Consider the following 50,778-nt stretch of genomic DNA (forward strand, 5'->3'; position numbering starts at 1 on the left):
AAGCCTGTAGCCAATCTGCGCAAACCTTATGGCAGTAGTATTCAGGAGATGCGACGTTATGCTTCATTCATAGGTACCAGTAACCAAAAAGATTTGCTGACCGATCCGAGTGGTAGCCGCCGTTTTATCTGTATCGAGGTAACGGCACCCATCAATACAAACGTTACCATCAACTACCATCAACTGTATGCACAAGCAATGGAGGCTATCACGAAAGGAGAACGTTACTGGTTTGATGACACAGACGAAGCAATTCTGAAGGAATCTAACCGGGAATTCGAACAAATCAGTCCGCTGGAGCAACTTTTCCATTGTCATTTTCGTTCACCGGAAGAAGGAGAGACGGGAGAACAATTGTCCGCCATGCAGATTATTGAATATCTACAAGAGAAGAACAAGGCTATTAATCTGTCTCAAAGCAGTATAACTACATTTGGACGTATTTTGAAAAGAAACCAGATTCAGTCCAAACGAACTAAGAAAGGGATGATATACGAAGTGATAAAGTTGTGATTTCAGTAAAATTGTGGTGTAGGAAGGCAGGCTTCCTACACCTTCCTACATACTTTCCTACATCATATATCAACTTGTAAATTAACGACTTAATCGTTTCGGTGTATGATGTAGGTTCCTTTTAGAAAATAGTGTTATGGGAATTTTCTTTTTATTCTGCTCCCCGTAATATGAATGTTGTGGCCCCGATAGTAACGATAGCCCCGTCCTCAATACGGATACGGTCTTTATCTCCCAGTATTTCATTATTCAGAAAAGTTCCGGTCAGACTGGGGGCATCTTGCAGAGTATAAACAAGTTTGCCTTGTTTATTTCGCTTCACATTAATAATGCAGTGACGGCGATCCATACTCATGTCCGACGTTTCAATAGGAGTATTGATATTGGTTCCCACACAGCGACGGCCAATTACATTGTCACCTTCCTGCAAAGGAAGCACTTGTTTGAAGCCAAACACATTCTCAATCACCGTAATACTGCCAAAAGCATCTTTAAATTCTTCTTCATCAGGGCGTTCTTCCTTTTGCGGAGCACGCATCTTTGTCTTTCCCAGGCGAATACTAAACTGCTTGCCACAATGCTCACAAACGAAGACCAATGACTGACCTTCGCTGTATTTTGTTTTCATCGAACAAAAGAATAATTCTCACATTTAGGACAACGGATACGCTTCATAAGATTAAAAAATTAAGAATTATCACTTCTTCAGCACCCAAGCATTTTTGTACATCTCATTTTGGCGAATTCTTGCCAAAGCCTGATAAGCTTCCACTTCTGTTCCGCAAGATTCAATGCTGACACGCATTTTGCCGTCTCCAACAATCGCTTTCGCAGTGGAGAAGCCTTTTGCAACCAGCTGGGCTGCCATTGCTTCTGCATCTTGTTCTGTGCCCACGCTAGCAATAATAATATGATAGGGTCTTTTAGGAGTGGCAACGGACTGTTTAGCAGCAACAGGTTGCACATTTTGTTTAGGAGTCTCAGAAGTTACAACTGCTTTAGAAGTCTCAGTCTTAGCTTGAGCTTCTGTAGATACAGCCGGTGTTTTACCAACTTTGACTTCTCTAACCGCAACAGGGGCTACCACTTTCTTTTGTGTCCCTTTTTGCTTGTTAGCTGATTTGCGGGTGGGGGTATTCTGCTTTACAATAATCGGTGTAATAGCCAAAGATTGCTTTTCTATTTTCTCAAACAGCTCATCCGGTAATAGCTTTGCATAATTTTCTTCCACCACTTCCGTATTCTCTATCGGAGTAGAAAAGAAGAAAGAAAGCACAATTGCAGCTACCACTGCGGCAGCATCAGTCAGATATGCACGGTTAAACTTGATGGAGAAAGTACGTTTCTCCTTTTTGATAGCGGCAGGCACTGAATAAGCGGCAACGTTCTCGGTCGACGGTTTTTCCAAAGCAGACAATTCCTGCATCTCAAATGCATCCAGCCCATATAAATAAGGAGTTGTGATCTTATTATCATAAGGTGCGAAGTCGAAGGTGTTATGAATAGTGTAACGTACTTCGCCAACATTCGGCAAATCAACCTTACCGTCTTCGTGCAACGTGGCTATTAATTCGTCCACTTTACGTTCTACCATCTTGGTAGCATCAGAGAAATTGGTTCCATACACAGACATATAAGACTGTACCAGCAAACCGTCATTCATCTTCAATTGCGGATTAAAGCCGATAATACGGGTAGGGGGCAGGAAAATATTTTCTTCTTTCACTCTTGTAGCCGAAGCGTAATGAGCAACAAATCCTCCCAAACCCGGAACAATGACGCAGTCATTTTCCAATAACAAAGCTTCTATATGTTGTGCCAATTCAATCATGCTGCAAAAGTAACGCAAATCTCGGATATAAGCCAGTTTCAGGGCATTTTTCTTTTCAACAATTTATAAACAGTCATGAGCGGTACTTTACAAAAAGCAAAAGTCTATAGATGTTATACCTCTTCTTTTAAAAAGTGGATATGGAATATATTTGTTTCGTATCTTCTTGCAGGTTTGAAAAATACTGTTTATAAAATCCTGAATATCAAATAGTACAAATCTACTAAGAATTCTGCCTATTTTACTACGATTTTTCTTAAATGCTGATGCATAAATAATAGACAATTCAACAATAAACCGGAAAAACTAACGTTTATTGGCATAAGAGAGTTATTTTTGCAACCAATCAAACTATAAAAATATTAAAGTATACGATGAAGATTAAAACGCTGATACCTGCCCTTTCACTTCTAATATTAGTGTCGTGCAAAACAACGAACGACTCAATTGCATATTTCCAAGATCTAGATAATTTGGCTGCATATTCCGGAGATAGCATTAATTATGCCCCTAAAATAGTGCCTGATGACGAATTGTCTATTACTATATCAGGAGTGGATCCTAATGCTGTGGCTGTATTCAATATGCCTTTGTCCAGCTATATGACACCCGGTGAGACCAATGTAACCATGACACCTGTACTACATACATACTTGGTAGATTCTCATGGTAAAATTGACTTCCCTGTGCTTGGCAAAATCTCTGTAGCAGGAATGACTCGTAGTGAGTTGACGGATCTGATGACTGATAAACTGGCTACTTATGTAAAAGATCCGATTGTAACAGTTCAAATACGCAATTTTAAAGTTTCGGTTCTGGGCGAAGTAACTAAACCTGGTACGGTCAGTGTCCCCAATGAACGTCTATCTATTCTTGATGCTATTGGTATGGCAGGAGATCTAACCATTTATGGTAATCGTAAAAATGTATTACTTATACGTGATAACGGAGGTAAAAAGGAATATCATCGTTTTGACCTCACTTCTATAAAATCTCTGAATTCACCTTATTACTATTTACAACAAAACGATGTGCTTTATGTAGAACCTAACAAGGCCCGAAAAGGTAATGCCAAATATAGCCAAAACCAACAATTCAATATATCATTAGCTTCTACTATAATCAGCGCCATTTCTGTCTTAGCATCATTAGGAATCGCATTATTGGTAAAATAAAATCACTGTTATGTCTCAACAAAACCAATTGAATGATATCGGGAAACTAAAAGAAATTTTAGTATTCTATTTGAGAAGATGGAAAATATTCCTAGTCAGTCTCATCGTATGTATCAGCATTGCTATATTGTATATATATATAACTAAACCTGTTTATTTGGTAACAGCAAACATCCTTGTGGAAGAAAAAGAAAGTAGCCCAATGAATCAGATGCAGTCGATGATGAAAGGATTTTCTTTAACCGACGTTTTCGGAGGAAATTCCAGCATACATAATGAAATAGAACTGATTCGTTCCTTCTCTATGTTTCGCCGTGTAGTTAAGAGTTTAAATCTGAATGAAAAGTATAGTTCCGGTGAATGGATATTTCCAATATCTTATTATAAGAACAGTCCTGTGGTTATTACTCCTATAAATGATATTGCGGACACCCTCACTGCGACTTTAAAATTCAAAATCAAAAGTTCAGGAAAAAATGTAAAAGTAAAAATGTCCAAGGGATTTAAAACCTTACATGAGGAGACTTTTTCGTTACCTTTCATTATGCAAACTTCTTATGGAGATTTTAAGATAGAGACAACCCAGTTCTATAACCCTAACAAAGAAATCAATGTAAAAGTCAGTTTTTCCGGATATGATTATGCCACCGAAATGCTACAAAAAGAAGTAGAGGTAGATTTTGCGACTAAAAAGGCCAACATCATCAATATGCAACTTAAAGAAAAAAACATCAAGAAAGGAAAAGATGTCCTGAACGAATTGATTGCTTCTTATAATACCTCCAGCAAAGAACGCCGAAATGCTCTGGCAGGCAATATGGTACTCTTTCTGGATGAGCGTATTAATCTTATATCAAAAGAACTGGTAGAAATAGAAAAACAAATAGAAAGCTATAAGAAAGAAAATTCTCTGACTGACATTGAGGCGGAAGCTAAAATTATACTAGATAAAAGTACTAATTTCAAAGAACGGTTGATTGAAGCAGAAACTCAATATACCGTTATTGAGTTAGTGGAGGAATTTTTGCTGAAACCAGAAAACCGTTTCTCACTGGTTCCTTTAAATATCGGACTGAATGACCGTACCGTTTTAGAGGGACTTCAAAAATACAACGAAGCGCTATTGGAACGTTTAAGATTATTAAAAACAACCCAGGGAAATACTCCAACCCTCGATATCATGAATGAACAGATAGATGCAATGCATGACAATATGTTGGCAACTATCCGGAGTTTGAAGTCCGGTTTCAGCCATGCTAAGGAAAACTTGCAAGAACAAGGAGATTATTTCATGGCTCGTATAAAAGGCATGCCTACACAAGAAAGGGAGTTTATTGATATCAAGCGCCAACAGATGATCAAGCAGGAATTATTTGTATTCCTGTTGCAGAAAAAAGAAGAAAATGCATTGTCTATGGCTGTAACTACTCCTAAAGCTGAAATTGTAGATAAAGCCTATACTTTACAGACGCCTGTCAGCCCACGCCCCATGAGACTGTTGGCTTTTGCTATGAGTATTGCAATTATAGGAGCAGGTTGTTACATCAAAGTTAGATATTAGAAGAGCTTGGAAATGTTGCAAAAAGAACAGTTAGGATTATGTCCGGAGGATTTTGTTCTTCCGATCTCTTTCTTATTATCCATGTCCTTGTTAGGTCTGGAGTTTCCTTTTGCATATATATTAGTCTTCATCGTCCTGTATCTCTCACTGATAGTAAACAAGTATGATTTCCTGTTACAAAGTACGATCTTATTTGGAGTATTTGGTTTCTATGATGAGAATGTGACTTTTCCCATTAAGATGCACGATTTGCTATTCATCGTATATATAGCCGGATTCTTTATTTATTGGAAGAAGAAAAACATCAGTAAACTGCTGATATTGATTTCAGCATATATATTGTTCTTGATTTTTGTTGCAATGCTGAGTGACGAAACCTTGATTGTACAAATAAGAAGGCTAAGATTATATATGCATATTCTTTATTTTCTCTTTCCTTTGTTGGTTTTCAGAAATCATGATTTCGAAATCGATAAGTTCTTCAAAAAGCTGTTCATTTATGTGCTAATTATCAGTAGCTTCTACATTCTGGATTCTTTAGTATTCAGTAGTAATATCCTAGTACCGCGTACAACATGGGGAGATCTGACCTATACGACTTTAGAGATGAATCTGTTTGGTGAATTTCTCAGAATATATCCTCCGGGAATGTATTTTGTGGCACTACTTTTATTTCCTATGCTTTATCTCTATAAAACTCCCTTAAAATATATATTGATCATAGCACTGGGATTAATTTGTACGAAAACATTCAGTGTCATAGGAGGAGTCTTGATTACCATCTTCTGCTTTTATGGTACATGGAAGAAGAAAATCATATATTTGGTAATCGGATCTGTGATGTTGGCCGCCGGATATGTATTAGACGGACAAATGAATGGAGCATTGCGTGTTCAACATCTGGTAGGTCAGTTTACCTCCTTTGCATCTTATCGTTCTGTAGAAGATGCTATGAGTGACATGGACAATCTGGCTGAATTCGGTTCTGACAGAGGTGCACAGATCATTCCTAAAATAGAATTGCTCACTTCTACACAAAAGCTCATGCTTGGGTTTGGGTTTCTCCATAACGAGTTAACAACCAATGATGATTACATCATCCATAATGAATATTACTCTGATCAATCGGCAGCCGAAGAGGTAGCCTCTTTAGTAGAGGTTACACAAGTCCAGACTATACTTGATACAGGACTCATTGGTTTTTGTGTGCAACATTTATTCTATATTGCCATTTACTTTTTCCTTCGAAAATATAAGTATAGCAATTTGTATCTTGTAACTCTTGTTTGCATCTCTATTTTTGGTGTCGGAGGATTCGCCGGTCTGAATATTCCACATGGACTTTTATTATTAGGACTGGCTTTGGGATGTGTTTTACTTGCGAATAAAGAAATCTGGAATGTTAAGTCGTCAGTTTCTATATGAAAGCCAAGATAGAGTCATATAAAAGTGGAGCTATATATTCTGCGGGATTAAGCGTTGTAGTAAAATTCATCGCTTTTTTCCAGAACTTCCTGATCGCTTATTATCTGGGAGCCGGGACGGGGACGGATATTTATTTTTATATGTTCGGAGGCATGATAGCTGCTTGTGAAATTCTTCAAAGCATCACTTCTTCCATACTGATTCCCCGCTCCATGTTATTAAGGAATCAAGACTCATTTCATACTGAAAACGCATATTTGAATGCTTTTTTATATACCATTCTCTCGATAGCAATTATCATTATAGGCATTATACTGATAAATGGAAAAGAATGCCTGTTATTGCTTTCCAATTTTTCGGCACAGGATATTGATATACATTTACCGTTATTATATATTTTACTACCTGCCTCCATACCTTATATAATCAATGTTGTATATGTAGAAGTTTTGGCATCTTATAAGTATTTTATTTTTCCACAAATCATTACTGTAATCAATAACATATTCATTATTCTTTTCATAGTTTTATTTCATGCTTCACTCGGCGTTTTTTCATTGGCGGTCGGTTTTGGTATTGCAACTATAATAAACTTTTTATGGCTGATCATTTTTATAAAACGCAATCTATCATGGAGTTATTCATGCTTTTCATTTACACATCTGAAAGATAGTTTCAGTGATATATGTGTCAAGCTTGTAAATGATTCTACAATGGCATTCACGACTATGTTTCCGATGTACCTCCTTTCCATGTTCTATCCGGGAACTATTACAGTGATAACTTATGCCAACAAACTATTACAAGCACCAATGATTTTGTTAGTTCAGCTTTTTGCTGTTTTACAAATAAAACTGAGTGAGTTGTATTCCAAACATCTCGGACGGGAAATGAAGCGTACTTATATGGAAATCGGAGGGAAGTCAATACTTTTAAGTTTGATTGGCGCTATTTTCTTTTTTATTCTTCGCAGACCTATTGTAGAAATATGCTTTGGCAATGGAGCCATGACACCTGAAAATATTGAAGTATTTATTGAAGTACTGGGCATACTTATTATCAGTATCCCATTTTCTATTATCACTGCTGTATCAACACGCATGTTATTCGTTATGCGTAAAATAAAAACATATACATTCCTGATGATCCCCTGCAACATAATTACGTGCGTTTTGTACTATTGGTTAATTGAGCAAAAAGGTGTGAATGGTTATGCTGTGGCAGATGTTTCAATGGAAGTTGTTAAATCAGTAATGCTGTTGGGATGTACTCTCCTGCTACTGAGAAAAATAAAATGCAAATATGAAAATTAGTATTATTACACCGGTATATAACAGGGAAGACTGCATTAGTAGATGTATAGAGAGTGTAGCAATTCAGGCTGAAGGAGTAGAACACTGGATTGTGAACGATGGTTCCACCGATGCTACATTGTCTATAGTACGACAGTTTGCCGATAAGTATCCGCATATTCATTTATTAACATACGAATGTAATGCCGGAGTAGGAGCAGCACGAAATGCCGCCATACAAAAATGCACCGGAGACTACATCCTTTTTGTGGATAGCGATGACTATCTTGCTGAAAATGCGATTGCTTTTATCCGAACAACTATAAAAGAATCTCCCTCTTATCTTCATTATTTGTTTGCAACAAATGGACGTATGCCTTTTTATGAGACCTATCACCTATTAGAGCAAAAACAAACTGTACTAACCTATTTTGACTGGTTAAGAGGCAAGGTTGGTGGTGATTTTGTACATGTTATGAATCGTGGTATGTTGCAAAAATTCCCTTTTAATGAAGAATTACGAATTTATGAAGAAACTAATTTTCTAAAACTGTACCGCTATTCAAAAGAGCAGTTATTCACTAACCAAATTATAGTCTATACGGAACTGAACAGACAAGATTCTGTATCTTTACAGTATAGGTTAAACAATTCACGCGCTATACGTTTGGAATACATAGCATTGCAAAACATTATATATGATTTTTATGATGATTATGTAGCTGCCGGAGCATTAGCGCAAATACATGAACGCATCAGGAAATATCGTTTTCTGGCAATAGCTGTCAATGATTATAGAGATGACGAGTTAATACCAAAGAACCAGTTATTACAGGTTTTCAGAATATTAAAGCTGGGATATTTGATGCGTATGTTTATTATTATTCATTCTCATATAAAATATATGTTTAAGAAATGAGAATCTTACATCTGATATACTCATTAAATGTAGGCGGTGCTGAACGCATGGTGATTACTCTCGCTAATTATCAAGTGCAAAGTAATCAAGTAGGATTATGCATTATCAATAATCTATATTCTCAAAAGTTATTGAACGAATTAGATAGTAGAATACAAGTGTTCCGTATCAATCGTAAAAAAGCAAGTCGTAATATTCTAGACGTATTTCAATTGAACAGATATGTCTTTAAGTTCCATCCGGATATACTTCATATCCATGATTCGGATGCTATCCTTTATATACCCATTCGCTCTTTTTACCATACGATATTGACTATTCATGCAATGGATTTGCCATTAAAAGGGTACAAGCTTTATAATCAGACAGTGGCAATTTCCAAAGCTGTGGCCGATAATACTGAAAATCGAGGACTTTGTAGACCGGAAGTAATATACAATGGAATTTCAACTTCTGCAATCCAGCGAACAAAGAAGAATATCCCCAATGCTGAACAAAATTTTCGCATTGTGCAAGTAGGCAGATTGGAACATGGTATTAAAGGACAACATTTAATATTAAAAGCCTTACATAGATTATCTTCTTCCCATATTAGTATAGATTTTATTGGAGATGGCAGTTCTTATAACTATCTGAAAGAAGTAACCCGACAGCTCAAACTGGAGAAACAGGTAAACTTTCTAGGTAATTGTGATATAGAATGGATATATCATCATTTATGTGATTATCACTTATTGGTTCAACCATCAATAAGCGAAGGATTTGGACTTACTATTGCTGAAGGTATGGCTGCGGGAGTCCCTGTACTTGTATCTGACCTGCCCGCTCCTTTAGAAATAATAGACAAAGGTAAACAAGGTTATTATTTTAGGCACAACGATGTGGATGATCTCTGTCGGATGTTACGTTATATAATTAAACATTATGAAGAAGCTCTGCAACTTTCTGATAAAGCACAGACATTTGTAACAGTTAATTTTGATTCCAAGCTGATAGCCCAACAATATATCAATTTATACAATGAAAAGATTAAAGATACTTATAGTCAGTAAATTCTTATATGCACGCGGAGGAGCGGAAGTTTATGCCATGAATTTGGGAGAAATGCTGCAAAAGCAAGGACATGAAGTCTGTTTCTTTTCAATGCATCATCCGCAGAATATCCATGTAAATGAGGATAAATATTTCGCGAAAGAGGTATCTTTCTTTCAGCCATCAATCAGTGGAAAAATCAATGCAGCTTTACGTATCTTCGGAACTGGAATAAAACGAAATTACGAGAAAATATTAGATGATTTTCAGCCGGATATTGTTCACTTAAATAATATACATTCTTATCTTTCACCTATAGTTGCTAAACTTGCACACGCAAGAGAAATAAAAGTTATTTGGACCATCCATGACTACAAATTGGTATGTCCCTCATATGCTTGTTTGTATAAAGGAAGGCCCTGCGAAGTATGCTTCGTCAATAAATTTAAAGTTATATCTCGTAAATGTATGAAAAATAGTCTTACCGCCAGCACTCTTGCATGGGGGGAAGCCATATATTGGAGTAAAAAGAAATTATCTCTATGGACAGATGCTTTTATTTGTCCCAGTAATTTTATGATGCAAAAGATGATACAAGGAGGGTATCCGGAAAATAAGCTTCACACAATTAGTAACTTCATTAGTGACGAGAAGTCAGAGTTTATATCAAAAATATCAACAGTGGAAAAAGAAATGGCTTATGCATATATAGGACGTCTTTCGGTTGAAAAGGGTGTAGAGGATTTATTGAAAGTTGCTGTTCAATTACCTTACAAGCTATATATTGCAGGAAGGGGGCCATTAGAGAACGTTTTCAAAAAGAAGTATGCTTCTGATAACATCATATTCCTAGGGCATATAAGTGCTAAAGAGATAGTTATCTTATTGAAAAAAGTTCAGTTTTCTATCATCCCTTCCATTTGTTATGAAAATAATCCTCTTGGAGTTATTGAATCATTATGCTGTGGAACCCCTGTTCTTGGTAGAAATATCGGAGGAATTCCTGAATTATTAAAAACAAATATTTGTAATATCCTATTTAATGATAATAATGACTTAGAATCTTCCATTGCAAAAATGTTCACATTGAATTCAGAAATAGAAAGAAAAGAGTTATCTACAGTTGCACATAACTATTTCTCTGCAGAACAGTATTATCAAAAATGGTTAGGAATAGTTCAAGGAATTTCTTCTTAAGAAAGTTGTTTAATTGTGACTACTAGATCTTTAATAATTTATTAAAAGCAATCATTTCAAATGAAAATATATGTTTTTGGTACACGCGGTTTTCCAGGAATACAAGGAGGAGTAGAAAAACATTGTGAACAATTGTACACTAATCTTTCTAAAGACATTCAAGTAACTGTATTTAGAAGAAAACCATATGTGACTCAAAATTCAACATACTCTCACGTTACTTTTATAGACTTACCCTCTACAAAGATAAAAGGTGTGGAAGCATTAGTACATTCCTTTTTATGTAGTATTATATGTCTAATAAGGCGTCCAGACATAGTACATATCCATAATATAGGTCCGGGATATTTCATTCCGTTACTTCGGTTATTTGGTTTAAAGGTTATCTTAACCTATCATAGTGCTAACTATGAACATGAGAAATGGGGATGGCTATCTAAACAATTTTTAAAATTATCAGAAATAGCAGCTTTGTCTTTTGCTAACAAAATAATTTTCGTTAATCACTTCCAGCTGAAAAAACAAAAGGAAAAACGACAAACGAAATGTATCTATATTCCAAATGGTGTATCAGGCTTTGCACGAGTAGACAACATACAATGTCTTACTCAATTAGGCATAAAACCTGAAAAATATATTCTTAATGTAGGGCGAATTACACCAGAAAAAGGATTGGAAACATTAATTGATGCTTTCTTATTATCAGGCATTGAAAAGAGTGGTTTTCAGTTAGTGATAGTAGGGGGAGTAGAAAGTGAAACGAACTACTTTCATATGTTACAAACTAAGAGTAAAAATAGAGAAATAATATTTACTGGGAGTTTGAACAAAAAGTACTTACAAGAACTATATAGTCACACAAGACTATTTATCCTTTCATCATATAATGAAGGTTTTCCATTGGCCATGCTTGAAGCAATGCAAACAGGATGCGATATTCTTCTGAGTAGAATTTCTGCAACTCAAATTATACCATTAAATGAAAATTATTACTTTGAGAAAGGAAATGTAGCGGAATTAGCTGAAAAAATTAAAAGAAAGATAAGTGAACCACAGTATATACATTCGTATCCTATTGAGAGTTACAATTGGAATAAGATACAAGAAGCAACAGTTACAGTATATAAATCCTTATTAGCAAAACAATATAATCGATAGATGATCGTTATATATTTTAAGAATTCTGTATTTTAAGAATGAATATACAATCTTCAATATATACTTTTCCGTTGAAACGGAAAAGTAACCGTATACTCAAACGAACACTTGACATAGTGTTATCATTGATAGTCTTGACTACGATATATCCAGTGGCATATATCATCATTGGGTGTTGCATCAAAATAAAGATGCCGGGTAAGATTATATTTACTCAAAAGCGCAACGGCTTATATGGGAAGGTATTTACATGTTATAAGTTTCGCTCCATGCTGCCCAATGTTGAAGCCGATACGCAACAAGCCTACAATGAGGATCCACGTATTACTCCATTAGGACATTTCCTGCGTGTCACCAGTCTTGATGAGTTACCACAATTCTGGAATGTGCTTAAAGGAGACATGTCCGTAGTGGGTCCACGTCCTCATATGCTGATACATACTGAGCAATATTGTGATATCATTCCTGAATACAATAAAAGACTTATTGTGAAGCCGGGTATCACGGGATGGGCCCAGATACACAACCTGCGCGGTGAAACGGAGAAGTTGGATAAAATGAAAAAAAGAGTAGAATATGATATATGGTATATCGAACATTGGTCGTTCTCATTAGACCTGAAAATCATGTTCAACACAATAAAAATTATATTCCGATAAGCTCATGCGTATAACCTGTCACATACTTACAATCCTGTTTTGTTTTTCTGCTTCGTCAGTAATAACAGCGCAAAGCGGACTGAAGCATCAGAACATTTCATCTTTCGTTGAATATGGAGCATCTGTCCATACCGGTGACAACACTCCTTTGTGGCAGGTCAGCAATCAACATGGATTATCCTCTATTGACAATAATACTTATTTAAGAGGTGGAGCTTTTTATACAGATACAATCCGCCAGTGGAGGTTGGAAGGAGGACTGGATATGGCGGTTGCATCCGGTTTTACATCCACTTTTATATTGCAACAGGCTTATGCTGACATACGATATAAATGGTTGGGGATACTCATTGGTAGTAAAGAGATTGACTCACCTTTATTAAATCAGCAATTAAGTAGTGGCGGACTAACCTGGTCGGGTAATGCAAGACCTATTCCACAAGTATGGATAGGACTTCCTGAATATGTGCAAGTATTACCACGCCTCGCTTTAAAAGCAGAAATGTCGTACGGATGGTTTACTGATAATAAATATCAGAGAAAGCAGGTAGGAGAGGATTATTGGTATACTAAAAGCATCAAATATCACCATAAAAGCGGATTCCTACGCATTGGAGTTCCACAGGGTAAGTGGCAACTAGACCTGGGTATGAGCTTGGATGTACAGTTTGGTGGATATAAAAGCGCCGGAATGGATGCAGGAGATTTAGGAAATAGTTGGAAAGATTATTTCAAGGTATTTATTCCCAGTCGTGGAGATGACAGTAGTCCTGAAGGAGAACAAATTGCCTATCAAGGTAATTTTATGGGTAGCGAACATATACGGATGACTTATCGTCATGAAGATTTTTCCATCAGTGCTTATCTGGAGAATTATTACGATGATTTCAGTGGAATGGGAAAACTCAACGGATTTGATGGTTTATGGGGGATTGAATACAAATCTAACCATAAACAGGTCATCAACGGTTTTGTACTGGAATACTATCAGACTACTAACCAGAGCGGTCCAATGCATGGAGTGGATTTCACCGTAGTAGAGAAAACGGGAGGTGCCGACGATTATTATAACAACGAGTGGTATCCCGGCTGGGTACACTGGGGGATGACTATGGCTAACCCATTGATAGCTTCTCCCATTTATAACAAAGACGGTGACATGAGTTTCAAATACAACCGTATCCGAGCCTTGCATTTAGGTTGGAGTGGAGACATCAGCAATGAATGGACATACCTCGCAAAACTATCATATAATAAAACTTGGGGAACTCCTTTCAAACCTATACCTAATATATTAGAAAATTTTTCTACTTTTGCATCAGTTTTCTATACTCCCCATAAATGGAAAGGATGGCGGTTCAATGCATCCATTGCTTTCGATATAGGAGAGATATATGGTGACAATTTAGGTTGCCAGTTGAAAGTACAAAAAACATTCTGAAAAAGATGAATTACATACAAACGGAAATTGATGGTGTATGGCTGATCGAACCGAAAGTTCTTCGTGACGAGCGTGGCTATTTTATGGAAGCCTTTAAAGAAGAGGAATTCAAAATGCATATCGGTGATGTGCACTTTATTCAGGACAATGAGTCGAAGTCTTCCTTCGGTGTATTACGTGGATTACATTATCAGAAAGGAGAATATTGTCAGTCCAAACTGGTACGTGTTATAAAAGGAAAAGTACTGGATGTGGCAGTGGATTTGCGCCAATCATCACCAACTTTCGGTAAATATGTCTCTGCAGAACTGAGTGAGGAAAATCAACGGCAATTTTTCATTCCCCGTGGATTCGCACATGGTTTCCTTGTTCTGAGTGAGGAAGCTATCTTTATTTATAAAGTAGATAATGCTTATGTTCCACAAGCAGAAGCATCCATTCGTTTCAATGATGAAACCATAGGAATTGAATGGCCTATAGCAGAAGAACAACTTTTATTATCTCCTAAAGATAAAACAGCTCCATCCTTCCGGGATGCGACATATTTTGAATAAAGAGTATGAAGATAGCCATCGTCGGTACAGGATATGTCGGTTTAGTGACCGGAACCTGTTTTGCAGAAATCGGTGTCAGCGTCATTTGCGTAGACACGAACAGTGAAAAAATTGAAGCGCTCAAGAAAGGTGTTATTCCTATCTATGAAAGTGGTCTGGAAGAAATGGTGAACCGAAATGTAAAAGCCGGTCGCCTACATTTCACAACTTCATTGGAGAGCTGCCTGAATGAAGTAGACGTTGTTTTCAGTGCCGTTGGTACGCCTCCTGACGAAGATGGAAGTGCTGATCTCAGTTATGTGCTCGAAGTTGCCCGTACCATTGGTAGAAACATGCAGAAGTACATATTGGTAGTCACAAAGAGTACGGTTCCTGTAGGTACTGCAAAGAAAGTACGTGCCGCTATCCAGGAAGAACTGGATAAACGGGGTGTTAGTATTCAATTTGATGTAGCCTCTAATCCCGAATTCCTGAAAGAAGGAAATGCTATCAATGATTTTATGAGCCCGGACCGTGTAGTAGTGGGAGTGGAGTCCGAACGTGCAAAGAAATTGATGAGTAAGCTTTATAAACCATTCTTGCTGAACAATTTCCGTGTAATATTTATGGATATCCCGTCTGCTGAAATGACGAAGTATGCGGCTAACTCAATGCTGGCTACCCGTATTAGTTTTATGAATGATATCGCTAATCTTTGCGAACTGGTAGGGGCAGATGTCAATATGGTACGTAGTGGCATCGGTTCGGATACCCGAATCGGACGTAAGTTCCTTTATCCGGGTATTGGTTATGGTGGTTCGTGCTTTCCAAAAGATGTAAAAGCACTCATCAAAACCGCTGAACAAAATGGCTATCAGATGCGTGTGCTCCATGCTGTAGAAGAAGTCAATGAACTACAGAAAAGCATTCTTTTCGACAAACTTTGCAAGCACTTCAACAACGAACTGAAAGGTAAGACAATTGCCTTATGGGGACTGGCTTTCAAACCGGAGACGGATGATATGCGCGAAGCCCCTTCATTGGTGTTAATAGACAAACTGCTGAAAGCCGGATGCAAAGTGCGGGCTTACGACTCCGCTGCAATGGACGAATGTCGCCGTCGGATAGGTGAGAGCATTTATTATGCCAAAGATATGTATGATGCTGTACTTGATGCTGATGCTTTAATGCTGGTTACCGAATGGAAAGAATTCCGTTTACCATCCTGGGCAGTTATCAAGAAAACCATGGAGAAACCTGTGGTGTTGGACGGGCGTAATATCTATGACAAGAAAGAAATGGAAGAGCAAGGATTTACCTATCATTGCATCGGACATTAAAAATATAAAACAGAGAGAGTTATGATAAAGTGGGGTACTATTTCTATGGTGCTCGTTGTTGTGCTTGTATCATCCTGTAGCAGTACTAAAAATGGGGAAAATTCCGACAGGGAAGACTTAACCGCTAAAGAATTGCTGCAAGGTGTCTGGCTGGACGATGAGACGGATATGCCGTTAATGCGTATTAGCGGTGATACGATCTATTATGCTGACCCACAAAATGCACCTGTTTACTTCAAGGTACTTCGTGATACGATTTATTTACGCGGAAATACCCTTACAGCTTATAAAATAGACCGTCAAACGGAATATAGCTTTTGTTTTCATTCTCTATCTGATGATATCGTAAAGCTATATAAGTCCGATAATCCGGAAGACACTCTGGCATTCTCCACTCAGGAAGTGGAAGTTATCCCCAGCACTTCAGAAGTAATCAAAAAAGATAGTGTGGTTATGTATAAAGGAACGCGTTATCGGGGCTATGTCTATATCAACCCTTCTAAGATGAAAGTAATAAAAACAGTATATTCTGATGAAGGTATAGGTGTGGACAATGTATACTATGACAACGTGATACATATCTGTGTATATGAAGGCAAGAAATTACTGTATGGCAAGGATATTACTAAAAAAGTTTTCGCAACTATTTTTCCGGAGGAAGTGTTAAATCAGACCATTCTTTCCGACATGAATTTTATAAATGTGGATGGAAAAGGCTATCATTATGAAGCCATGCTCCGTATTCCGGAAAGTTCCGTTTATCATCTCGTAAGCCTGACTATCGGTACTGATAAGCAATTACATATAAAAATGGTGGAGTAAAACTCCACCATCAAACAATATCTATTAAAGAAATCCTTCTCTTATTTGTTGCTTTTTCCTGAAGGATTAGCACTTTTTCTCGGAGCATTACCTCTTCCTTTTGAAGCATCTCCTTTCTTCGGAGCATTTCCACTACCTTTATTGGTATTTCGTCCTTTAGCACGGAAGTTACGTTTGCCCCTTCCGTCATAACTACGTGGCTTGTATTCGGGTGACTCACCTAATTCTTCAGGTACAGGTATTTTATAAATATCTCTTTCCAGGAAATTCTCAATTTGCTTGAAGTTACTTTGTTCCTTTTCATTTACAAAGGTTAGAGCAACACCATCGTTATTAGCACGCGCCGTACGACCAATACGATGAACATAGTCTTCACTGTCATGCGGAACATCATAGTTAATCACAAGACGAATATCATCAATGTCAATACCACGAGCCACGATGTCAGTGGCAACCAGAATGTTTATACGACCTGCCTTAAACTCATGCATCACTTCTTCACGCTGTGCCTGTTCCAGGTCAGAGTGCATTTCGCCTACATTCAGCTTCATCATTTTCAAGGCCTTTGTCACTTCCTTTACTTTCAACTTGGATGATGCGAAGATAATGACACGCTCCGGTGTTTGTTCAGCAAAGAGACTGCGAATTATACCCAACTTCTGATTTTCATAGCAAACATAGGCGGCTTGCACAATTTTATCAGCAGGGCGTGAAACGGCAAGTTTGACTTCAGCGGGATTATTGAGAATGGTGTTGGCAAGTTGTTGTATTTTTGCAGGCATGGTAGCAGAGAACATAATGGTTTGCCGTTCTTTAGGCAAATACTTCACAATCTGCATGATGTCATCGAAGAAACCCATATCGAGCATGCGGTCGGCTTCGTCAAGAATGAAATAGGAAACACGGGAGAGATCTACATATCCCAAACTCAGATGAGCTATCAAACGTCCCGGAGTAGCTATAACAACATCGGCTCCCAACATTAGCCCCTTCTTTTGCTGTTCAAAGAGTATCCCATCGTTACCACCATAAACTGCCACACTGCTGACAGGCATGAAGTAGGAAAAACCTTCCATCTGCTGATCTATTTGTTGCGCCAATTCTCGTGTGGGAGACATAACAATACAGTTTATAGCATCTTCAGGATGTCCACCTTCGGAAAGTTTATTCAGTACAGGCAACAGATAGGCAGCCGTCTTACCGGTTCCGGTCTGTGCCACGGCTATTAAATCTCTGCCTTCAAGTATAACGGGAATGGATTTCTCTTGTATAGGTGTGCACTCATCGAAGCGCATGGCTTCCAGTGCATCAAGCACCTGATCATTCAGTTGTAGTTCGGAAAACTTCATGTTTCTTTTTATTTAGTCGCAAAGATAGGAAATAAAGTGATTATCACAAAAGAATGAAGCTACTTTGCAATCCATTCCTTTAATACCCCGGATGCTGTTCCCATTCCGGATTCATTTGTCTGATTTTCTCGGGAATGGGGAAGACAATAGTATACCCACTTTCTTCGTTGGGAAGTTGCGGACGACTGTTGTAAGAACGGGTAAACTGTCCAAAACGAATTAAGTCCTGACGCCGCCAACCTTCCCAGGCCAATTCTAATTGGCGCTCAGCCAGAAGATTGTCCAAAGTAGCAGTACGTTCCGGTGCTCCTACACGGGTACGCACCTGATTCAGTTCTTCATCTCCATTGCGTCCGTCACGGACTTTGGCTTCACTCTTCATAAGCAATACATCAGCGTAACGAAACAGAACAATATCATTCTCCATCAATTTTCCATCTTTCATGGCTTTGTCATCTATCTCATATTTTTTCATACGGGCACCGGCAGTCTTTTCATAAGGTTCATCAGACAGATCCAGTTTAACCTTCCACGGTTCGTAAACTAAAGCTGTTCCATCATCCAATTTCACGACATTACCTTTCAAATCATAAACAGTACCTGCATAATAGCAATAATCAAAACGCGGATCCTGTTCGTTTGTCTCGTATCCAAAAGTCTGTAAGGCTTCGATAGTGGCACTTGATCCATTCTCACCAGACAAACCTAACGCTTTGGCATGATTATAATGACGCGAACGGAAAAGATATTGCATCTGATTGGTATATAGCGTCTTATTCATCGGAATAGTGAAGATGTTTTCAACAGAGCCTTCATTATATACGGCAAAATTGGCAGCATAATCTGATTCAAGACGATAACCTAAAGCTGTAATTTGGTCACAATAGAATTCTACGGTCTGCCAGGCATTGAATGTATTGCCATCCACATCAAAGAAGATTGTTTTCCCATTCGGATGGGTATCATCCACCCAGTTATTATCCATATAAATTTCTGCATTCAGTGCCAGTTTTGCAAGCAGGAAGTAGGCTACGGGACGTGTCAAGCGGCCATAGTAATTACCAGAACGGTTACTGAACTGAGCGGGCAGGAGTGGGGCTGTCTCTTGTAGTTCCTTGAATATGAAATTAAAGATATTCTCACGTTCACTCAGTACAATATCTTTTGAGGCAACCTTGGAAGATAGAACCAACGGAATACTACCGAACAGGTCCGTCAGATAATAATAGTACATTGCACGTAAGGCACGTACTTCGGCACGATAGGCTGGAAGTTCTGCATCTGCATGTGTAAGTGCATAGCTTTCAATTTGTTCCAAAGACTTATTACTGAGCATAACTACTTTATAGAGATATTCCCAGGTGGCTTGTATCGCATCATTATTTATTCCCCATTTGTGCAAAAATAGTCCTTGCCAGAAACCACCGTCGTACCAGTCACCACCACGAGTAGGCATAATGGCTTCATCGGTTGTAAAAGTATTCAGATCATATATGCCGCGTCCCGTTCCCTGCAATCCTTGACTGTCAGAATTTCCTCCAATGTAGTTATAGAGAGAAGCAACCGCATTCAGATAAAGTTCAGTAATGTTACGATAGCCTTCTTCTTCGGGTAATGCATCGCGGGGACTTTCTTTTAGAAAACCATCACATGAGATCATGCACCAACTGAGGGTGACCAAAACACAAAACGAACGAATTATGGAATATCTTTTCATGTCTTTAAGGTTTAGAAGTTTACACTTAATCCGATGGTATATGTGCGGTATAAAGGATAATTGCGTTTATCATCTATACCTAAAGTAGAATTCACCGATGAACTGTTTATCATGGGTGTCAATCCGGAATAACCGGAAATAGTAGCCAGATTGTTGACCGTCAGTGACAGGCGAAGTGATTGCAGGTAACGGGTATTTTTCAATGGAACATTCCAGCCCACTGTGATATAGTCGAAGTTCACATAATCACCATCTTCCAACCAATAATCTGTAGCTGTCTGATCCTTTATATTCCGTGTAGGCGCTTTCTTCATAACGTTATAGTCGGGAAAACTATTCATATTCATATAAGTAAGCGAAGTACCATTATAGACTTTATGTCCGAATGCACCGTTTATCTGTAACGATACATCAAAATCTTTATAACGAAAACTGATATTAGAGCCAAGAATTGTTTTTGGAACTGCCTGACCTGCTATGTACCGGTCTTCACCATCTTCCAGACTAACACCACCACCATTCAAATCAGCAATCTGATAAGTATAGCCTCCGTTACCATCGGATACTAATCCTGTGCAATGGGGGAGGTAAAATACCCCCAGCGGTTGACCTACAATCTGGTAAACGATATGATTATATCCGCCATGAAATCCGGCACCATCCAATCCGGCAAGACTCTTGTATTCTGTTGCTGAAATATGTTCACCCTGATAGTTGCCGTCGAGGGAAAGTAATTTGTTTTGTTGAAAAGTCAGGTTAGCATTGATATTCAGTTCCATATCTTTGGTTTTCAATGGAGTTATGCCAATGGATAGCTCTGTTCCATAATTACGCATGGAACCAATGTTTGCCAGCAAAGTGTTGTAAGTGAAAGGCGGTACACTTACATTATAGAGATAGAGCATATCTTTCGTCTTGGAATTATAATAATTGGCGGTCAGTAACAACCGGTTACCCAGCAAAGCCATTTCTATACCGGCATTGAAGGTCTGTTTCACTTCCCATTTTAAGTCCGGATTCATATTCTTCAATTGGTCCATTGTGACCACAGGTGATGAACCTACCGGAGCAACTCCGTTCGGGCGTATCAGATTCAGCGAGGTGTACGAATCAATTCCATTTTGGTTACCTGCCAAACCATAGCCTGCGCGGACTTTCAGATTGTCAATGAAAGGCAGTTTCTCCATAAACTTTTCCTTGCCGACTACCCATGCAACAGATACAGCCGGAAAGAAACCCCATTTATGATTACTGCCAAACTTGGAAGAGGCATCTCCACGGGCATTCACTGTCAGTATATAACGATCATCGTATGTATAGTTCACACGTCCCATGAAGGAGGCCAGACGAGGATCTTCATAATAAGAATTAGTTCCTTCCCACGGACGGAGAGCACCTCCCTGAAGATTGTTATAGCCCAGACCATCAATACTGAAATTAGTAACTGTGGTATAGAATCCCGAATATTGGTCTTTTTGCACTTCCGCCAGCCCCAAAACATCAAAGAAATGCTTCCGCCATTCTTTCTTATAAGACAACATCAGGTTCCCCAATAACGATTCCATTTTCTTAGTTCCTTTGTATGCCTGCCCTTGCGCCCAGACCGCAACCGGCAGATACTGTGAATTTTCAATCACATTATAGGTGTAGGAACCAAACAGTGCCAGTTTCCATGCTTCAGACAAATTAAATGTCAACCGTGCATGCGTACTAATGTGCGAAGTAGCGTCTTTATCATTCACATCCATCCATGCCAGCGGATGAGACAACTGGCTGGCAAGAACACTTCCATCCCAACTTCCGGTTTCCGGATTCTTATGATTAGGGAAAGTGGGATTAAATGCAGCAGCCGAATAAAACACTTTATGTAAATTTACCAAGTTACGCTCTTTCTGTATAGAACCAAACATTCCGAGATCACATTTCAGAAAATTATCGAATACGTACTGCGTCATATTCATATTCGATGTGAAGTTCTGCAACTTTTCATTGACAATTACTCCTTCACGATTCATCAAAGCAAGTGAAACACGATAGTTGGAGGTGTTTGTTCCACCGGAGAAGGCAATGTGATGATTATGTTGCAGCCCTGTCTGTTCTATTTCCTTCTGGAAATCGGTATTGTTTCCCAAATCAAGAATAGAAACGCCACGTTCTTTAGCTACTGCCCGGAATTCATCTCCATTGAGCATTCTTACCGTTTTATAGCTTGAAGCAATACCGAAGCTACCATTATAGTTCACACTTGTACGCCCACTAACACCTTTTTTAGTGGTAATTTCAATAACACCCGATGCTCCGCGCGAACCATATTGCGCTGTTTCCGAAGCATCTTTCAAGATAACAAAACTTTCAATATCCGCCGGATAGATAGACATAAGCATACTCAAATCACCAAAAACACCGTCTACAATAATCAACGGATCATTGCCAGTAGTCAATGAAGTGGTACCACGCAAGCGGACAGCATCCAATGCTGCAGGTCCGTTGGAACCTTTCAGAATAGTCAAACCCGGTACCCGTCCGCGGATGGCATCCAGTGGATTGGTTATCTGGTCTTTATTCATCTGGTTTTCGGTAATTCTTTCTACAAGTCCTGAAAGGTTCTTGCGAAGGCCTGTGGCATATCCAACAGTCGTTATAGAGTCAGGGAGGCTAACGTGAAGTTTTTCTTGTGCAACGGCTTGAAGGCCAGGGACAGTCAAAAACAAAGAGAGATAGAAAAGGTTCCGTATTCTCTTCATAGTATTAATATTTAAGAGGTTCCGCAAATATAGATGTCATTATATGAAACAAATATATTTGCGGAATAGTTCAGCTCATTTCGGCAAATCGATATATGAGTCCTTGAAGCCTAAGAAATAGAGCACTCCATCGAGCCCGATTGTATTGATGGACTGTTTGGCATTGGCAACCACTTTGGGTTTAGCATGAAAAGCGATACCCAAACCGGCAACACCCAGCATCGGAAGATCATTGGCTCCATCACCCACGGCAATAGTTTGAGCAATATCCACTTTTTCCACCTGCGCAATCAGACGCAACAGTTCAGCTTTCCGCTTACCGTCTACAACATCTCCCAAATAACGTCCAGTCAACTTACCATCCACAATTTCCAGTTCATTGGCATATACGTAGTCAATACCATATTTTTGTTGCAAGTATTGTCCGAAATAGGTGAAACCACCGGAAAGAATGGCAATCTTATAGCCGTACTTTTTCAACACATACATCAATCGGTCTACTCCTTCTGTTATAGGCAGGTGTTCCGCTATATCCTGCATTACAGATTCATCCAACCCTTTCAGTAAGGCTACGCGTTCGCGGAAGCTTTCGGTAAAATCTATTTCCCCACGCATGGCCCGTTCGGTGATGGCTTTTACTTCATCTCCTACACCGGCACGTATGGCCAATTCGTCAATCACTTCCGTCTCAATCAGTGTGGAGTCCATATCGAAACATATCAGACGGCGCATACGACGATACATATTATCGAGTTGAAAAGAGAAGTCCATTTCAAGTTCGCTCGCCAGCTTCATCAGTTGCTCTTGCATGGCAATGCGATCCTTCGGAGTTCCACGGACGGAGAATTCGATACACGCACGAGTACGTAAATCACATTCATCCAATGGGATACGTCCCGTCAGGCGCTTGATAGCATCAATATTCATCCCCTGTTCGGCAAGAATGCGGGTGACTGCGGAGATCTGGCGGGCAGACAACTTACGTCCCAGTAAAGTAAGGATATAGCGATTTTTTCCCTGCATGTTAACCCAATCTTCATATTCTTTCACCGAAATAGGATAGAAGCGAATCGTCACTCCCAAAGAAGATGCCTTGAAAAGCAACTCTTTCATAATGAATCCTGAATGTTGTTCCTCTGTCTTGCATAAGATACCCAATGACAGTGTATTATGAATGTCCGCCTGACCAATGTCAAGAATAGTAGCGTCGTATTTAGCTAAAATTTCTGTAACGGATGCAGTTAATCCCGGACGATCTTCGCCCGTAACGCGAATAAGAATAAGTTCTGTGCTCAACGGTTGCATATAAAATTGTTTATCTAAATTAATGAGTAACACGGTGCAAAAGTAGATAAAATTCCTGCTATATACACCAATTAACATAGAAATATGTATTTAACAGTAATATCCATGAAATGTTTCCTATTTCTCTTGAGGACATACTTGATACAAATGATAAAAACACATAATATATATTCGAAAATCACCGGATCAATACTGTGCAGAGAGGTATCCAGAGATGCAAAACATGTTATATAACATGAAAAAGTCAACCGTTTACTTGATTTTCAATAATAAAGTTATACCTTTGTCGCCGATTTAGAACGAGTGGTTCTATAATCTTAGTAAACGTTGATTGTATATTTGTTAGCTAAGACGTTGTTTTTACCGTCTGACAAACATCTATAAATCAACCAGTATTAACCAAAACCGCCTTACATGAAGCATGTAAAATGGATTTTTGTTGTATTACTAATTAGTTCCTTGACTTCTTTCGTAGAAAAAGACAAACCTACCGGAGGTTTAAATGTGGGTGACATAGCCCCTGATTTTAAAATCAAAACTATGTCGACTGAGCAACAAACTATTCAAAATCTCTCCAAGATGAAGGGAAAATATGTGTTACTCAGTTTCTGGGCAAGTTATGATGCGCAATCCCGGATGCAAAACGCAAGTTTGAGCAATGCGCTTCACTCAACTTCTCCAAACAATAATGTGGAAATGGTTTCCGTATCATTTGATGAATATCAATCTATCTTCGAGGAAACCATTCGTAAGGACCAAATAGTTACGCCCACCTGTTTCGTGGAAACTAAAGGCGAGTCGTCCGGCATCTTTAAAAAGTACCGTTTAGGCCGGGGATTTACTAACTATTTACTGGATGATAATGGTGTAATTATAGCCAAAAACATCTCTGCTGCAGAACTTTCAGCTTACTTGAATTAAGCTTTCACTGCACATTGCCATGAAAGATTTAAAGAACCTGTAAGACGAAAGTGGGGTTGCTTCTAAAACTTATGTGATGAAAAAAGCATCGTTAGAGTCAAAAGAAGCAAAGACAAAAGAGGAAATGGATACAACAAAAAAGCCCCTCCTGCACTTGTGGTAACACAAGGAGCGGGAGGGGCTTCTTATTTTTGTTAAGTTGAGTTGGTTACTCTATTTCGGTGCCTTTTGATACAGATAAAATGCAATGAACGCATAGAGTATATTCGGTATCCATACAGCAATTACCGGAGGAACATTACCATTCACTGCAAAAGTGGAAGCAATCGTCTGGAACAAAATATATGAAAAGCTCAATGCCAAACCTATCCCCAAGTGTAATCCCATTCCCCCTTTAGTCTTTTTCGAAGAAAGAGAAACACCTATCAATGTGAGGATAAATGATGCAAACGACATGGCAATGCGTTTGTGATATTCAATTTCGAACTCTTTGATATTGGCAAAGCCGCGCTGCCGCTGCCGGCTAATATATTCGCTTAATTGTGGACTGGTCATCATTTCCTGTTGATTTTTCATAATAAGAAAATCGGCAGGTTCCATAAAAAGAGTACTATCGATGCGGTCTCCCTTAACAATGTTCTCTTTCATACCATCCATTTCACGTATCATGTAATCCTTTATAATCCATTTATGGACGGAGGCTGTATCATAAGTGATAGATCGTGCCGTAAGATGAGAAACCAACTGTTTGTCTTTAAACTTATCCAATGAAAAACGATATCCCGTCTTGCTATAATCTTCGAAGCGTTCAATATAAGCAATGACGCCCGAATCTACTTCCAACTGAATGTTACGAGCTGTATTCGATTTGCGCTGCTTATAATATTTATCTTCAAAGTTAATACGCGTCACACTACCTTGGGGTATGATATAAGAACCCAAAAAGAATGTTACTATTGCAATTATAGCTGCTGACACCATGTAGGGACGAAGCATCCTCTTAAAACTCATTCCAGTAGAGAACATCGCAATAATCTCGGAGTTCTCAGCCAGTTTTGAGGTAAAGAAAATAACCGCAATAAACACAAACAACGGACTGAACAGGTTTGCAAAGTAAGGAATGAAATTCAGATAATAATCGAAGATTATGGCTTTCCAAGGAGCTTCGTGTGACATAAATCTGTCCATCTTCTCATTAAAGTCGAATACCACTGCAATGGAGATAATCAATGCAATGGCAAACACATAAGTTCCAAGGAACTTCTTAATAATGTAGAAGTCGAGCCGCTTCAACCATTTCCAGTTATCCGGCATCTTTATACCTTTCATGTTCCAGTTCAGTTTTCTCATAACCTTGTCGATACGCGTTTCACCATCATCGGTTTCCATGTGGAGAAATCACCGGCAATGATGTGCTTGCGAGCTTCACCCACCAGCCACAGATAAAATGCCAAATTATGAATAGATGCAATTTGCATAGCCAGTAACTCCTGTGCATGGAACAAATGACGCAGATACGCCTTACTATATAAGGTATCTACCGCAGAAGCTCCATCTGCTTCAATGGGCGAGAAGTCTGTTTCCCATTTCTTATTACGCATATTGATGATACCATCTTTGGTGAACAACATGCCATTGCGTCCGTTTCGGGTTGGCATTACACAATCGAACATGTCTACACCGCGCTCGATACCTTCCAAAATATTGACCGGTGTACCTACACCCATCAGATACCGTGGCTTATCTTTCGGTAAGATTTCATTCACCAACTCAATCATCTCATACATTTTATCTACAGGTTCACCTACTGCCAGACCACCGATGGCATTGCCATCTGCACCCTTCGATGCTATGTATTCTGCCGACTGCTTGCGAAGATCAGGATATACACATCCTTGAACAATAGGAAAGAGAGACTGCTGGTATCCATACTTCGGTTCCGTTTCATTGAAACGCTGAATGCAACGGTCCAACCAACGATGTGTGAGTCCTAATGACTTTTTGGCATACGCATAATCCGAATCTCCTGGAGGACATTCGTCAAACGCCATCATGATATCTGCACCAATCGTACGCTCGATATCCATTACCTTTTCTGGAGTGAAGATATGTTTACTACCGTCGATATGTGAACGGAATTCTGCACCCTCCTCACGTAGTTTACGGATACCTGATAATGAGAACACCTGAAATCCGCCACTATCTGTCAGCATAGGACGGTCAAAGCCGTTGAACTTATGCAGTCCTCCGGCTTTTTCCAGTACGTCCAATCCCGGACGCAGATATAGATGATAGGTATTCCCTAATATGATTTGCGCCTTAATATCTTCTTTCAGTTCGGTTACATGCACACCTTTCACCGTTCCTACAGTACCTACCGGCATAAAGATAGGAGTTTCTATCTGCCCGTGATCGGTAGTTATCAATCCTGCACGCGCATTACTTTTACTGTCTGTATATTGTAAGTCGAATGTCATTCTGCTTTCTTTTCTTTCTTTACGGACAAGTCGATGGCATCGGCAACCTTCTCATTGGTCAGCGCAATGGCAAACACCTCTTTCACATCTTTCACGTAATGGAAAGTTAACCCTTTGAGGTATATTTCCTGTATCTCGTCAATATTCTTACGGTTCTCTTCACTTAGAATAATATTCTTGATGCCGGCACGTTTCGCAGCCAGAATCTTCTCCTTAATACCACCCACGGGAAGTACCTTGCCACGAAGTGTTATTTCTCCTGTCATGGCAAGATTTGCCTTCACTTTACGCTGGGTGAGGGCAGAGGCGAGAGAAGTGGCCATGGTGATACCTGCCGAGGGGCCGTCCTTAGGAATAGCACCTTCCGGCACATGTACGTGGATATTCCAATTATCAAAAATATCTTCATCCAGATTCAGCAAAGAAGCGTGTGCCTTGATATATTCCAAGGCCAGCATTGCAGACTCTTTCATGACATCACCCAGATTTCCGGTCAACGTCAGACGCCCACCCTTTCCGCGGCTCAAACTGGTTTCTACAAACAGGATTTCTCCCCCCACGGCGGTCCATGCTAACCCGGTCACTACACCAGCGTATTCATTGCCCTGATATTTATCACGGGTATACTCAGGTGCTCCGAGGAACTCATACAAATCTCCCGGTTTGATTTCCTGTTTGGCAAAGTAGCCATCCGTAGCATACTGGCGTGCCGATTTACGAAGTATTTTACCTATCTTCTTCTCTAATTCGCGTACACCACTTTCACGGGTATACGACTCGATAATAGCCTCCAGCGTATTCTTTGGTATTTTGATATCATTCTTCTTCATACCGTTGGCTTCCAGTTCTTTCGGAACCAGATGGCGACGGGCTATTTCAATCTTCTCTTCAGTGATATAACCACTTACCTCAATCAACTCCATACGATCGAGCAACGGTCCAGGGATAGTATTCAGATTATTTGCAGTAGCAATGAACATTACTTTAGATAAATCGTAATCTACATCCAAGAAATTATCATGGAATGTTGTATTCTGTTCCGGATCAAGCACCTCAAGCAAAGCAGAAGAAGGATCTCCCTGACGATCTGAACTCACCTTATCTATTTCATCCAGGATAAACACCGGATTGGATGAGCCGGCCTTGATCAGACTTTTGATAATACGTCCCGGCATAGCACCGATGTACGTCTTACGATGTCCACGTATCTCTGCTTCATCATGCACGCCACCCAATGACATACGGATATATTTCCGTTTGAGGGCAGCAGCGATAGAACGCCCCAAAGAGGTTTTACCTACTCCCGGAGGGCCATACAAACAGATAATAGGCGACTTCATATCACCTTTCAGCTTCAATACAGCCAAGTGCTCCAGAATACGTTCTTTCACCTTCTCCAAGCCATAATGATCTTTGTTCAGAGTCTTCTCAGCATTGACTAAGTTCAGATTATCTGTAGTGTATATTCCCCACGGCAAACTTAGCATTGTTTGCAGATAATTGAGTTGCACACTATAATCAGGAGATTGTGGATGTGTACGCTCCAGTTTATCCACCTCTTTCATGAAAGTGTCTCTTACTTCCGCACTCCACTTAGTAGCGATTGCTTTACGGCGTAATTCTTCTATTTCCTGTTCCTGGCCACCACCACCCAATTCATCTTGAATGGTCTTAATCTGCTGTTGCAGGAAATATTCACGTTGTTGCTGGTCAATGTCTTCCCGTGCACGCATCTGTATGGACTCCTTGATTTCGGCAAGTTGCACTTCCCGATTCAGTATCTCCAACAAACGATAAGTACGTGCACGCAATGCATCAATACGCAGCAATTCAATCTTCTCATCTTTTTTCAGCGGAAGGTTCGTGCAGATAAAATCCACCAGGAACATAGGATTCGTAATATTCTTGATGGCAAATGCAGAATCCTGCGGAAACATATCAGATGATTTGATATATCTTATAGTCAGATCCTTGCAAGCTTCCACCAATGCATGGAACTCCTTATCATTTTTGTCAGGAATATCTTCCCCCAATGCTTTTACGCGCCCTTTCAAATAAGGAGTTGTATCTACAATTTCTTCCAATTCCATACGTTTGACGCCTTGCAGAATAATAGTGGTAGTCTGATCAGGCATTTCCAAGATACGGATAATCTTACCTACCGTACCAATAGTATGCAAATCTTCCAACGAAGGCATCTCCGTTTCTGCTACCTTCTGGCAAACCACTCCGATATATGCACCTTTTTTTTCAGCTTCACGCACTAATTTCATGGAAGTCTTTCTCCCGACAGATACCGGCATAAATACACCTGGAAATAAAACCATATTCCGCAAAGGTAATATCGGAAGTATCTCATTCACTTCAATATCCATCAACTGTTCTTCATTCCCCTCAAAATCAGCAATCACTGAAAAAGTGTTTCCTTCTTCTCTTGCTTCCGTATCTTTTAGGTAAAGTCTTTTCTTCATTTCGTTCTTTTTAAGTTTATGTCATACTGACAGGGCTTATAAAGCGCCTGCAAAGTTAATCTATTCTTCATTAATATAAAGCACCTTTTCTATAAAAAAGACAAAAACGGTGCCAAATTTGTCGTAATATTCCCGACTTTGTCTATTTTTGCTCTCTATTAACAACTACAATCTATGTCAAATCCTTATTTTCAGTTTAAACAATTTACTATATGGCACGATAAATGTGCCATGAAAGTAGGTACAGACGGAGTGCTGTTAGGCGCTTGGGCAGAGGCAGAAAGCTCGCAAAAAATCCTCGATATAGGAACTGGCACTGGACTGATAGCGATAATGTTAGCACAGCGATATTCATTGTCGCAAATCACGGCTATAGAAATAGATGAAGCTGCGGCAGCTCAGGCTAAGATGAATGTAGCCCGTTCTCCATGGATAAAACGAATACAAGTTATCTGTAACGATTTCAGTCTATTTCAGACCGAAAGTAAATATAATCTGATAGTTTCTAATCCACCATATTTTGTTAATGCATTGAACTGCCCTGACAAGCAACGCAATATGGCACGTCATACCTGTGAACTAAATTATGAGTTACTTTTTCGACGCTCGGCACATCTCCTTGAAAAGCAGGGGAGGGTATGTGTTATCATTCCTACCGAAGCAGAAAAGTTAGTAATTGACACAGCCTGGAAATACAAGTTGTACCCTTCGCGTTGTCTTCATGTCTTCACCAAACCGGATAAACCAAGCCGAAGAGTACTTATTTCATTCAGCCACGAAGAACATGAGTGCATAGAAGAGACTTTATGTATTGAAGTAGAACACCATCAATTTACACCGGAATATATTGCACTGACAAAAGATTTTTATTTAAAAATGTAGTTTGATGCTATCATACCTTTATCTCAAAAATCAGTTATAGGCAGTTATTTTGTTGGATGTCTCTATATACAAAAATAAGCTGCTAAAAAATCAGCAGCTTATTCTTTTTATAAGATAGTTATAATAACGACCCTTTTTTAGCACTTCTGACAGGCTGTTTTAACCTCTCTAATTCATGTGATAAAAGAGCGTTTTCTTCCATGCGATTATATTTTATATTACATAAATAACAAGGAAACAACCAGCCCCCCAATCACTATGACAGTAAAACAACCTGTTCCTTTTATCTTTCTTGCCTTGTCAAAGTCTTCTTGCAAAAACTTACGGCCACATTTTGGACATGCATAACACGCCGTACCAGAAAGCTTTCCACAATTGGGACACGTCACATAAAGACCTTTAGTCCTTTCAAGAGGATGCAGGCTTAATCTATCAGGTATCGGCTGTTTCTTTAATCTGAATTGATGACCGCATTTTAAACAGCTAATCAATATCTTATTACTGAGAAATTGACCATAAGCAATCTTTTCAGCGTGTATCTGAGTAGAACCACATCTCGGACATGTTACCGGGGTGTCATCATATTCATTAAAGTCTGTATGTTGTCGCTCACCTTTCATTGCTTCTTAATTAGTTGATTCTATCTGTCCTTTCTATATTGAAGAGTTTTATGCTAGAACAACATCAAACTCTGAGGATCCACTGCTTAGTAGCCTCTTATATAATCCTTGTAGTTTACCACCTTGAACTGATTGTTCATGCACAGGGACATACGCCCAGTATCCATCACTTCCACCTTCAATTGTAGATGCATACGGATATTCATCTCTGGAAAGCCCCGGCGCATACTTTACATCTTTAAATAATTGATTATCATCTCTAGAAAGCACCTTTACACGATTTACTTCATGAATGCTTATTGGCGAGTATGGTATTTTTTCTTTATCGGCTTGTACTTTAGTAACTATTTCTTCATTTATCATATTCCTTACATAAACTACCGATTCTTTATTTGGAATATAATTCAAAGTGTTTGGAGCTCCTTTATCTATTGCACAAGCTGTAAACTCCCATATATTAGGGGTCTTGCTCTTTTCTATGATATGATTTTCTTTAAATTGGGTGCAAAGAGGATCTATAGCAGTAGTTCTTTGGCAGATACTATTTATATTGGCCTTTTGCATTTTATGACTAATTCGATTGTCTTTAAACATAATGTTTGAATTATAATCCGAGAAACTCAACGTTTTCGAACATTTATTATCCTCTTTAGGGGAGTGTTGACTACAATAGCATTTCATAATATTAGATTTTAGTTATATAATTAATTACCATTTTTTCGATGAACTTATGTTTTTTCAAGGACCTTCTCATTACTTGAGTTTAAAATCAGTTATAAGATAGTTATAAGAAAATCTCCTTTATTAGCATAGAAAGAATGTCAAATAACACAATTTTTGCTATAAATGACGTAGAGCCGATGCAAATTGCATCAGCTCTACGTCGTCTTAATTAATTAGTTTTCAGTCTTTTAGACTTTAGTCGGGGTAGCGGGATTCGAACCCACGACCCCCTGCTCCCAAAGCAGGTGCGCTAACCGGACTGCGCTACACCCCGAATACTTTATTTCTTAAAAGCGAGTGCAAAGGTAGAAACTATTTTGTAATAAACAAAACAAATCGACTCTTTTTACAAAAAAAAATCAGATGAGGTCATAAATACCCATTTAGACAGAGCCAACTTCGTATTTACTCCGTACCAACTCCCCATAAAAACATAAAATAATTCAAGATCATTCACTACACTTGCGGAACTTAAGCAAAATGACAAAATGTAAATCGTGATATCCTACGTTTCATCCTTTCGTATCAATAGTTGGCGTAGTGCGAAAAGACGCAAGGATTTCCTGTTTGGTAAATGCCGTATGATTTATAATAATGAGGGAAAGTGTATTTTGGAAAGTGAGTTCTTTGTATTTCATTCTTATTTGATTGCGTATTTGATATATTTCCTAAAAAGTGATTATTAGATTTCGTTGCTTATCTTCTTCAAAACAGAAAAATATCACCTGCTTTTCGGAGGGGCTACACCCTTTTTCCGTGATAGTATCACCCTTTAGTGATGAAGGTGTAGCCCTATGAGGCAAAGGGTGTAGCCATTTTCCAAATTACATCATCCGTTTGGATCAAATAGATGGTCTGTTTGGTTAAAACAAATCATGCAATAGCGCTGAATAGACCATCTGTAGCATACCAATAGATGATATGATAATGATAAACTAAGGTTTTATTCTTCCAGAAGGGCCTTTTTGACAGAAAACCTTATTGCTGATAATGGGGAAATACAAACGTATTGAAGAGAAATATCGTATTTCACTATCTTATTGCCATATTGGACTGATTGCGTAAATCCTGATATGCTTTGGCCAATCAAGCTTAGGGAAAAGAACGTTAGCCTGCGAAACTTAAATATAGAATAATAGCTCCGGAACGATATTTTTCAATTAACTTTATCCCCTGAAAACAATTGGTAGGTTTCAACGTTACACTATAATAAAAAGACATCATGAAAAAACAAATCATTAGCATGGCGGTCATGGCAGTTGTATTTGCTGCCTGTGGTGGTTCTAAAGCTCCCGCTACCGTAGTAGGATCATGGGTAATGCCCATTAACGGGCAACCTGGAGAAGTGCAAGGAATCAAACTGGAAGAGAATGGAGAAGCATCTTCCATTAATATGCACACTTTGATATACAAAGAATGGGAACAACAAGGTGACCAGCTTTATCTGACAGTAAAAAGTATCGGTAATGGGATAGAGATTGAAGGTGTGGATACACTGAAGATTGACAAGCTAACGCCGGATTCGTTAGTGTTAAGTTCCAATTATGGATATACTCTGGAGTATGTAAGGCAGAAATAATACAAACTGCAATATATAAATCCCTGACGACTTTAAAGTATTAAATATCGTCAGGGATTTCTTCCTAACCTAACCAATCAATTTACCTTGAACGTATTTCTCTACGCATAAATATGATATAAGAGAGTGCAAAACAGAGAATTGTAACTGCAATCAATCCTGTTAACTGTGGCCATATAACCAGCAAACTCTGTCCCAATGGGAGAGGGCTGGGTATTGCCCCTTGAACCTGCTCCATCATTAACGGTCCCAAGCTTCGAAGTGATGGCATCAGCAATACAGAAGTTGCCTGATTGAATAATTCGCACGGATTCAATGACATTATGCCCCAAACTATTTTTTGATAACCGACAACATAATAAGGCGGCATCATATCAGAAGGCATGAACATCTTAGCAACCCAATTGACAATCATCGTATAAAATACACTGAAAAACAACCATATCGCCAGAGAAGCCAAAGCTGAAGTAGCCGTCTGCCGGAAGCAGAGCGAGAACAGTATCGCCATATTCAACCAAAGACCTACATAGAAAACACTTAGGATCAAAAAGGAAATGATACGGGCAAATTCTTCCGGTGTAGGTGGAATACCGATGGCTATCAGCCCGGCTCCCATTACCAAAAAACCTAATACAAACAGCATAATTGTAATCACAATCAGTGCAGCAACAAATTTGGCATTGATTATACAATCACGGTGTATCGGCTGTGATAATATACGGCATAATGTCCCTTTGTTCAGTTCCGAATTCATGGCATCAAATCCTAAGGCAATACCTAACAGCGGCCCTAAAAAGTTGATGAACAAAACAAAAGAAGGCAATGTGCCATCGGATACGGTAAACAATTTCAAGAAGAAAAAAGTATCTTCCACATCACCTGATTTGACAGCCTCATGCATACTGGTGAGTGATGTATACAAGGCTCCCAAGCAAGTGAGCGTGATAATGGCAAGTAAAATAATAAAGCGCCAACTACGCACATGATCCCGGATTTCTTTATTCACAATAACCCAGAAAGGCTGCTCAATTCCGTTCATACTTCTCACCTCCTTCCTTTATATAATTATTGTAGATATCAATAAGTTCTACTTGTTTACCTTCCATTTCTCTAAGATCAAGCTGCGCCAGTAATTCTCCGTGATTAAATAAGCCCACACGATCACAAGCTTTCTGTACCTGATCCAGATTATGTGAGGAAAATAACACGGTGAAGGAATGAACCCTACTCAAATTACGAATCAATTCTATAAATTCCTGAATTCCGGCAGGATCGATACCGGATGTCGGCTCGTCCAAAATAATGATTTCCGGATTCTTTATCAATACATCCGCTAAACCCAAACGTTGCCTCATACCGCGGGAATACTTTCCGGTCTTTTTATTCACCTGTTCGGCAAGTCCAACCCGACGCATAAGTTCCTTTGCTTTCTCTTCAGCCTCTTTCCTTGAAAAGCCGTTCAGAAGTGCTGTATAGATGAGGTTTTCCAACCCGGTCATATCATCGTAAAAGCCTAAATCTTCAGGAAGATAACCAATTTTCCTCTTGACTTCAATAGGATTTGTAGTGGAGTCTATTCCACAAATTTCCACTTTACCGGAAGTTGGTTCTGTCAACCCCAGCATCATCAGGATAGTTGTGGATTTTCCCGCACCATTCGGACCCAATAATCCGAAAATCTCTCCTTTGCAGATTGACAGGCTAATATGGTCTACAGCAGTGAAATTACCGTATTTTTTGGTTAAATCGGTAAGTACAATCACTTGTTCGCCCATAATTACCTCCTTCCATATTTTCGGAATAGGTAATAGACACCTCCCACAGCTACAACGATGACTAATATTCCTACCCAACCCCAAAGCATTGGTGTTTTTACTGCAATTCTGAATTGTGCAGTTGCATTTACTTCGGGAGTTCTGGCTTCCATTGTTGCTACATAGTCGCCTGGCAAAGCTTTTTTCGAAGCTTTCATTATAGCCGTAACAGTAGATGTTTCTCCGGCTTTTAATATTTCTATTTTGGCAGGTTCAAAAGATACTTCCCAATCTTTTGGCTTACCGGATGAGAGTTGAATATCCTTTAATAAAGAGGAACCTGTGTTTCTGACAACTAATTCCAGACGCTTCACATCTCCGGCAGTTATTTCAGTACTCAACAATCCCCGTGGAGTAGTCAGTTCCATTTGATATGTACCGGTAACCACCACTTCCAAATCCAGATCAGCAGAAGTATTACCGGCTACTGCACGTACTGAAATCTTATAATTCCCAGCTTCAACATTAGCCGGCGGAGTGACGTCTATCGACACATTCTGGCTGGCATTCGCTTCTACTTGTGCGGAAGTTGCCTGCTTATAATTAGGTTTAAAAATTACATTCCATCCTCTGGGCGCATTAGACATCAATGCATATAACTGCTGATCAGCCGTCTGATTCTTCAGTACGGCATTAAAAGTAAATGTCGATTTTGAGTTGCCCTGCATATTGGGTTGATCAGTAGTAAATTCAGTCTGATAAGTGCCTTGCTGAGCTACGGTGACAGTCAAAGGAAGTTGACAGCCTCCAGCAGTTACAACAAAATTGTAGCTACCCTTGTTTATTTTTAATGGAACTTCCAATTTCAAGTTAAAGTCCTTCTTTTCACTAGGCAGGACAGCTAATTTGTTAATATTCCAACCACCGGATTTCAATTCACGTTTCCAACTTGCTGGTAATCCTGTAACAGACAGATCTACATTGACCGGAATATCCGAATTATTGATTAAATCAATTTTGTAATCAATACTCGTTCCCGGAGAAACAGAAATCTTTGTATAAGGAGAATAAAGAAACACGCTTGGAATTGAGTCAGAGGCGTGTGTGTAATTCACGGGTATTAAACCCAACAAAATAGTTAATAGCAGCAAATAATTAGTTCGCATAATCATATAGAATTTTATGGTTAATTAAATATGAGTTATCGATTTATGTGGCTGCAAAAATAAATAATGGAAAAATTAGTAGCTGTTAAAAGCAATAAAATATCGGCACAGAATTTTTATGATTATATAATATTTATGTTTTTTAATAGACACAGAACAACCTTTTGCTGGTGCAGTATTTATCTAACAGAATTGTAAAGTAAAACAACTCCCTTTTCCCGGTTCCGAATAAACGGTAATATTTCCTCCATGCTGATTCATAATCTGTTTGCAAAGACTGAGTCCGATACCCGAACCGGCAGTTTTTGTTGTGAAGAATGGAACAAATATTTTATCCTGTACTTCAGGTAAGATACCTTCACCATTATCCCGAACAGTAATAGTACAACGCCATGCAGTAAGAGAAGAAGTCACTTTAGGCGCAAAAACAGCTTTAACCTCAATCTTGGGCGTTTCGCGACGGGCAGATGCTTCACGAGCATTTTTCAACAGATTAATAAGCACTTGTTCTATCTGAGCACGATCCACATCCAGTGTTTTCTCCAAAGGTGGAAGCTCGAAATGAATAGTTGCATCAGGAAAAAGTTTCTGTAAATCGGTGAATAGTTCCCGAACCGGCACGCTGGCACAAACAGGAGCGGGGAGACGGGTAAGACGACGATAGTTTTCTACAAAACCTAATAGTCCCTTACTACGTCGATGAATGGTTTGCATAGCTTGTAGCATTACAGCATATTCTTTCTCGCCCGCTGCATCTTTTAATGTAACGGGTACACCACGCTCACTAAGTGTTTCAGAGAGGGAAATGATAGGAGTAATGGAGTTCATGATTTCATGAGTGAGTACACGTATCAGCTTTTGCCAGGCTTCCATTTCATTCCGTTCCAGTACAGAATGAATATTCTTCAAACTGATAAGGCGCCTCTCCATGCCACGGGCTACAAAGAGAGTGGTAGCTACTGCCATTTCTAAAGTGGTTCCATTTCGATGAATACGTATGACCTGCGTTTCACCGGAAGGAAGGCTCAAAAGCTCGGCCGGCAATTGCGGATCTTGCCCTAACTGGGCAGTAGCAGCACGATTCAGCCACTCAATACGTCCGGACATATCAGTCACTAATACAGCAGTATCTACCTTGTTCAGCAGACTTTCGTAATACTGATGTTTTATTTCTTCTTCCAACAGGCGAGCACGAAATGCCTGCAAGGTTTCAGATAGCTCTACAGCCATTTCTGTCATTAGTTTATTTTTATAAGGTGGACGGAAAGCCTGTGTCATGTCATTATAACGCAAACTGTCCGTCAGGCGACGCATCATCTGCAATTGCTTCATCTGTATATAATAAAGGTGTATTCCTGTCCCCAGAAGAAACAGGAATGTTATAAGCATGCTAAACCATAAATCAGCACAATATAACACATAAACACCAACAGAAAGTATTGCCAGCAGACAGATATGCAAGATAACAACCAAGGAATACTGCTTCATATTACTTCTTAATTTATAATCCCAGTTTCTCAATCTTCCTATACAATGCAAAGCGCGTAATTCCCAAATATTCCGCAGCACGTGTCATATTCCCCTCGCTCAACCGCATTGCCTTTTCTACAGCTTGCCGTTCCAATTGTTCCAGATTAAGTATTTCTTCTTCTTTTTTAAGACGGGGGGAGGAAGCTTGGAACAAGAAATTATCGGGGCGAAGCAATGAACCGTCACCCAAAATCACCGCACGCTCCATCGTATGCTGTAACTCACGCACATTTCCCGGCCAGGAATAACGCAGCAATTTAGCTTTTGCTTCACGTGTCAAGCCCCGCATTTCCTTTTGATATTTCCGGGCATAACGCTGCAGGAAATAATCCGCCAGGAGGATAATATCATTTCCCCGTTCCCTCAAAGGAGGAATATGTAGTTCAATCGTATTGATACGATAAAGTAAATCCTGCCGGAAATTCCCTTCTTCCACCAGATGGCGGATGTCCGCATTTGTAGCACAAATCAAGCGTACGTCGATGGATACAGATTGTGTACTACCCAAACGACTGATCTGCCGTTTTTCAATAGCAGTCAGCAGTTTTGCTTGCATAGGCAGTGACAGATTTCCTATTTCATCCAAAAACAATGTACCTCCCGTTGCCACCTCCATCCGTCCGGCTTTCGGTTTCCGGGCATCAGTAAATGCACCTTTTTCATAGCCAAATAATTCACTCTCAAACAATTGTTCCGGGATACTGCCAAGATCAATTGTAACGAATGGCCGTCCGTAACGTGGCGAACAACGGTATAACAAACGGGCTATCACATCTTTTCCTGTTCCATTTTCACCAAGTACAAGAATGTTAGCATCTGTATCACGCAACTTCTCTATCGTGGCAAACACTTCCTGCATCGCGGCAGATTCACCAATAATAGATTCTTCCACACTACTTCCCGCACCGCTAAGTACCTCCACTTGTTCTTTTAGCAGATTAACTTCACAGCGGGAACGGCGTAACTTAATACCGGATGAGAGTGTAGCAAGTAGTTTTTCTTTTTCCCACGGTTTCGGGATGAAATCGGTAGCACCCGCTTTAATGGCCCGTACCGCTTTATCTGTATCTGCATATGCTGTCATAAAAATAACAACCGCCTGAGGATCAATACGCAAGATTTGTTCCAGACTCTCAAAGCCTTCCTGCCCACTGATGGCGTCGCGACTGAAGTTCATATCCAGCAGGATAATGTCCGGCTGGAATGTCGTCATGAAATATTCGATACGATCGGGGGTTACTGCTACTTTTATTTTTTCCGCATAAGGTTCCAACAGAAGGTTGAGGGCAAAAAGTACATCCTCATTATCATCTACTATTAATATTTTTCCTAATTGTTCCATACGAAGCTATTATTATCCGATAGTCTTTTCTGCAATATGAATATATCCGATGTGCAAAGATAAACAATATATCGATGTGTTGTGTGTGCGTATGCGCACTATTTTTGTGCGGTATGGCACACGCTCAATTTACATCATACAGAAGTATAGCATTGTAATACAAAGCATTACATCTTTGGCATAAGATTTGAATCTCTTCTACCAAAAGGAACATACTATGTACAAAAAAATACTTTTATTATTAATAGCTTGCGGAACTCTTATAACTATTGATGCGCAGGAACACACTATGGAGCTGACATTAGGTCAGACCATAGAGCATGCCCGCCGACAATCACCCGATGCGCAAACAGCCCAACACAGTTTTCGTTCCGCCTACTGGAACTACAAATATTATCGGGCCAACTATTTGCCCGCCTTGAAATTAACTTCCGATCCGTATCTGAATCGTGCCATCAACAAAATTACAATGAGCGATGGTAGCGTGAAATTTGTGGAACAAAACTTATTAAGTACCGACCTCACCTTAAGCCTGACACAAAATATTCCTTGGACAGGTGGTACACTGTTCGTGGAAACTTCTGCCCAGCGGCTTGATTTATTTAGTGACAACTCTACCTCCTGGCAGACATCACCCATAAACGTCGGCTATAGTCAGTCTCTTTTTGGATATAATAGTCTGAAATGGAATCGTCGTATCGAACCATTGCGTTACCAAGAAGCCAAGAAAACTTATGTGGAAACCCTGGAGCTCGTTGCTGCCAATGCTACGCAGAAATTCTTTGCCCTTGCCACTGCACAAAGCAACTACGAAATAGCTTCTACCAACTATGCCAATGCAGACACCTTATATACATATGCACAAGGGCGCTATAATATAGGTACCATTACCGAAAACGAGATGCTACAATTGGAACTTAATAAGCTGACCGAAGAGACAAATCGTATGAATGCCCATATCGAAGTAGAAAATTGCATGCAAGAACTCCGTTCGTATCTCGGTATCCAGGAGGATATACTGATCAAAGTAGATGTCAGCGATCATGTTCCCAATCTTCACATAGACCTAAGCACAGCTTTAATCACAGCACGTCAAAACAGCCCGGATATACTGGACATGCAGCGACGCAAGCTGGAAAGCGAAAGCCGGGTAGCCAGTGCCCGTGCCAATGCCGGACTGAAAGCCGATCTTTACTTGCGTTTCGGACTGACTCAGACCGGCAATAAACTGAAAGACGCTTATCACAATCCCTTGGACCAACAATATGTCACCCTCGGCATTAGTCTGCCTATATTGGATTGGGGACGTGGCAAAGGACAGGTCCGGGTAGCCCGTTCTAATCGTGACTTAACTTATACTCAAGTAGAGCAGGATAAGACAGACTTTGAACTGAATGTCCGCAAACTGGTGAAACAATTCAATTTACAATCCCAGCGCGTACATATTGCCGCCCGCACCGATGAGACGGCTCAACGACGTGCAGATGTAGCCCGACGACTTTATATCCTGGGAAAGTCTACCGTACTCGACCTCAATGCTTCCATCAGTGAAAAAGATGCCGCCCGACGAAATTACATCACTGCACTATATAACTACTGGAGTTTATACTACACCCTCCGCAGTATCACACTTTATGATTTTGAAGTAGATGCACCGCTGACAGAAACAGAAAGAATAGAGGAAGTGATGGACAAGATGATAAAAAAATAAAGGGACATATTATAAACTTGACTATAAATTGTAAAACAATAAAGATATTATGGATATTAAACTCGAAAAGAAGCCTTGGTACATCCGCTACCGCTATTACCTAGCAGGAGGAATTCTATTCCTTGCTTTCATTATTTACGTTATCATCCTTTCTGCCGGTCCCAGCAAGCTTCGCATCGACCAGGAGAATGTGCAGATTGCCGAAGTCAAAAATGATAAATTCATGGAATATGTAGACGTGGAAGGACTTATACAACCCATCCTCACCATTATCGTTAATGCCCGTGAATCAGGAAGTGTAGACCGTATAGTAGGCGAGGAGGGAAGTTTACTTCAAAAAGGAGATACAATCCTTGTGCTCGAAAACCCTGATCTGATACACAACATTGAAGAACAACGTGATGATTTGGAGAAGCAATTGATTTCTTTCCGTGAAAAAGAAATTGAGATGGAACAGAAGAGCCTGACCCTCCAGCAACAAACTTTGCAAACCAACTATGAGTTGGCCCGTCTTCAAAAAAGTTTCAATCTTGATAAAGAAGAATATAAAATGGGGATAAAAAGTAAAGCTCAACTGGAAGTTGCCGAAGATGAGTATAATTATAATGTAAAGAAAGCAAAGTTACAACGCGAGAGTTTGCGTCAGGATTCTGTTGTTGCCATTATCCGCAAAGACCTGATTCATAATGATCGGGAACGTGAACGTAAAAAGTATGAACGCGCTTGCGAACGACTGGATAATTTAGTTATTAAGGCTCCCGTAGCCGGACAACTCAGCTTCGTGAAAGTAACTCCGGGGCAGCAAGTATCATCCAACCAAGGTATTGCCGAAATCAAGGTACTAGACCAATATAAAATACACACTTCACTCAGTGAATACTACATAGACCGTATCACTACAGGGCTTCCCGCCACAATTAATTATCAGGGGCGTAAATATCCACTCCGTATTACAAAGGTAGTTCCCGAAGTAAAAGATCGCACTTTCGATGTCGACTTAGTATTTACCGGAGAGATGCCCGACAATGTACGTGTAGGAAAGAGCTTTCGTGTACAGATAGAGTTGGGACAACCCGAACAGGCCATCGTTATCCCACGCGGTAATTTCTATCAGGCTACCGGTGGTCAATGGATTTACAAACTAAACGCATCCAAAACGAAAGCAATTCGTGTCCCTCTCAGTATCGGACGCCAGAATCCCCAGCAATACGAGATTACAGACGGTTTACAGCCGGGAGATTGGGTTATTACGACGGGATATGATAACTTTGGCGAAGCGGAAGAACTGATATTAAAATAAGGAACAAATACAGCATCATCAGAGAATAGCAAAATAACAGAAAGAGATTAATATAATAAAGACTGAAATATGAAAACACTCAAATATGCCTGGCGCTTCCTGATACGCTCCAAATCATATACGATTATTAATCTACTGGGGCTGGCCTTCAGTCTGGCATGTTGCATTATTCTATTCCGCTATATTCACAGGGAATTGACAGTGGATAGCCATTGCATTGACCGGGAACAGGTTTATGGTGTCAAAGCGGATATGGGTGGCAATAAATATTTAAGTATGCTTATTAATAGGGGAGATAGCAGCCTTATCGATCAACGCTACATCAATAAGCAGAGCAGCTTCATTCCGTTGGAGAAAGACCATATAATGGTTGGGGCAAATCGGTTTCCTTCGCGAATCATCGTAACAGACAGTATCTTTTTTCAGCTATTCCGCTACCCGGTGGTGCAGGGAAATATTACATTACCTTCTCCGCACTCCGCTTTAATTACAGAGGCATTTGCCCACAAGCTCTTCGGTAAGGAGAATCCGGTAGGTAAAATCATCCGTTGTTCTAATGGAAAGGACATAACCATTGAGGGTGTATTGGGTAATCCCGGAAACAAGACTTTCCTGCAGTTCGATGTAGTATTGTCTAAAGCCTTATCTGATAATTGGGAACGTATGGCTATAGACTTGTTTTCATTCATGCCGGGCACTGATATAAATAAGCTAAACAAAACAGGTAGTATCCCAAGATATATAAACTCGCCCGAAAGCGGTGATACGCGTACTTATACTTATTCTTTGATTCCCGTCAAACAATTCTATTGGGATAGCTCCATCAGTAATGAGGAGACATTGATGTTCTCTGCCGGCAGCTATTCCCATCTGTGGATTATGATAGGAGTATGCCTATTAGTGCTATTAGCAGGTATTATTAATTTCATCAATATCTATCTGGTTGTCATGCTCCGGAGGGGAAAAGAATACGGATTGAAAAAGGTGTTCGGTGCAAGGGGTAAAGAACTATTTCTTAATATATGGATAGAGAATACTTTGTTGGTATCAGCCGCTATGCTCATAGCTTGGGTGTTTGTAGAAGTAAGTACTGTGCCAGTGAGAAATCTTTTCAATCATCAGTTTAGCTATACGACATTTGACTGGCAATTATCATTAGGCATATTGGTAGTACTCCCATTGGTTACTTCTCTTTATCCATTCATCAAATACAATTATACTCCCCCTATTGTCTCCATCCGTTCTATAGGTTCGGAAAGTCGTTCAATACATTCACGGATCCTATTTCTGGGGATTCAGTACGTACTCACTTTTTTATTGGTAGTAATCTCGCTTTATTTCAATAATCAACTGAATATGTTGCTTAGTACCGAACCGGGGTTTCGTACCAAAGATATTATCATTGCTCAGCTGACTTACGAATCAAAGGATTTTAATACTTACACGGAAGAGAGCATGAAACAACAGCAGGAGCGAGTGAACGCATTAAATAAGGAGCTTTCTTCCTGTCCCTATATAGAAGATTTTGAGACTAGCTATATTGACATTCTTAAAGGAGATTATGGCAGTGATTATATAAACGAGCAAGGGAAGAAGATCTACCTGAATATGCGTCTTGCCACGCCTCATTTTTTTCGGGTCTATGATATTAAATTTATCGAAGGCGAGCTCCCCGATTTATCAGATAAAGGCTTTTTCGGAGTTCTGGTGGTGAATAAGGCAGCTATGAAAGCCTTAAACTACACCACTTGTCAGGGTGCCAGCATAGAAAATCCCCTGAAAAGAGGAAACGAATCCAAAACCCAACCCATTGTAGCGGTGGTAGATGATTACTACAACGGACATTTAACTTTAGGAAAGAAACCTACTGTTTATATGGTGAGCAATCAGATGAGCGGCGATGTCTATCAGATAGCCTGTGTGCCGGGTAAAAAGAAAGAAGTGCTTGAGTTCCTACGTAAAACGGAATTAAAGATTTATGGCAGTGAAGATTTTGAATACAGCATTCTGGAGGAAGACGTAAAAGCAATCTATGCCCAGGACAGACAAACAAGCATTATTTATTCCGTTTTTGCTTGTATTGCGATTATAATTGTAGGTCTCGGGCTATTCGGTATTTCTCTGTTTGATATCCGACAGCGATATCGGGAAATAGCCATCCGCAAAGTAAACGGAGCACAATTGAGAAATCTGTATGTAGTTCTGTTCCGCAAGTACATTTGGGTAATAGGAATTTCCATATTGATTACCATACCTTTATCCTATTACCTGATATACATCTATACGCAAGATTTTGTAGTGAAAGCTCCTATCAGCATATTCATTTATTCCATAGCCATACTGGTAGTTTCTGGCATTTCGTTAGGTACATTGCTCTGGCAAGTGAATAAAGCTGCACGGATTAATCCGGCAAAAATTATGAAAAGCGAATAAGAAATAAAATATAACTAAAATATAGAAAGACTGAAATATGAAAACACTCAAATACGCCTGGCGCTTCCTGATACGCTCCAAGTCATATACGATCATTAATGTCATTGGTCTGGCACTCAGCCTGGCATGTACCATCATATTAGTACGCTACATTCACCGTGAGTTGCAAGTGAACACGCACTGCACCCATGCTGAAAGGACTTTTATCCCGCTACGGGAAATTGATGGCAATGTATTCCCTGGCAGTGTGAATAAAGACAGTGGTGCAGATACGGTTTACTACGCTCCCGAAGCCATAGAAAAGAGAAGTTACTTCATCACACTGGACAATGACAATGTAACCATCGATGAGAAACCTTATACCGTCCAAGCATTGGTAGCAGACACAGCATTCTTGCACTTCTTTCACTACCCATTGAAAGGTAAACACATAGAAGCGCCTGAAGAAGTACTCATTACCCGTCAGTTTGCCAAACGTGTGTTCGGAGATAAGAATCCTATAGGACAAACGATAGGATACTCCGGAGGCAAGCTGTTGACGATCTGTGGTATATTGGAAGAACCGGCATGCAAATCTTCGCTAACATTTGATGTACTGATAAATCTGGATCTGAAAACCAGAAGAGAGTGGAGCAAAATGTATATAGAAATCCTGCGTTTTATGCCCGGAGTAGATGTAGATGCCATTAATGCTATCAGCCATGTGAAGCGACAAACAGAATGGGGATATATGGTGAGTTACGACTTTATTCCTGTCAGCCAACTCTACTGGAATAAAGGATTGGCTGCCATGGCCGATCAACCGAATATGTGGCATTATAGCAGTCGTTCGCACATTCTGGTACTTATGGGAGTATGCCTGTTATTATTGCTGGCAGGCATACTAAACTTCGTCAACATCTATCTGGTTTTTATGCTGAAACGTTCCAAGGAGTATGGTATCAAGAAAGTATTCGGCATCCGTGGACGTGCACTCTTCCTCCAGTTATGGACGGAAAATATGTTGATGATCGTCATCTCGCTGCTGCTGGCCTGGTTCTTTATCGAAATATTTTCGGGATATGCCAGCAGGTTGCTGGGCAGCGATGTACCTTATACGGCTTTCGACTGGCAACTGTCGCTCGGTGTGCTGGTGCTTTTGCCACTACTCACTACTGTATATCCTTTTATCAAATACAATTATCTGCCACCCATCGTGTCCATACGTTCCATCGGAAGTTCACGGCATTCTGTCGCTACACGTACGGTTTTCCTGTTTATCCAGTATAGCATCACTCTTTTGCTGATAGTCCTCTCTCTATACTTCAGCAGCCACCTCCGTTTCCTGCAAAATACCCCTCCGGGATTCAAGACGGAAGGCATACTTTATGCCAATCTGATTCCTACCCCCAAGAGCTGGGGAGGTGAAAGTGAAGCCGAAAGAAAACAGCGCTGGCAGAATACGACTACCATCCGGCAAAAACTGGATGAATGTCCTTTCATAGAACGGTGGTTCTGTGGCGATCCCTCGCAAAGTGGCATCCTCAGTAGCGGAGGCAGTACGACACTTATTAATGATAAAGACGTGAAGCTAAATATGATGGTGATGTATATACCGGCGGATTTCTTCAAGCTGTATGAACTGCAAGCAGTACAAGGTACATTGCCGGGGAAAGTGGAGGCAAAGGATTATTCAGAGAATGTAGTTGTTATGAATGAGGCAGCTTTGAAAGCATTCGGTTATACGAAGCAGGAAGAAGCATTCGTAAGAGGAGAACAGGCACTCTGGATAACTTCCTCAATGGACGGAAAAATAGTAGAAGGCGGCCTGTCTTTGATGCCTGTAGGAACTGTCATCAAAGATTACTATACCGGCCATCTTACAGCCGGAAAGAAACCCGTGGTATACATCGTGACACCCGGTTACGGTGGAGCACAATTCCAAATAGCCTGTAAGGCCGGTAAGGAAAAGGAACTTATCAAATATTTGCAAGACACAAGAGAGGAGATTTTTCATGCGGAAGAGTTCGACTATCACTGGCTGAAAGAAGATGTTCAGGCCCTGTATGACGACGACCGCCGTGTAGCAACCGTGTTTACATTGTTTGCCACCATCTCTATTTTTGTTTCGGTATTGGGATTATTCGGACTTTCCTTATTCGACATCCGCCAACGCTACCGCGAGATAGCCATCCGCAAAGTGAATGGGGCACAATTGAAAAATCTGTATTCCGTTCTATTCCGCAAGTATATATGGGTGATAGCCGGTGCAGCATTGCTGACCATACCTTTATCTTATTATCTGATATACATCTATACACGGGATTTTATAGTGAAAGCTCCTGTTAGTATATTTATCTACCTGATCGCTATATTAGTGGTGGCAGGCATTTCGTTGGGAACATTGTTCTGGCAGGTGAATAAAGCAACCCGCATCAATCCGGCAACAATCATGAAAGCAGAATAAAGAGGTTAGTTATGATACACCATTATTTAAAAATAGCATATCGGAATCTGTTGAAGTACAGAACGCAAAGTATCATCAGTATCATCGGACTGGCAATCGGTCTGGCATGTTTTGCACTGTCTACATTCTGGGTGCAATATGAAATAACTTATGATGATTTCCATAAGGATGCAGAACGCATTTATTTGGTACGAATGAACGATTGCCACTTTGGAGGGCACTACTCTGACTTTGTGCCCTACGCGTTGGGGAATCATTTAAAAACGACTTACACTGAAATAGAAGATTTCTGTGCATCAGGTCAGAATACTCTATTCATTAAAAATGGGAAACAGATTACGGAATATCCGATGTTAATGCCTGATACAACTTTCATCCGTATGATGGATATAAAAGTTCTGGAGGGTGACAACCAATTCTTTTTATCCACCTCACCGGAAAAGAGCGGGATAGCCATTACAGAAAAAGCTGCTCAAGACTTGTTCGGTACTACCAGAGTGATTGGAGAGACCATAACAGACAATAACCGTCGGTACGAGTATCGCATAAGCGCCATTGTCAGCGATTGGGGAGAGCATTCTAACTTTAAATATGCTTTTATGGGGCGTACCAATAATGATACTTCATGGGATAACGCCAATTACAGGATGCTGATAAAAATAAAGCCCGGAACAAATGTGGATGTACTTTTAGAAAAAATGAATCAGCACTTTCCGGATGAACTCAAAAAGAACAGCTATGGTGTAACCGGATATACACGTTTCTATCTGGAGCCCATTACCTCACTGCGTTATGCGGATGAATTTATTCGTGGAGACGAACAAATAGTACGGTTCCGTTACATTGTTTATTTCTCCATCACAGGAGTGCTTATCATTCTGTGCGCATTAATCAACTATTTAACGATTTATATCGACTGTTTTCGCTCGCGTAAACGGGAAATGGCACTACGCAAAGTAAATGGAGCATCCGAACGTTCGTTATTGGCATTACTTAGTACGGACTTTCTATTTACTATTCTATTGGCTTCACTCTTAGGGATGTTCTTCGTGGAATTACTAAAACCCTGGTTCTTGCAATATTCCATGATTGTCGATACAGATATATCCATTTATGGGAATTGCATATTATACGTCGCAGGTATGTCAGTATTGGCTTTTATAGTGGCGCTATGTTCTGTTTACCTATTCCGCCGTCACTCATTGCAGAATACACTTCATAGTACTCAAATGAGTATAATGGGACATATATGCCGTAAGGGAAGCATTGTAATACAGCTTGTTGTTTGCCTTACATTTATACTTTGTACTGTCATTATGCAAATGCAACTTTATCATTTGCGTAATGTAGATATGGGAATGGATTATCGGAACCGTGCTTCCTTGGGCATCTGGATGAATGTGGACATGAATGTATGGGCAGAGAAGATAAAAGCGTTACCCATGGTAACTGAAGTTGTACGGCCTGTTTACTGGCCGCTCATCAGTATGGGTTCTTATTCAGCTTTTGAGGTAGATTCCTGGGACGGATTGAATGGGACAACTGAAAACCCAATGGGTATAGATGAGATTCTGGCAGGAGAGGAGTTCTTCAAATTCTATAACATGCAACTGGTAGCAGGAGAATGGATATCGGATAAGTCGGATATCCGTGAAGTTAATATCATGGAAACGACAGCACGCACTATGGGATGGACACCTGAAGAAGCTATCAGCAAACACATCTTTTACTGCAATAAAGAAGTGGAACCTATGACTGTGATCGGAGTCATAAAAGACTGTGCATACAGATCGCCTTCCAAGGACCTGCCTCATACTGTATTTGTCAATACCAATAAATCACAGTGGATGTGGCCGCGTTGCTTTGTCCTCTTCAAGTATAAACCGGGAACCTGGGAAGAATGTCGTCGTAGCATCGAGGAAATGCAGCAAGCTGAACTTCCCGACCGCAAATTATTTCTGGACAGCGAGGAAGAACGATATAATAAGTACCTGCAATCAGAAGATGCATTATCCAGTCTATTGGGATTCTCTGCAATTGTTTGTATCCTGATATCTATATTCGGCATATATTCATTGGTATCATTGACATGCGAACAACGCCGGAAAGAAATAGCTATCCGCAAAGTAAATGGGGCTACTATCAGCAATATCCTGAGCATCTTCTTTAAAGAATACGCAATGCTATTGATCGTATCTTCATTGATAGCTTTCCCTGCCGGTTATACTATTATGAAGCACTGGATAGAGACGTACAATCGTCAGGTAAGTATAGGAGCATTACCGTTCATCCTCATTTTTGCAGGGATAGCAATGGTTATCACCATAAGTATCAGCTGGCGCGTATGGCAGGCAGCACGGCAGAATCCGGCGGAAGTGATTAAAGAATAAAAACGATTTGTATCCTTTGGGAGTATAATTATAAGAAGCAATGTCGTGATGCAGAACTAGCAATCTCGTAATGTGGAATATTGCTAGTTTTGCATCACGACATTGCTTCTTATGTTCCGTTTAAGGCAGGGGTTGGCTATGCCTTGACTTACCATATTATTTCTCACGTACTTTTATTGAATAAATATAACAAATCCAAAACTAATAAAAGACTTGTTAGGGTTCAAAATAGGGTCAGGGTCACTTATAGCCCCATTTGTAGGTGATTTTTAACTCCACTAGTCAATATTGCATTGATATACAGATAGTTGATTTTAGACAGTTTTTACAAAAAACAAATTCCCATAGATTCGAAATATTGTAATGCGAACGATTCTTTATGAGTAAATGTTTGATACAAAAAACAGAAAAGTGAAGCAAAAGTAATAAAGAGTGGATTATAAAATCTGATTCCTTGGTAATTTGGCGCCATATCAGTGCTTTTATTTTACACCAAATTAAAATATTCTATTCATTTGAGCAGAATTTGGGGGTATAAGTGACCCTGACCCTATTTTGAACCCTTAACACCACATATTTCTTTCTATTTTTAGACTATAAAACACTGATATACAATAGTTAGTCCATCATCAAGGAGTGTATTCATGAGTGCATCTAATGCATGGTTTTTTAGAGAAAAGTAGAAGCATCTTCCCGATTATTAAAAGAGAAAAAACGCTACACCTGTTCACAGCTAGATTATTACTTCATCAAAAGTTAAGAAGTTATAGTCAGAGCCTATAACTATTCTTTGTGATTTTAAATGTACCATTTGTGCGAATATGCACTATTTTTGTGCAGTATAGCACACTAAAGCAATATTACTAAAACAAATATTTACCTGAAAAACAATCTGTTATAACTTTGGCACGAGATTTGAATCTTAATCTAAAAAAGAAATTCACTTTGATATATAATCTTGTGAATGGCATCAGTAAAATAATGCGTGAACTAATATATAGCTATGATACAGCACTTTTT

37 protein-coding genes, 1 tRNA gene and 1 pseudogene are annotated in these 50,778 nt (G+C 39.6%); 22 read left to right on the forward strand and 17 right to left on the reverse strand.

Annotated features, from left to right (window positions below):
- The coding region (locus tag BACCELL_RS21280; RefSeq protein ID WP_007214141.1) for a DUF3874 domain-containing protein at nucleotides 1-513 on the forward strand (513 nt) is incomplete at its 5' end.
- A gap of 151 nt (nucleotides 514-664) precedes the next feature.
- On the opposite strand, the pseudogene BACCELL_RS21285 reads toward BACCELL_RS21280, so the two are convergent.
- Both BACCELL_RS21285 and BACCELL_RS21290 read right to left on the reverse strand, forming a co-directional pair.
- Nucleotides 665-1,188: pseudogene (locus tag BACCELL_RS21285) on the reverse strand (FHA domain-containing protein).
- Between the two features lie 22 nt (nucleotides 1,189-1,210).
- The gene (locus BACCELL_RS21290) at nucleotides 1,211-2,344 is read right to left on the reverse strand and encodes an HU domain-containing protein (RefSeq protein WP_007214143.1); all 1,134 of its coding nucleotides are present in this window, start codon (nucleotides 2,342-2,344) and stop codon (nucleotides 1,211-1,213) included.
- A gap of 374 nt (nucleotides 2,345-2,718) precedes the next feature.
- Here BACCELL_RS21290 and BACCELL_RS21295 point away from each other — a divergent pair, with 374 nt between their 5' ends.
- From BACCELL_RS21295 to BACCELL_RS21355, 13 genes are read left to right on the forward strand one after another with little or no spacing between them, the layout of a single operon-like run.
- Nucleotides 2,719-3,519, forward strand: a complete 801-nt coding sequence (locus BACCELL_RS21295; RefSeq protein ID WP_007214145.1) for a polysaccharide biosynthesis/export family protein — start codon at nucleotides 2,719-2,721, stop codon at nucleotides 3,517-3,519.
- A 10-nt stretch (nucleotides 3,520-3,529) separates the two neighbouring features.
- Nucleotides 3,530-5,080 carry a GumC family protein gene (locus BACCELL_RS21300; RefSeq protein ID WP_007214146.1) on the forward strand — a complete coding sequence of 517 codons (1,551 nt, stop codon included), beginning with the start codon at nucleotides 3,530-3,532 and terminating at the stop codon, nucleotides 5,078-5,080.
- A 12-nt stretch (nucleotides 5,081-5,092) separates the two neighbouring features.
- Nucleotides 5,093-6,505 carry a hypothetical protein gene (locus BACCELL_RS21305; protein WP_007214147.1) on the forward strand — a complete coding sequence of 471 codons (1,413 nt, stop codon included), beginning with the start codon at nucleotides 5,093-5,095 and terminating at the stop codon, nucleotides 6,503-6,505.
- Complete coding sequence (locus BACCELL_RS21310; RefSeq protein ID WP_007214148.1) at nucleotides 6,502-7,818, forward strand: lipid II flippase MurJ; 1,317 nt, start codon at nucleotides 6,502-6,504, stop codon at nucleotides 7,816-7,818. The genes BACCELL_RS21305 and BACCELL_RS21310 overlap by 4 nt, the downstream gene beginning before the upstream one ends.
- Nucleotides 7,808-8,716, forward strand: a complete 909-nt coding sequence (locus BACCELL_RS21315; protein ID WP_007214149.1) for a glycosyltransferase family 2 protein — start codon at nucleotides 7,808-7,810, stop codon at nucleotides 8,714-8,716. Before BACCELL_RS21310 ends, BACCELL_RS21315 begins: the two co-directional genes overlap by 11 nt.
- On the forward strand, nucleotides 8,713-9,768 hold the full coding sequence (locus tag BACCELL_RS21320) for a glycosyltransferase family 4 protein (RefSeq protein WP_007214150.1): 1,056 nt from the start codon (nucleotides 8,713-8,715) through the stop codon (nucleotides 9,766-9,768). The genes BACCELL_RS21315 and BACCELL_RS21320 overlap by 4 nt, the downstream gene beginning before the upstream one ends.
- Entirely contained in the window at nucleotides 9,737-10,945 is a 1,209-nt protein-coding gene (locus BACCELL_RS21325) for a glycosyltransferase (protein WP_007214151.1), read from the forward strand. The genes BACCELL_RS21320 and BACCELL_RS21325 overlap by 32 nt, the downstream gene beginning before the upstream one ends.
- Nucleotides 10,946-11,005: 60 nt before the next feature.
- Complete coding sequence (locus BACCELL_RS21330; RefSeq protein WP_007214152.1) at nucleotides 11,006-12,103, forward strand: glycosyltransferase family 4 protein; 1,098 nt, start codon at nucleotides 11,006-11,008, stop codon at nucleotides 12,101-12,103.
- A gap of 38 nt (nucleotides 12,104-12,141) precedes the next feature.
- Complete coding sequence (locus BACCELL_RS21335; RefSeq protein ID WP_007214153.1) at nucleotides 12,142-12,762, forward strand: sugar transferase; 621 nt, start codon at nucleotides 12,142-12,144, stop codon at nucleotides 12,760-12,762.
- A gap of 4 nt (nucleotides 12,763-12,766) precedes the next feature.
- Nucleotides 12,767-14,203, forward strand: a complete 1,437-nt coding sequence (locus tag BACCELL_RS21340; RefSeq protein WP_007214154.1) for a capsule assembly Wzi family protein — start codon at nucleotides 12,767-12,769, stop codon at nucleotides 14,201-14,203.
- A gap of 5 nt (nucleotides 14,204-14,208) precedes the next feature.
- Nucleotides 14,209-14,757 carry a dTDP-4-dehydrorhamnose 3,5-epimerase gene (gene rfbC / locus BACCELL_RS21345; protein ID WP_007214155.1) on the forward strand — a complete coding sequence of 183 codons (549 nt, stop codon included), beginning with the start codon at nucleotides 14,209-14,211 and terminating at the stop codon, nucleotides 14,755-14,757.
- Nucleotides 14,758-14,762: 5 nt separating this feature from the next.
- On the forward strand, nucleotides 14,763-16,076 hold the full coding sequence (locus BACCELL_RS21350; RefSeq protein WP_007214156.1) for a UDP-glucose dehydrogenase family protein: 1,314 nt from the start codon (nucleotides 14,763-14,765) through the stop codon (nucleotides 16,074-16,076).
- 21 nt (nucleotides 16,077-16,097) lie between these two features.
- Nucleotides 16,098-16,898, forward strand: a complete 801-nt coding sequence (locus tag BACCELL_RS21355) for a DUF4738 domain-containing protein (protein ID WP_007214157.1) — start codon at nucleotides 16,098-16,100, stop codon at nucleotides 16,896-16,898.
- Nucleotides 16,899-16,939: 41 nt separating this feature from the next.
- On the opposite strand, the gene BACCELL_RS21360 is transcribed toward BACCELL_RS21355, so the two are convergent.
- From BACCELL_RS21360 to serB, 4 genes are all read right to left on the reverse strand, one after another.
- Entirely contained in the window at nucleotides 16,940-18,247 is a 1,308-nt protein-coding gene (locus BACCELL_RS21360; RefSeq protein WP_007214158.1) for a DEAD/DEAH box helicase, read from the reverse strand.
- Nucleotides 18,248-18,326: 79 nt separating this feature from the next.
- On the reverse strand, nucleotides 18,327-19,964 hold the full coding sequence (locus BACCELL_RS21365; RefSeq protein ID WP_044154176.1) for a RagB/SusD family nutrient uptake outer membrane protein: 1,638 nt from the start codon (nucleotides 19,962-19,964) through the stop codon (nucleotides 18,327-18,329).
- Between the two features lie 11 nt (nucleotides 19,965-19,975).
- Nucleotides 19,976-22,708, reverse strand: a complete 2,733-nt coding sequence (locus BACCELL_RS21370; protein ID WP_007214160.1) for a SusC/RagA family TonB-linked outer membrane protein — start codon at nucleotides 22,706-22,708, stop codon at nucleotides 19,976-19,978.
- Nucleotides 22,709-22,783: 75 nt separating this feature from the next.
- Complete coding sequence (serB, locus tag BACCELL_RS21375; protein WP_029328676.1) at nucleotides 22,784-24,013, reverse strand: phosphoserine phosphatase SerB; 1,230 nt, start codon at nucleotides 24,011-24,013, stop codon at nucleotides 22,784-22,786.
- 414 nt (nucleotides 24,014-24,427) lie between these two features.
- Between serB and BACCELL_RS21380 the strand changes: the two genes are divergently transcribed.
- A complete protein-coding gene (locus tag BACCELL_RS21380; RefSeq protein ID WP_007214162.1) occupies nucleotides 24,428-24,934 on the forward strand; it encodes a redoxin domain-containing protein in 507 nt (168 codons plus the stop codon).
- A gap of 213 nt (nucleotides 24,935-25,147) precedes the next feature.
- Here BACCELL_RS21380 and BACCELL_RS21385 read toward each other — a convergent pair whose 3' ends face one another.
- The 3 genes from BACCELL_RS21385 to lon are packed head-to-tail and all read right to left on the reverse strand — an operon-like array spanning nucleotide 25,148 to nucleotide 29,882.
- Nucleotides 25,148-26,284 (reverse strand): LptF/LptG family permease, encoded by a 1,137-nt coding sequence (locus BACCELL_RS21385; protein ID WP_081450845.1) that lies wholly within the window; start codon nucleotides 26,282-26,284, stop codon nucleotides 25,148-25,150.
- Nucleotides 26,281-27,411 carry a tRNA guanosine(34) transglycosylase Tgt gene (gene tgt / locus BACCELL_RS21390; protein ID WP_007214164.1) on the reverse strand — a complete coding sequence of 377 codons (1,131 nt, stop codon included), beginning with the start codon at nucleotides 27,409-27,411 and terminating at the stop codon, nucleotides 26,281-26,283. Before tgt ends, BACCELL_RS21385 begins: the two co-directional genes overlap by 4 nt.
- Nucleotides 27,408-29,882 (reverse strand): endopeptidase La, encoded by a 2,475-nt coding sequence (gene lon / locus BACCELL_RS21395; RefSeq protein WP_007214165.1) that lies wholly within the window; start codon nucleotides 29,880-29,882, stop codon nucleotides 27,408-27,410. The genes tgt and lon overlap by 4 nt, the downstream gene beginning before the upstream one ends.
- 174 nt (nucleotides 29,883-30,056) lie before the next feature.
- On the opposite strand from lon, the gene BACCELL_RS21400 reads away from it, so the two are divergent.
- A complete protein-coding gene (locus tag BACCELL_RS21400; protein ID WP_007214166.1) occupies nucleotides 30,057-30,764 on the forward strand; it encodes a tRNA1(Val) (adenine(37)-N6)-methyltransferase in 708 nt (235 codons plus the stop codon).
- A 218-nt stretch (nucleotides 30,765-30,982) separates the two neighbouring features.
- On the opposite strand, the gene BACCELL_RS21405 is transcribed toward BACCELL_RS21400, so the two are convergent.
- The 3 genes from BACCELL_RS21405 to BACCELL_RS21415 form a co-directional block, all read right to left on the reverse strand.
- The gene (locus BACCELL_RS21405; RefSeq protein WP_007214167.1) at nucleotides 30,983-31,384 is read right to left on the reverse strand and encodes a PhlB family protein; all 402 of its coding nucleotides are present in this window, start codon (nucleotides 31,382-31,384) and stop codon (nucleotides 30,983-30,985) included.
- A gap of 48 nt (nucleotides 31,385-31,432) precedes the next feature.
- On the reverse strand, nucleotides 31,433-31,978 hold the full coding sequence (locus BACCELL_RS21410; protein ID WP_007214168.1) for a NucA/NucB deoxyribonuclease domain-containing protein: 546 nt from the start codon (nucleotides 31,976-31,978) through the stop codon (nucleotides 31,433-31,435).
- A gap of 328 nt (nucleotides 31,979-32,306) precedes the next feature.
- Nucleotides 32,307-32,381, reverse strand: a tRNA-Pro gene (locus tag BACCELL_RS21415).
- Nucleotides 32,382-33,329: 948 nt separating this feature from the next.
- Between BACCELL_RS21415 and BACCELL_RS21420 the strand changes: the two genes are divergently transcribed.
- Nucleotides 33,330-33,686 carry a lipocalin-like domain-containing protein gene (locus tag BACCELL_RS21420; protein ID WP_007214171.1) on the forward strand — a complete coding sequence of 119 codons (357 nt, stop codon included), beginning with the start codon at nucleotides 33,330-33,332 and terminating at the stop codon, nucleotides 33,684-33,686.
- An 82-nt stretch (nucleotides 33,687-33,768) separates the two neighbouring features.
- Here the strand turns inward: BACCELL_RS21420 and BACCELL_RS21425 are convergent, their stop codons facing one another.
- From BACCELL_RS21425 to BACCELL_RS21445, 5 genes are all read right to left on the reverse strand, one after another.
- Entirely contained in the window at nucleotides 33,769-34,725 is a 957-nt protein-coding gene (locus BACCELL_RS21425) for an ABC transporter permease (protein ID WP_007214172.1), read from the reverse strand.
- The gene (locus tag BACCELL_RS21430) at nucleotides 34,712-35,461 is read right to left on the reverse strand and encodes an ABC transporter ATP-binding protein (RefSeq protein WP_007214173.1); all 750 of its coding nucleotides are present in this window, start codon (nucleotides 35,459-35,461) and stop codon (nucleotides 34,712-34,714) included. Before BACCELL_RS21430 ends, BACCELL_RS21425 begins: the two co-directional genes overlap by 14 nt.
- A gap of 2 nt (nucleotides 35,462-35,463) precedes the next feature.
- Nucleotides 35,464-36,612 carry a COG1470 family protein gene (locus BACCELL_RS21435; RefSeq protein WP_007214174.1) on the reverse strand — a complete coding sequence of 383 codons (1,149 nt, stop codon included), beginning with the start codon at nucleotides 36,610-36,612 and terminating at the stop codon, nucleotides 35,464-35,466.
- A 177-nt stretch (nucleotides 36,613-36,789) separates the two neighbouring features.
- Nucleotides 36,790-38,094, reverse strand: coding sequence for a sensor histidine kinase (locus BACCELL_RS21440; RefSeq protein ID WP_007214175.1), 1,305 nt, complete (start codon nucleotides 38,092-38,094; stop codon nucleotides 36,790-36,792).
- 13 nt (nucleotides 38,095-38,107) lie between these two features.
- Nucleotides 38,108-39,478 (reverse strand): sigma-54-dependent transcriptional regulator, encoded by a 1,371-nt coding sequence (locus tag BACCELL_RS21445; protein ID WP_007214176.1) that lies wholly within the window; start codon nucleotides 39,476-39,478, stop codon nucleotides 38,108-38,110.
- 217 nt (nucleotides 39,479-39,695) lie between these two features.
- Between BACCELL_RS21445 and BACCELL_RS21450 the strand changes: the two genes are divergently transcribed.
- The 5 genes from BACCELL_RS21450 (at nucleotide 39,696) to BACCELL_RS21470 (ending at nucleotide 49,758) form a co-directional block, all read left to right on the forward strand.
- The gene (locus BACCELL_RS21450; RefSeq protein WP_007214178.1) at nucleotides 39,696-41,189 is read left to right on the forward strand and encodes a TolC family protein; all 1,494 of its coding nucleotides are present in this window, start codon (nucleotides 39,696-39,698) and stop codon (nucleotides 41,187-41,189) included.
- A 49-nt stretch (nucleotides 41,190-41,238) separates the two neighbouring features.
- Nucleotides 41,239-42,489, forward strand: a complete 1,251-nt coding sequence (locus BACCELL_RS21455; protein ID WP_007214179.1) for an efflux RND transporter periplasmic adaptor subunit — start codon at nucleotides 41,239-41,241, stop codon at nucleotides 42,487-42,489.
- Nucleotides 42,490-42,558: 69 nt separating this feature from the next.
- Nucleotides 42,559-44,922: an ABC transporter permease gene (locus BACCELL_RS21460; RefSeq protein WP_007214180.1), complete on the forward strand. Its 2,364-nt coding sequence runs from the start codon at nucleotides 42,559-42,561 to the stop codon at nucleotides 44,920-44,922.
- 37 nt (nucleotides 44,923-44,959) lie between these two features.
- The gene (locus tag BACCELL_RS21465; RefSeq protein ID WP_007214181.1) at nucleotides 44,960-47,368 is read left to right on the forward strand and encodes an ABC transporter permease; all 2,409 of its coding nucleotides are present in this window, start codon (nucleotides 44,960-44,962) and stop codon (nucleotides 47,366-47,368) included.
- An 11-nt stretch (nucleotides 47,369-47,379) separates the two neighbouring features.
- Entirely contained in the window at nucleotides 47,380-49,758 is a 2,379-nt protein-coding gene (locus BACCELL_RS21470) for an ABC transporter permease (protein ID WP_007214182.1), read from the forward strand.
- The last annotated feature ends 1,020 nt before the right edge of the window (nucleotides 49,759-50,778 follow it).

Source organism: Bacteroides cellulosilyticus DSM 14838, assembly GCF_000158035.1.
In the GTDB taxonomy this organism is placed as follows: domain Bacteria; phylum Bacteroidota; class Bacteroidia; order Bacteroidales; family Bacteroidaceae; genus Bacteroides; species Bacteroides cellulosilyticus.

Coding starts and splice junctions, on each gene's coding strand:
- BACCELL_RS21290 (WP_007214143.1), bottom strand. CDS start 2,344: ATGATTGAATTGGCACAACATATAGAAGCTTTGTTATTGGAAAATGAC.
- BACCELL_RS21295 (WP_007214145.1), top strand. CDS start 2,719: ATGAAGATTAAAACGCTGATACCTGCCCTTTCACTTCTAATATTAGTG.
- BACCELL_RS21300 (WP_007214146.1), top strand. CDS start 3,530: ATGTCTCAACAAAACCAATTGAATGATATCGGGAAACTAAAAGAAATT.
- BACCELL_RS21305 (WP_007214147.1), top strand. CDS start 5,093: ATGTTGCAAAAAGAACAGTTAGGATTATGTCCGGAGGATTTTGTTCTT.
- BACCELL_RS21310 (WP_007214148.1), top strand. CDS start 6,502: ATGAAAGCCAAGATAGAGTCATATAAAAGTGGAGCTATATATTCTGCG.
- BACCELL_RS21315 (WP_007214149.1), top strand. CDS start 7,808: ATGAAAATTAGTATTATTACACCGGTATATAACAGGGAAGACTGCATT.
- BACCELL_RS21320 (WP_007214150.1), top strand. CDS start 8,713: ATGAGAATCTTACATCTGATATACTCATTAAATGTAGGCGGTGCTGAA.
- BACCELL_RS21325 (WP_007214151.1), top strand. CDS start 9,737: ATGAAAAGATTAAAGATACTTATAGTCAGTAAATTCTTATATGCACGC.
- BACCELL_RS21330 (WP_007214152.1), top strand. CDS start 11,006: ATGAAAATATATGTTTTTGGTACACGCGGTTTTCCAGGAATACAAGGA.
- BACCELL_RS21335 (WP_007214153.1), top strand. CDS start 12,142: ATGAATATACAATCTTCAATATATACTTTTCCGTTGAAACGGAAAAGT.
- BACCELL_RS21340 (WP_007214154.1), top strand. CDS start 12,767: ATGCGTATAACCTGTCACATACTTACAATCCTGTTTTGTTTTTCTGCT.
- rfbC (WP_007214155.1), top strand. CDS start 14,209: ATGAATTACATACAAACGGAAATTGATGGTGTATGGCTGATCGAACCG.
- BACCELL_RS21350 (WP_007214156.1), top strand. CDS start 14,763: ATGAAGATAGCCATCGTCGGTACAGGATATGTCGGTTTAGTGACCGGA.
- BACCELL_RS21355 (WP_007214157.1), top strand. CDS start 16,098: ATGATAAAGTGGGGTACTATTTCTATGGTGCTCGTTGTTGTGCTTGTA.
- BACCELL_RS21360 (WP_007214158.1), bottom strand. CDS start 18,247: ATGAAGTTTTCCGAACTACAACTGAATGATCAGGTGCTTGATGCACTG.
- BACCELL_RS21365 (WP_044154176.1), bottom strand. CDS start 19,964: ATGAAAAGATATTCCATAATTCGTTCGTTTTGTGTTTTGGTCACCCTC.
- BACCELL_RS21370 (WP_007214160.1), bottom strand. CDS start 22,708: ATGAAGAGAATACGGAACCTTTTCTATCTCTCTTTGTTTTTGACTGTC.
- serB (WP_029328676.1), bottom strand. CDS start 24,013: ATGCAACCGTTGAGCACAGAACTTATTCTTATTCGCGTTACGGGCGAA.
- BACCELL_RS21380 (WP_007214162.1), top strand. CDS start 24,428: ATGAAGCATGTAAAATGGATTTTTGTTGTATTACTAATTAGTTCCTTG.
- BACCELL_RS21385 (WP_081450845.1), bottom strand. CDS start 26,284: ATGAGAAAACTGAACTGGAACATGAAAGGTATAAAGATGCCGGATAAC.
- tgt (WP_007214164.1), bottom strand. CDS start 27,411: ATGACATTCGACTTACAATATACAGACAGTAAAAGTAATGCGCGTGCA.
- lon (WP_007214165.1), bottom strand. CDS start 29,882: ATGAAGAAAAGACTTTACCTAAAAGATACGGAAGCAAGAGAAGAAGGA.
- BACCELL_RS21400 (WP_007214166.1), top strand. CDS start 30,057: ATGTCAAATCCTTATTTTCAGTTTAAACAATTTACTATATGGCACGAT.
- BACCELL_RS21405 (WP_007214167.1), bottom strand. CDS start 31,384: ATGAAAGGTGAGCGACAACATACAGACTTTAATGAATATGATGACACC.
- BACCELL_RS21410 (WP_007214168.1), bottom strand. CDS start 31,978: ATGTTTAAAGACAATCGAATTAGTCATAAAATGCAAAAGGCCAATATA.
- BACCELL_RS21420 (WP_007214171.1), top strand. CDS start 33,330: ATGAAAAAACAAATCATTAGCATGGCGGTCATGGCAGTTGTATTTGCT.
- BACCELL_RS21425 (WP_007214172.1), bottom strand. CDS start 34,725: ATGAACGGAATTGAGCAGCCTTTCTGGGTTATTGTGAATAAAGAAATC.
- BACCELL_RS21430 (WP_007214173.1), bottom strand. CDS start 35,461: ATGGGCGAACAAGTGATTGTACTTACCGATTTAACCAAAAAATACGGT.
- BACCELL_RS21435 (WP_007214174.1), bottom strand. CDS start 36,612: ATGATTATGCGAACTAATTATTTGCTGCTATTAACTATTTTGTTGGGT.
- BACCELL_RS21440 (WP_007214175.1), bottom strand. CDS start 38,094: ATGAAGCAGTATTCCTTGGTTGTTATCTTGCATATCTGTCTGCTGGCA.
- BACCELL_RS21445 (WP_007214176.1), bottom strand. CDS start 39,478: ATGGAACAATTAGGAAAAATATTAATAGTAGATGATAATGAGGATGTA.
- BACCELL_RS21450 (WP_007214178.1), top strand. CDS start 39,696: ATGTACAAAAAAATACTTTTATTATTAATAGCTTGCGGAACTCTTATA.
- BACCELL_RS21455 (WP_007214179.1), top strand. CDS start 41,239: ATGGATATTAAACTCGAAAAGAAGCCTTGGTACATCCGCTACCGCTAT.
- BACCELL_RS21460 (WP_007214180.1), top strand. CDS start 42,559: ATGAAAACACTCAAATATGCCTGGCGCTTCCTGATACGCTCCAAATCA.
- BACCELL_RS21465 (WP_007214181.1), top strand. CDS start 44,960: ATGAAAACACTCAAATACGCCTGGCGCTTCCTGATACGCTCCAAGTCA.
- BACCELL_RS21470 (WP_007214182.1), top strand. CDS start 47,380: ATGATACACCATTATTTAAAAATAGCATATCGGAATCTGTTGAAGTAC.